This is a genomic window from Streptomyces sp. NK15101, from assembly GCF_020400725.1.
In the GTDB taxonomy this organism is placed as follows: Bacteria; Actinomycetota; Actinomycetes; order Streptomycetales; family Streptomycetaceae; genus Streptomyces.
Window position 1 is genome coordinate 1 of record NZ_JAINVG010000055.1, and the last position, 51,119, is coordinate 51,119.

50 protein-coding genes, 1 tRNA gene and 1 riboswitch are annotated in these 51,119 nt (G+C 72.4%); of the genes, 32 read left to right on the forward strand and 19 right to left on the reverse strand.

Features of this window, described 5'->3' with window-relative positions; all coding sequences use genetic code 11:
* The 8 genes from K7G60_RS39245 to K7G60_RS25780 form a co-directional block, all read left to right on the forward strand.
* A partial coding sequence (locus K7G60_RS39245; RefSeq protein WP_308082208.1) for a LysM peptidoglycan-binding domain-containing protein occupies positions 1–469 on the forward strand: 469 nt, incomplete at its 5' end.
* Between the two features lie 258 nt (positions 470–727).
* A riboswitch (cyclic di-AMP (ydaO/yuaA leader) is annotated at positions 728–901 on the forward strand.
* A gap of 3 nt (positions 902–904) precedes the next feature.
* Positions 905–1,612: a transglycosylase family protein gene (locus K7G60_RS25750; RefSeq protein ID WP_225803326.1), complete on the forward strand. Its 708-nt coding sequence runs from the start codon at positions 905–907 to the stop codon at positions 1,610–1,612.
* A gap of 318 nt (positions 1,613–1,930) precedes the next feature.
* The gene (gene eno / locus K7G60_RS25755; protein WP_225803327.1) at positions 1,931–3,217 is read left to right on the forward strand and encodes a phosphopyruvate hydratase; all 1,287 of its coding nucleotides are present in this window, start codon (positions 1,931–1,933) and stop codon (positions 3,215–3,217) included.
* A 132-nt stretch (positions 3,218–3,349) separates the two neighbouring features.
* Entirely contained in the window at positions 3,350–3,820 is a 471-nt protein-coding gene (locus K7G60_RS25760; protein ID WP_225803328.1) for a septum formation initiator family protein, read from the forward strand.
* 32 nt (positions 3,821–3,852) lie between these two features.
* A complete protein-coding gene (locus K7G60_RS25765) occupies positions 3,853–4,392 on the forward strand; it encodes a DUF501 domain-containing protein (RefSeq protein ID WP_225803329.1) in 540 nt (179 codons plus the stop codon).
* Positions 4,389–5,303 (forward strand): Ppx/GppA phosphatase family protein, encoded by a 915-nt coding sequence (locus K7G60_RS25770; RefSeq protein WP_225803330.1) that lies wholly within the window; start codon positions 4,389–4,391, stop codon positions 5,301–5,303. The genes K7G60_RS25765 and K7G60_RS25770 overlap by 4 nt, the downstream gene beginning before the upstream one ends.
* A gap of 370 nt (positions 5,304–5,673) precedes the next feature.
* Positions 5,674–7,059, forward strand: coding sequence for an NAD(P)/FAD-dependent oxidoreductase (locus K7G60_RS25775; protein WP_225803331.1), 1,386 nt, complete (start codon positions 5,674–5,676; stop codon positions 7,057–7,059).
* 182 nt (positions 7,060–7,241) lie between these two features.
* On the forward strand, positions 7,242–8,534 hold the full coding sequence (locus tag K7G60_RS25780; RefSeq protein ID WP_225803332.1) for a cyclopropane-fatty-acyl-phospholipid synthase family protein: 1,293 nt from the start codon (positions 7,242–7,244) through the stop codon (positions 8,532–8,534).
* 56 nt (positions 8,535–8,590) lie between these two features.
* Here the strand turns inward: K7G60_RS25780 and K7G60_RS25785 are convergent, their stop codons facing one another.
* Both K7G60_RS25785 and K7G60_RS25790 read right to left on the reverse strand, forming a co-directional pair.
* Positions 8,591–11,122, reverse strand: a complete 2,532-nt coding sequence (locus K7G60_RS25785) for an ABC transporter permease (RefSeq protein WP_225803333.1) — start codon at positions 11,120–11,122, stop codon at positions 8,591–8,593.
* Between the two features lie 56 nt (positions 11,123–11,178).
* The gene (locus tag K7G60_RS25790; protein WP_225803334.1) at positions 11,179–11,949 is read right to left on the reverse strand and encodes an ABC transporter ATP-binding protein; all 771 of its coding nucleotides are present in this window, start codon (positions 11,947–11,949) and stop codon (positions 11,179–11,181) included.
* Positions 11,950–12,328: 379 nt separating this feature from the next.
* Between K7G60_RS25790 and K7G60_RS25795 the strand changes: the two genes are divergently transcribed.
* A tRNA-Leu gene (locus tag K7G60_RS25795) sits at positions 12,329–12,413 on the forward strand.
* Between the two features lie 11 nt (positions 12,414–12,424).
* Here the strand turns inward: K7G60_RS25795 and K7G60_RS25800 are convergent.
* Positions 12,425–13,036, reverse strand: coding sequence for a hypothetical protein (locus K7G60_RS25800; protein WP_225803335.1), 612 nt, complete (start codon positions 13,034–13,036; stop codon positions 12,425–12,427).
* A gap of 180 nt (positions 13,037–13,216) precedes the next feature.
* Here K7G60_RS25800 and K7G60_RS25805 point away from each other — a divergent pair, with 180 nt between their 5' ends.
* Entirely contained in the window at positions 13,217–14,122 is a 906-nt protein-coding gene (locus K7G60_RS25805) for a Bax inhibitor-1/YccA family protein (protein WP_225803336.1), read from the forward strand.
* A 64-nt stretch (positions 14,123–14,186) separates the two neighbouring features.
* On the opposite strand, the gene K7G60_RS25810 is transcribed toward K7G60_RS25805, so the two are convergent.
* The gene (locus K7G60_RS25810; protein ID WP_225803337.1) at positions 14,187–14,747 is read right to left on the reverse strand and encodes a TetR/AcrR family transcriptional regulator; all 561 of its coding nucleotides are present in this window, start codon (positions 14,745–14,747) and stop codon (positions 14,187–14,189) included.
* Positions 14,748–14,850: 103 nt separating this feature from the next.
* On the opposite strand from K7G60_RS25810, the gene K7G60_RS25815 reads away from it, so the two are divergent.
* Entirely contained in the window at positions 14,851–15,723 is an 873-nt protein-coding gene (locus tag K7G60_RS25815; RefSeq protein ID WP_225803338.1) for an alpha/beta fold hydrolase, read from the forward strand.
* A 23-nt stretch (positions 15,724–15,746) separates the two neighbouring features.
* Here K7G60_RS25815 and K7G60_RS25820 read toward each other — a convergent pair whose 3' ends face one another.
* The gene (locus K7G60_RS25820; protein ID WP_225803339.1) at positions 15,747–15,977 is read right to left on the reverse strand and encodes a DUF4287 domain-containing protein; all 231 of its coding nucleotides are present in this window, start codon (positions 15,975–15,977) and stop codon (positions 15,747–15,749) included.
* Between the two features lie 109 nt (positions 15,978–16,086).
* On the opposite strand from K7G60_RS25820, the gene K7G60_RS25825 reads away from it, so the two are divergent.
* A complete protein-coding gene (locus K7G60_RS25825) occupies positions 16,087–16,416 on the forward strand; it encodes a hypothetical protein (protein ID WP_225803340.1) in 330 nt (109 codons plus the stop codon).
* A gap of 57 nt (positions 16,417–16,473) precedes the next feature.
* Here the strand turns inward: K7G60_RS25825 and K7G60_RS25830 are convergent, their stop codons facing one another.
* From K7G60_RS25830 to K7G60_RS25840, 3 genes are all read right to left on the reverse strand, one after another.
* Positions 16,474–17,307, reverse strand: a complete 834-nt coding sequence (locus K7G60_RS25830; RefSeq protein ID WP_225803341.1) for a hypothetical protein — start codon at positions 17,305–17,307, stop codon at positions 16,474–16,476.
* Positions 17,308–17,749: 442 nt separating this feature from the next.
* Positions 17,750–18,970 carry an acetyl-CoA C-acetyltransferase gene (locus tag K7G60_RS25835; protein WP_225803342.1) on the reverse strand — a complete coding sequence of 407 codons (1,221 nt, stop codon included), beginning with the start codon at positions 18,968–18,970 and terminating at the stop codon, positions 17,750–17,752.
* A 465-nt stretch (positions 18,971–19,435) separates the two neighbouring features.
* Positions 19,436–20,416, reverse strand: coding sequence for an SGNH/GDSL hydrolase family protein (locus tag K7G60_RS25840; protein WP_374115685.1), 981 nt, complete (start codon positions 20,414–20,416; stop codon positions 19,436–19,438).
* 119 nt (positions 20,417–20,535) lie between these two features.
* Between K7G60_RS25840 and K7G60_RS25845 the strand changes: the two genes are divergently transcribed.
* The 3 genes from K7G60_RS25845 to K7G60_RS25855 all read left to right on the forward strand — a co-directional run bounded on the left by K7G60_RS25845 (position 20,536) and on the right by K7G60_RS25855 (position 23,624).
* Positions 20,536–21,924: a cystathionine beta-synthase gene (locus tag K7G60_RS25845; protein ID WP_225803344.1), complete on the forward strand. Its 1,389-nt coding sequence runs from the start codon at positions 20,536–20,538 to the stop codon at positions 21,922–21,924.
* Between the two features lie 321 nt (positions 21,925–22,245).
* The gene (locus K7G60_RS25850; RefSeq protein WP_225803345.1) at positions 22,246–22,728 is read left to right on the forward strand and encodes a hypothetical protein; all 483 of its coding nucleotides are present in this window, start codon (positions 22,246–22,248) and stop codon (positions 22,726–22,728) included.
* 62 nt (positions 22,729–22,790) lie between these two features.
* On the forward strand, positions 22,791–23,624 hold the full coding sequence (locus K7G60_RS25855) for a MurR/RpiR family transcriptional regulator (protein ID WP_225803346.1): 834 nt from the start codon (positions 22,791–22,793) through the stop codon (positions 23,622–23,624).
* Positions 23,625–23,636: 12 nt separating this feature from the next.
* Here K7G60_RS25855 and K7G60_RS25860 read toward each other — a convergent pair whose 3' ends face one another.
* From K7G60_RS25860 to K7G60_RS25880, 5 genes are all read right to left on the reverse strand, one after another.
* On the reverse strand, positions 23,637–24,008 hold the full coding sequence (locus K7G60_RS25860) for a hypothetical protein (RefSeq protein ID WP_225803347.1): 372 nt from the start codon (positions 24,006–24,008) through the stop codon (positions 23,637–23,639).
* Between the two features lie 39 nt (positions 24,009–24,047).
* Positions 24,048–24,440, reverse strand: coding sequence for a roadblock/LC7 domain-containing protein (locus K7G60_RS25865; protein ID WP_030690363.1), 393 nt, complete (start codon positions 24,438–24,440; stop codon positions 24,048–24,050).
* 41 nt (positions 24,441–24,481) lie between these two features.
* Positions 24,482–25,243, reverse strand: coding sequence for a transcriptional regulator (locus tag K7G60_RS25870; RefSeq protein ID WP_225803348.1), 762 nt, complete (start codon positions 25,241–25,243; stop codon positions 24,482–24,484).
* Positions 25,240–25,632: a hypothetical protein gene (locus K7G60_RS25875; protein WP_225803349.1), complete on the reverse strand. Its 393-nt coding sequence runs from the start codon at positions 25,630–25,632 to the stop codon at positions 25,240–25,242. Before K7G60_RS25875 ends, K7G60_RS25870 begins: the two co-directional genes overlap by 4 nt.
* A gap of 267 nt (positions 25,633–25,899) precedes the next feature.
* A complete protein-coding gene (locus K7G60_RS25880; protein WP_225803350.1) occupies positions 25,900–27,237 on the reverse strand; it encodes a diaminopimelate decarboxylase in 1,338 nt (445 codons plus the stop codon).
* A 95-nt stretch (positions 27,238–27,332) separates the two neighbouring features.
* Between K7G60_RS25880 and hutU the strand changes: the two genes are divergently transcribed.
* From hutU to K7G60_RS25905, 5 genes are all read left to right on the forward strand, one after another.
* Positions 27,333–29,009 carry a urocanate hydratase gene (gene hutU, locus K7G60_RS25885; protein ID WP_225803351.1) on the forward strand — a complete coding sequence of 559 codons (1,677 nt, stop codon included), beginning with the start codon at positions 27,333–27,335 and terminating at the stop codon, positions 29,007–29,009.
* Between the two features lie 17 nt (positions 29,010–29,026).
* Positions 29,027–30,223, forward strand: a complete 1,197-nt coding sequence (locus K7G60_RS25890) for an allantoate amidohydrolase (RefSeq protein ID WP_225803372.1) — start codon at positions 29,027–29,029, stop codon at positions 30,221–30,223.
* Entirely contained in the window at positions 30,214–31,551 is a 1,338-nt protein-coding gene (locus K7G60_RS25895; protein ID WP_225803352.1) for a formimidoylglutamate deiminase, read from the forward strand. The genes K7G60_RS25890 and K7G60_RS25895 overlap by 10 nt, the downstream gene beginning before the upstream one ends.
* A gap of 102 nt (positions 31,552–31,653) precedes the next feature.
* Entirely contained in the window at positions 31,654–32,823 is a 1,170-nt protein-coding gene (hutI, locus tag K7G60_RS25900) for an imidazolonepropionase (protein ID WP_225803353.1), read from the forward strand.
* A 23-nt stretch (positions 32,824–32,846) separates the two neighbouring features.
* The gene (locus tag K7G60_RS25905) at positions 32,847–33,479 is read left to right on the forward strand and encodes a LysE family translocator (RefSeq protein WP_225803354.1); all 633 of its coding nucleotides are present in this window, start codon (positions 32,847–32,849) and stop codon (positions 33,477–33,479) included.
* Positions 33,480–33,485: 6 nt separating this feature from the next.
* Here K7G60_RS25905 and K7G60_RS25910 read toward each other — a convergent pair whose 3' ends face one another.
* From K7G60_RS25910 to K7G60_RS25920, 3 genes are all read right to left on the reverse strand, one after another.
* A complete protein-coding gene (locus K7G60_RS25910) occupies positions 33,486–33,839 on the reverse strand; it encodes a hypothetical protein (RefSeq protein WP_225803355.1) in 354 nt (117 codons plus the stop codon).
* 67 nt (positions 33,840–33,906) lie between these two features.
* Positions 33,907–34,539, reverse strand: a complete 633-nt coding sequence (locus K7G60_RS25915; protein WP_225803356.1) for a phosphotransferase — start codon at positions 34,537–34,539, stop codon at positions 33,907–33,909.
* A 136-nt stretch (positions 34,540–34,675) separates the two neighbouring features.
* Positions 34,676–35,563: an RNA polymerase sigma factor SigF gene (locus K7G60_RS25920; protein WP_225803357.1), complete on the reverse strand. Its 888-nt coding sequence runs from the start codon at positions 35,561–35,563 to the stop codon at positions 34,676–34,678.
* A 221-nt stretch (positions 35,564–35,784) separates the two neighbouring features.
* Here K7G60_RS25920 and K7G60_RS25925 point away from each other — a divergent pair, with 221 nt between their 5' ends.
* From K7G60_RS25925 to K7G60_RS25950, 6 genes are all read left to right on the forward strand, one after another.
* A complete protein-coding gene (locus K7G60_RS25925) occupies positions 35,785–36,153 on the forward strand; it encodes an STAS domain-containing protein (RefSeq protein ID WP_225803358.1) in 369 nt (122 codons plus the stop codon).
* A gap of 84 nt (positions 36,154–36,237) precedes the next feature.
* Positions 36,238–36,657 carry an ATP-binding protein gene (locus K7G60_RS25930; RefSeq protein ID WP_225803359.1) on the forward strand — a complete coding sequence of 140 codons (420 nt, stop codon included), beginning with the start codon at positions 36,238–36,240 and terminating at the stop codon, positions 36,655–36,657.
* Between the two features lie 110 nt (positions 36,658–36,767).
* Positions 36,768–37,481 (forward strand): peptidase, encoded by a 714-nt coding sequence (locus tag K7G60_RS25935; protein WP_225803360.1) that lies wholly within the window; start codon positions 36,768–36,770, stop codon positions 37,479–37,481.
* Positions 37,481–38,362: a hypothetical protein gene (locus K7G60_RS25940; protein ID WP_225803361.1), complete on the forward strand. Its 882-nt coding sequence runs from the start codon at positions 37,481–37,483 to the stop codon at positions 38,360–38,362. Before K7G60_RS25935 ends, K7G60_RS25940 begins: the two co-directional genes overlap by 1 nt.
* Positions 38,359–39,417 carry a hypothetical protein gene (locus K7G60_RS25945; protein WP_225803362.1) on the forward strand — a complete coding sequence of 353 codons (1,059 nt, stop codon included), beginning with the start codon at positions 38,359–38,361 and terminating at the stop codon, positions 39,415–39,417. Before K7G60_RS25940 ends, K7G60_RS25945 begins: the two co-directional genes overlap by 4 nt.
* Before the next feature lie 14 nt (positions 39,418–39,431).
* Positions 39,432–40,949 carry a hypothetical protein gene (locus K7G60_RS25950; protein WP_225803363.1) on the forward strand — a complete coding sequence of 506 codons (1,518 nt, stop codon included), beginning with the start codon at positions 39,432–39,434 and terminating at the stop codon, positions 40,947–40,949.
* Positions 40,950–41,012: 63 nt separating this feature from the next.
* Here K7G60_RS25950 and K7G60_RS25955 read toward each other — a convergent pair whose 3' ends face one another.
* Complete coding sequence (locus K7G60_RS25955; RefSeq protein WP_225803364.1) at positions 41,013–42,533, reverse strand: peptide MFS transporter; 1,521 nt, start codon at positions 42,531–42,533, stop codon at positions 41,013–41,015.
* A 426-nt stretch (positions 42,534–42,959) separates the two neighbouring features.
* Between K7G60_RS25955 and K7G60_RS25960 the strand changes: the two genes are divergently transcribed.
* Positions 42,960–43,637: a response regulator transcription factor gene (locus tag K7G60_RS25960; RefSeq protein ID WP_225803365.1), complete on the forward strand. Its 678-nt coding sequence runs from the start codon at positions 42,960–42,962 to the stop codon at positions 43,635–43,637.
* 46 nt (positions 43,638–43,683) lie between these two features.
* Positions 43,684–44,955 carry an ATP-binding protein gene (locus tag K7G60_RS25965; RefSeq protein WP_225803366.1) on the forward strand — a complete coding sequence of 424 codons (1,272 nt, stop codon included), beginning with the start codon at positions 43,684–43,686 and terminating at the stop codon, positions 44,953–44,955.
* A 28-nt stretch (positions 44,956–44,983) separates the two neighbouring features.
* On the opposite strand, the gene K7G60_RS25970 is transcribed toward K7G60_RS25965, so the two are convergent.
* Positions 44,984–45,499, reverse strand: coding sequence for a GtrA family protein (locus tag K7G60_RS25970; RefSeq protein WP_225803367.1), 516 nt, complete (start codon positions 45,497–45,499; stop codon positions 44,984–44,986).
* Positions 45,500–45,696: 197 nt separating this feature from the next.
* Between K7G60_RS25970 and K7G60_RS25975 the strand changes: the two genes are divergently transcribed.
* The 4 genes from K7G60_RS25975 (at position 45,697) to K7G60_RS25990 (ending at position 49,586) form a co-directional block, all read left to right on the forward strand.
* On the forward strand, positions 45,697–46,836 hold the full coding sequence (locus K7G60_RS25975) for a 5-(carboxyamino)imidazole ribonucleotide synthase (protein ID WP_225803368.1): 1,140 nt from the start codon (positions 45,697–45,699) through the stop codon (positions 46,834–46,836).
* Positions 46,837–46,855: 19 nt separating this feature from the next.
* On the forward strand, positions 46,856–47,353 hold the full coding sequence (purE, locus tag K7G60_RS25980) for a 5-(carboxyamino)imidazole ribonucleotide mutase (protein WP_225803373.1): 498 nt from the start codon (positions 46,856–46,858) through the stop codon (positions 47,351–47,353).
* On the forward strand, positions 47,350–48,546 hold the full coding sequence (locus tag K7G60_RS25985) for a dipeptidase (protein WP_225803369.1): 1,197 nt from the start codon (positions 47,350–47,352) through the stop codon (positions 48,544–48,546). The genes purE and K7G60_RS25985 overlap by 4 nt, the downstream gene beginning before the upstream one ends.
* 122 nt (positions 48,547–48,668) lie before the next feature.
* Positions 48,669–49,586 carry a membrane dipeptidase gene (locus K7G60_RS25990; protein ID WP_225803370.1) on the forward strand — a complete coding sequence of 306 codons (918 nt, stop codon included), beginning with the start codon at positions 48,669–48,671 and terminating at the stop codon, positions 49,584–49,586.
* Positions 49,587–49,643: 57 nt separating this feature from the next.
* On the opposite strand, the gene K7G60_RS25995 is transcribed toward K7G60_RS25990, so the two are convergent.
* Positions 49,644–50,975 carry a UDP-glucose/GDP-mannose dehydrogenase family protein gene (locus K7G60_RS25995; RefSeq protein ID WP_225803371.1) on the reverse strand — a complete coding sequence of 444 codons (1,332 nt, stop codon included), beginning with the start codon at positions 50,973–50,975 and terminating at the stop codon, positions 49,644–49,646.
* Positions 50,976–51,119: the final 144 nt, after the last annotated feature.

Here is a 51,119-nt window from a genome sequence, read left to right on the forward strand (position 1 = left end):
CGCCCCGGCCGCGCCCGCCACGCCGACGGCCCCGGGCACTCCCGACGCGTCCGTTACGCCCGGTACGCCGGATTCGCCCGGCACGCCCAAGGGTGACGCGCCGTCGGCCGCGCCCGGCACCGGCAAGCACCGGGGCGAGGCCGCGCCGGAGGAATCCGGCAAGTCGGGCAGCTCGGTCGAATCGGGGCGACACGCGTCGAGTGCTGACAAGGCGGAAGGAAAGACCGAGAACCGACCCGCGACTGGCGAGGTGAAGGATTCGGGCGCAACGGACAGTCGGGACACTCCGGGCGAGTACACCGTGCGACCGGGTGACAGTCTGTCCGGCATTGCGCGGGAGAACGAACTCCCCGGAGGCTGGACCGCCCTCTACGACGCCAACCGGCAGACGGTGGGCACCGATCCGGATCTCATCCTGCCTGGTCAGAGCCTTGACCTGACGGTGGGTTCGACGACGGCGGCAGGCTAGTTCGCGGGCTTATGTCCGGTTCTGGGCAAGTGAGACATGAGTCTCTTCGCCCCAACTGGCGTGTCGCATCCGCAAACTTTGCTCCCGTCACCTCTCACCTGCGCAAACACCGCCCACCGGAGGGCAAGCAGGGGCGATTTTTCCGCAATGAGCCTCTTTGAACTTCCGGTGGGTCTGTGTCTACGGTCTTCATCGCTCGCCACCGCGGGCCCCGTCGACCGAAACGCCGAATCCTGCCGTCGGCCGATGGGAACAGTCGTCGCGCAAGCGCCGAAGGCAGGAGTGGGGGACCCAAGGTAAGTGCCGGTCCCGGCCGTTGAGACAGACGGCCGACGACCGGCTTGGGGTGAAGCCGCGTGCAAGGACACGTGGCCGGGCAACTTTCCGGCCCGAACCCGACAGCTCACCTCACAGGCGTCGGTGAGGAGAATTCCCATGCTGTTTTCCGCCAAGGGCAAACACCGCCGTCGCTCCAAGGCCGCCCAGGTCGCCACGCTCGTCGGCGTCACCGGTGTCGCCGTCGCCGCCCCGCTGCTGACCGCGGGCACCGCCTCGGCCGCCACCGCCTCCGAGTGGGACGCCGTCGCCCAGTGCGAGTCCGGCGGCAACTGGGCCATCAACACCGGCAACGGCTTCTACGGCGGCCTGCAGTTCACCAACTCCACCTGGGCCGCGTTCGGCGGCACCGCCTACGCCCCGCGCGCCGACCTGGCGTCGAAGGCCCAGCAGATCGCCGTCGCCGAGAAGGTCCTCGCGGGCCAGGGCAAGGGTGCGTGGCCGAGCTGCGGCGTCGGCCTCTCCGGTGCCTCCTACGACGGCGGCGCCGCCGAGAGCACCCCGCAGCAGAGCGAGCCCCAGCAGGCCGCCCCGCAGCAGGCCGCCCCGAAGCAGCCGGAGCGCAGCACCGAGCAGCCGGCCAGCCGCAGCGAGCAGCGCGAGGCCCCGAAGACCGTCACCACCCCGACCGGCAAGAAGGTCAAGAAGGGCGACGGCGAGTACAAGGTCGTCACCGGCGACACCCTCAGCAAGATCGCCCAGGCGCAGGGCGTCAAGGGCGGCTGGGCCAAGCTCTTCGAGCTGAACAAGGACGTCGTCGAGAACGCCGACCTCATCTACCCGGGTCAGCAGCTCCACCTGAAGTGAGCCCGGCGGCCCGCGTGAGTCCGGCGGCTCACGCGGCCCCGACGACCCTCCCGCGGTGACCACCCCGGTCCGGCGTGCCCTTCCCCCGTGCGCGCCGGACCGGGGTTCCCCCGTTTACGGGGGCGCCGGGGCCCCTGCGGTTACTGTCCAGTAAATCTGGGACCCTTCGTCCCGGGATGCGTGCCCTTGGGTCCTTTTTCGTCCCAGCGTGCGGGCGCCCGGCTGGCCGGAGCCCCCGGGCCGGTTAGGCTCTTGTCGCAAGGCCAAGCGACCCTGCACCGACCTTGCGTCACATCCAGCGTCACATCCCAGAAGGAGATGCTCGTGCCGTCCATCGACGTCGTCGTAGCCCGGGAAATCCTGGACTCCCGAGGCAACCCCACGGTCGAGGTCGAGGTCGGCCTCGACGACGGCAGCACCGGCCGTGCTGCCGTTCCGTCCGGCGCCTCCACCGGTGCCTTCGAGGCCATCGAGCTCCGCGACGGTGACCCGAACCGCTACCTCGGCAAGGGTGTCGAGAAGGCCGTCCTCGCCGTCATCGAGCAGATCGGCCCGGAGCTCGTCGGCTACGACGCCACCGAGCAGCGCCTGATCGACCAGGCCATGTTCGACCTGGACGCCACCGAGAACAAGGGCTCGCTCGGCGCCAACGCCATCCTCGGCGTCTCCCTCGCCGTCGCGCACGCCGCCTCCGAGGCGTCCGACCTCCCGCTCTTCCGCTACCTGGGCGGCCCGAACGCGCACCTGCTGCCCGTTCCGATGATGAACATCCTCAACGGCGGTTCGCACGCGGACTCCAACGTGGACATCCAGGAGTTCATGATCGCCCCGATCGGCGCGGAGTCCTTCTCCGAGGCCCTCCGCTGGGGTGCGGAGATCTACCACACCCTCAAGAACGTCCTGAAGCGCAAGGGCCTCTCCACCGGCCTCGGCGACGAGGGCGGCTTCGCCCCGAACCTGGAGTCGAACCGCGCCGCCCTCGACCTCATCGTCGAGGCCATCAAGGAGGCCGGCTACACCCCGGGCACCGATGTCGCGCTCGCGCTCGACGTCGCCGCCTCCGAGTTCTACAAGGACGGCTCCTACGAGTTCGAGGGCAAGTCCCGCTCGGCCGCCGAGATGACCGAGTACTACGAGGAGCTCGTCTCCGCGTACCCGCTGGTCTCCATCGAGGACCCGCTGTTCGAGGACGACTGGGACGGCTGGAAGATCATCACCGACAAGCTGGGCGCCAAGGTCCAGATCGTCGGCGACGACCTCTTCGTCACCAACCCGGAGCGCCTGGCCCGCGGCATCGAGGAGGGCGCCGCGAACGCCCTCCTGGTCAAGGTCAACCAGATCGGCTCGCTGACCGAGACCCTCGACGCCGTCGAGCTCGCCCAGCGCAACGGCTTCAAGTGCATGATGTCCCACCGCTCCGGCGAGACCGAGGACGTCACCATCGCCGACCTCGCCGTCGCCGTGAACTGCGGTCAGATCAAGACCGGCGCCCCGGCCCGCTCGGACCGCGTCGCCAAGTACAACCAGCTGCTGCGCATCGAGGAGATCCTCGACGACGCCGCGGTCTACGCCGGCCGCAGCGCCTTCCCGCGCTTCAAGGGCTGACACCCACGCTCCTCCCCGCTTTGCGTCCGAAGAACTGAACAGGAAGCAAAGGCGTAGCGAAGCGAAGCGTCCCCGTACTCGGTCCCGTACCGTGTGCGGGGACGCACGCGTGAACAGGGGAGGCGACACGACATGGCCGCGAAGGACCGGGACCGGTTCTCGACCGCGACCCGGATCAGACTGCTCGGCGAGCAGACCGCCGCCCGTGTCTACCGCTCCCAGACCCGTCGCCAGGCCCGCCGCTCCCGGCTCACCGGCCGCGCGGCCTTCCTCGCCCTCGTGGTCTGCTCCCTCGTCGTGGCGCTCGCCTACCCGATGCGGAGCTACGTCTCCCAGCAGGGCGAGATCGCCGAGCAGCAGCGCAAGGCCGCCGAGGCCGCCCGGCGGGTCGAGGAGCTGAAGGACGAGAAGGCCCGCCTCCAGGACCCGGCCTACGTCCGCCGCCTCGCCCGCGAGCGCCTGCACTACGTGATGCCCGGCGAGACCGGCTTCACCGTGGACGACCCCGACGCGGAGCGACGGCCCCGCGCCGACCAGGGCGCGGCCGAACGCCCCTGGTACGACAACCTCTGGGACGGCGTCGACCACGCCGACCGTCCCTGACCACTCCTCCGCGACACACGAGCAAGGCAGACATGGAAACGCCCCCTCCGCAGACCGAACGCACCGAGCCCACCGAGCAGGACATCGCCGCCTTCGAGCTCCAGCTCGGCCGCCCGCCCCGCGGCCTGCGCGCCATCGCGCACCGCTGCCCGTGCGGCAACCCGGACGTCGTCGAGACCGCGCCCCGGCTCCCCGACGGCACGCCGTTCCCCACCACGTACTACCTGACCTGCCCCCGGGCGGCCTCGGCCATCGGCACCCTGGAGGCCAACGGGGTCATGAAGGAGATGCAGGCCCGGCTCGCCACCGACCCGGAGCTCGCCGCCGCCTACCGGGCCGCGCACGAGGACTACATCGCCCGCCGCGACGCCATCGAGGTCCTGGAGGGCTTCCCGAGCGCCGGCGGCATGCCGGACCGGGTCAAGTGCCTGCACGTCCTCGTCGGCCACTCGCTGGCCGCCGGCCCGGGCGTGAACCCGTTCGGCGACGAGGCGCTCGCGATGCTGCCGGAGTGGTGGGCGAAGGGCCCGTGCGTGAGCCCGTGCGCGGAGAAGGAGGGCGAGGGGAAGTGACCCGGGTCGCCGGAATCGACTGCGGTACGAACTCCATCCGCCTCCTCGTCGCCGACGTCCACCCGGACACGGGCGAGCTGATCGAGCTGGACCGGCGGATGACGATCGTCCGGCTCGGCCAGGGCGTCGACAAGACCGGCCGGCTCGCCCCCGAGGCCCTGGAGCGGACCTTCGCGGCCTGCCGCGAGTACGCCGGGGTCATCAGGGAACTGGGCGCCGAGCGGCTCCGCTTCGTCGCCACCTCCGCCTCCCGCGACGCCGAGAACCGCGCGGACTTCGTGAACGGGGTCGTGGAGATCCTGGGCGTCGAGCCCGAGGTCATCACCGGCGACCAGGAGGCCGAGTTCTCCTTCACCGGCGCCACCGGCGAACTGCACGGGGACGACCGCCGCCTGGTCGTGGACATCGGCGGCGGCTCGACGGAGTTCGTGGTCGGCAACAAGCACGTCGAGGCCGCCCGCTCCGTCGACATCGGCTGCGTCCGGCTCACCGAGCGGCACGTCCGGCACGACCCGCCGACCGCCGAGGAGGTCGCCGCGATCCGCGCCGACGTCCGTACCGCGCTCGACCTGGCCGCCGAGACCGTGCCGATCGACGCGGCGGAGACCCTCGTCGGGCTCGCCGGCTCCGTCACCACGGTCGCCGCGATCGCCCTCGGGCTGCCCGAGTACGACTCCGAGAAGGTCCACCACTCCCGGATCTCCGCCGCCCAGGTCGCCGAGGTGACCGAGCGGCTCCTCGCCTCCACCCACGACGAGCGGGCCGCGATCCCCGTCATCCACCCCGGCCGGGTCGACGTGATCATCGCCGGAGCGGTCGTCCTGCGGGAGATCGTGGAGCGCGTCGGGGCCCGCGAGGTGGTCGTCAGCGAGCACGACATTCTCGATGGGATCGCCCTATCCGTGGCATAGCGGACGGCTATCGAGCCCTCCGGCGACACCCCGTCGGAAAAGGTTCGTGAAGTTCTTCACAAGGAAAAGGGCCTCGATGGCCCCCATGGAAGGTCATTAGGCCCTCCGAGGGGGGTCCCGGGGCCCTTTCGCAGGTGTGGAGGTCGATTCGCTCGATGTTTCCATCGTGTGAACCCAGGCTCCGGTTCAGCGTTAACGGGGGCTCTCCAGGCCAGTTCACGAGGGGTGAACAACGTTCGCCAGTGCACCCCGGTTCCTTTGCAGGACCATGACGTGGATCACGTGGGCGGCGGAGTGTAGCAGAGGTGTCCCGGAACCTTGTGAAGGGGCGCACGAGCACCCCCCTGAGGAGGGGTGGATACTCGATCTCATGAGCACCACGGAGCGTCCCAGGATCCTCGTAGTAGGCGGCGGGTACGTAGGCCTGTACGCAGCTCGGCGCATCCTCAAGAAGATGCGCTACGCGGAGGCGACCGTCACGGTCGTCGACCCGCGGTCGTACATGACCTACCAGCCCTTCCTCCCCGAAGCCGCCGCCGGCAGCATCTCCCCGCGTCACGTCGTCGTCCCGCTGCGACGCGTCGTCCGCGGAGCCGAGGTGCTCACCGGCCGGGTCACCACCATCGACCAGGACCGCAAGGTCGCCACGATCGCGCCGCTCGTCGGCGAGGCGTACGAGCTGCCGTTCGACTACCTGGTCATCTCGATGGGCGCGGTCTCCCGCACCTTCCCGATCCCCGGCCTCGCCGAGCAGGGCATCGGCATGAAGGGCATCGAGGAGGCCATCGGCCTGCGCAACCACGTCCTCGAGCAGCTCGACAAGGCCGACTCGACCACCGACGAGGAGGTCCGCCGCAAGGCCCTGACCTTCGTCTTCGTCGGCGGTGGCTTCGCCGGCGCCGAGACGATCGGCGAGGTCGAGGACATGGCCCGCGACGCCGCGAAGTACTACCAGAACGTGTCGCGCGAGGACATGCGCTTCATCCTGGTCGACGCGGCCGACAAGATCCTTCCCGAGGTCGGCCCCAAGCTCGGCCAGTACGGCAAGGAGCACCTGGAGTCCCGCGGGATCGAGATCTACCTCGAGACCTCCATGGACTCCTGCGTCGACGGCCACGTCGTGCTGAAGAACGGCCTCGAGGTCGACTCCAGCACGATCGTCTGGACCGCCGGCGTGAAGCCGAACCCGGCGCTCGCCCGCTTCGGTCTGCCGCTCGGCCCCCGCGGCCACGTGGACTGCAACGAGAAGCTCCAGGTCAACGGCATGGACTACGTCTGGGCCGCGGGCGACAACGCCCAGGTCCCGGACATGGCCGCGATCAAGGCCGGCGTCCCGCGCGAGCGCGCCTGGTGCCCGCCGAACGCCCAGCACGCCCTGCGCCAGGCCAAGGTCCTCGGCGACAACGTGGTGGCCGGCATGCGCGGCTTCCCGCAGAAGGAGTACAGCCACGCCAACAAGGGCGCGGTGGCCGGACTCGGTCTGCACAAGGGCGTCGCCATGATCGTCATGGGCAAGATGAAGATCAAGCTCAAGGGCCGTCTCGCCTGGTACATGCACCGTGGCTACCACGGCATGGCGATGCCGACCTTCAACCGCAAGATCCGCGTCTTCGCCGACTGGACCCTCGGCATGTTCCTCAAGCGCGAGGTCGTGTCGCTCGGCGCCATGGAGACGCCGCGCGAGGAGTTCTACGAGGCGGCCAAGCCCGCCCCGGCGCCGGCCGCCCCGGTGCAGGAGAAGGCCAAGGCCTCGTAAGACCCCAGCAGTAACAGCAGTAACACGCAAGGCCGTAAAAGGGCCGTCCGCCATCCGTGGTGCGGACGGCCCTTCGCGTGTTTTGCCGACTCGTTGCGCCGCGTCGGGACTGCGACGCCTACGGACGGTGTTCCCTTGGTGACGAACATTTCTGGGGCACGAAGATCACGGAGGTGTGCACCATGGCCGACGCCGCGTCGCGGCTGACGACCCTCGCCGAGGAACTCCTCGGCGGACCGCTCCCGGTCCGCCTGCGAGCCTGGGACGGCAGCGAGGCCGGGCCCGCGGGCGGCCCCGTCCTGATCGTCCGCGACCGCCGGGCCCTGCGGAGACTGATCTGGAAGCCCGGCGAACTGGGCCTCGCCCGCGCCTGGGTGGCCGGCGAGATCGACGTCGAGGGAGACCTCTACGACCTCCTGGACCGCCTCTCGGGCCTCCTGTGGGACCGGAGCGGGGAGACCAGGAGCCTGCTGGACGCCGCACGCGACCCCAGGCTGCGCGCCGCCGCCCGCGCCCTGCTGAGGATCGCCGGCCCCTTCCCGCCGCCGAAGCCCCCGGCGGAGGAGATGCGCGGCCGCAGCGGCAACAGGCACAGCAAGCGCCGCGACAAGCAGGCGATCAGTCACCACTACGACGTGGGCAACGACTTCTACGAGCTGGTCCTCGGCCCCTCGATGGTCTACTCGTGCGCCTACTGGACCGAGAAGGGCACCCTGGAGGAAGCCCAGCGCGACAAGCTGGACCTCATCGCCCGCAAGCTGAACCTCAAGGAGGGCGACCGGCTCCTCGACGTGGGCTGCGGCTGGGGCTCCATGGCCCTCCACGCCGCCCGCGAGTACGGCGCCAGGGTCGTCGGCGTCACCCTCTCCCGCGAACAGGCCGCCTACGCCCGCAAGCGGATCGCCGAGGAGGGCCTCGCCGACCTGATCGAGATCCGCGTCCAGGACTACCGGGACGTCACCGACGGCCCGTACGACGCGATCTCCTCGATCGGCATGGCCGAGCACGTCGGCGCCGTGAGGTACCGGGAGTACGCCGACACCCTGTACGGCCTCCTCAAGCCCGGCGGACGGCTCCTGAACCACCAGATCTCCCGGCGCCCCGAGCCCGAAGAGGAGGCCTACGAGATCGACGCCTTCATCGACGCGTACGTCTTCCCCGACGGCGAACTCTCCCCCATGGGCAGCACCCTGACGACCCTGGAGGACGCCGGCTTCGAGGTCCGGGACGTGGAGGCGATCCGCGAGCACTACGCGCTGACGCTGCGCCGCTGGGTGGCCAACCTGGAGGCGGACTGGGACCGGGCGGTCCGGCTCACCTCGCCCGGCCGGGCCCGCATCTGGCGGCTCTACATGGCGGCCTCGGCGGTCTCCTTCGAGCGCAACCGGATCGGCGTGAACCAGTTCCTCGCCGTGAAGACCCCGGCGTCGGGCGCGAGCGGCACGGCGCTGCGGCCGCGCGTCTGGCAGGAGTGAACGGGTGAGGGCCGGACCCCGCGCGGGGTCCGGCCCTCTTCTCCGTACGGGTCCGGCTACTCGGCCTTGATCGCGGAGAGCATGTTCAGCTTCGCCGCGCTGCGGGCCGGCCACAGGGAGGCGAGGACGCCGACCAGGGCGGCCAGGACCAGGAAGACCCCGACGCGGTCCCAGGGCACGACCAGGCCGTAGCCCGGCAGGCTGCTCTCGAAGGTCTTGCCGAGGGCCCAGGCGAGGAAGGTGCCGAGGCCGATGCCGACGACCGCGCCGAACACCGAGATGACCACGGCCTCCAGACGGACCATCCGCTTCACCCGGCGCCGGTCGAGACCGATCGCCCGGATCATGCCGATCTCCTGCTGACGCTCGAAGACGGACATCGCGAGGGTGTTGACGACGCCGAGGACGGCGATGATCAGGGCCATCGCGAGCAGGCCGTACATGATGTTCAGCAGCAGGTTGATCTGCCCGCCGAAGGTGTCGCGGATGTCCTTCTTGTCGAGGACGGTGATGGCCGGGTTGTCACCCATGGCCTTGGCCAGCGCCTGCTCGTTCGCGTCGCTCGGGCCGCCGTCGGTGGAGACGAAGATCTGCGGGATGTACGGCTGCGGGTCGTGCGCGTCGAGGATCTTCGCGTCCACGAGGACGGGGGAGAGGAACTCGCTGTCCTGGTAGATCGCGCCGACGGTCAGCGTGCCCTTCTTCTTGTCCAGGTACTCGACCGGGACGCTGGAGCCGACCTTCAGGCCGCGGCTGGTGGCGGTCTTGTCCGCGACGGCGATCCTCCCCTCGCCGAGGGACGCCAGCGAGCCGTTCACGACCTCGACCTTGAGGACCTTCTCGATGTCGCCGGGGGTGACGCCGGAGGCGGAGACGTACTTCCCCTTGAGGTCGAAGGCGCCCGCCTGCTGCGGGGAGACCGCGGTGACGCCCGGGGCCTTCTCCAGGGCCCTCAGGGCCTCCTGCGACAGGCTGTTGCCGCTGGCCATGGTGACCATGTAGTCGGCCCTGATCTGGTCGACGGTCATCTTGTCCAGGGCCTGGCCGGCGCTGACGCCGATCACCGTGAGGCCGGTGACCAGGGTGAGGCCGATGGCGAGCGCGGAGGCGGTGGCGCCGGTGCGGCGCGGGTTGCGGACCGCGTTGAGGCCGGCGAGCTTGCCGGAGATCCCGAAGGCCTTCACGAAGAAGGGGCGGATCAGGGCGATCACGGGCCGGGACAGGAACGGGATGAGGACGATGATGCCGATGAGGGTGGCGAAGGCGCCGCCCGCGATGGTCATGCGGCCCTCGTCGCCGCCGGTGTTCGCGCCGAGCACGATGAGGACGGCGCCGATCGCGGTGATCGCCGCGCCGATCGCGTTCCGCACGACGAGCGACTTGGTGTTCGGGGTCGCGTGGACGCTGTTCATCGCGGCGACCGGCGGGATCTTCGCGGCCCGGCGGCCGGGCAGCCAGGCGGCCAGCATGGTGATGACGACGCCGACGCCGAAGGCGGCCGCCACCGGGGTGACGCCGAGGACCAGGGAGCCGTCCGGGACCTTCATGTCGAAGGCGGCCATGCCGGAGCGCAGGGCCACGGCGAGCCCGATGCCGAGGAGGTATCCGACGGCGGAGGCGAGGACGCCGACGATCCCGGCCTCGATCAGGACGGAGCGGGTGATCTGCCGGCGCGAGGCGCCGACCGCCCGCATCAGGGCGAGTTCCTTGGTGCGCTGGGCGACCAGCATGGTGAAGGTGTTGGAGATCAGGAAGACGCCGACGAAGAGAGCGATGCCGGCGAAGCCGAGCAGCGTCTGGTTCAGGGCGCCGAGGCCGGACTCGATCTGGCGGGCCTGCTCGTCGGCCAGGCCCTGGCCGGTCTGGGCGGTCGCGGCCTTCGGGATGACCTTCAGGACCTCGTCGCGGAGCTTCTCGGCGTCGGCGCCGGGGGCCGCCGTCACGTTCAGGTCGGAGTAGTAGCCGGGCTTGAGGTAGAGCTTCTGGGCGACCGGGGCGTCGAAGACGACGAGGCTGCCGCCGGCGTTGACGGCGCCGTCCTCGGTGGTGAAGACACCGGAGAGGGTGAACTCCTTCACCGGGCCGTTGGTGGCGACCCGGACCCGGTCGCCGACCTCGTAGCCGCCCTTGTCGGCGGTGTCCTTGTCGAGGGCGACCTGGTCGGCCGCGGTCGGGCCGTGTCCGGTGGTGAAGGCGAGGGCCGGGTCCTTGCCGTCCTTGCCGGGGGCGAAGTTGGTGCCCTTGTTGGACCAGCCGACGCCGATCAGCTTGCCCTTCTCGTCCGGCACGCCGGCGAAGCCGTCGACGCGCGGCGCGACGGCGGTGACGCCGTCGAGCTTCGCGACCTCGTCGACGGTCCGCTGGGAGAGGCCGGGGTTCTTGACGGCCTCCTCCGGGTTCGGCCGCAGGCTGACGGCGACGGCCACGTCGTCGTAGCTCTTCGCCGACTGGTTGCGGAAGGCCTGGGAGAGGGTGTCGGTGAAGACGAGGGTGCCGGAGACGAAGGCCACGCCGAGCATCACGGCGAGGACGGTCATGAGCAGCCGCGCCTTGTGCGCGAGGACGTTGCGCAGGGCGGTACGGAACATGGGAGGGTCCTGGAGTCCTGGGAGGAGTGGGCGGGTACGGGGGCGACGCCGGTGCGTCAGCTCGTACGGCCCTTGGCGTCGAAGGCCTTCATGCGGTCGAGGACGCCGTCCGCCGTCGGGCGCGGCATCTCGTCGACGATCCGGCCGTCCGCGAGGAAGATCACGCGGTCCGCGTAGGAGGCGGCCACCGCGTCGTGGGTGACCATGACGACGGTCTGGCCCAGCTCCCGTACCGAGTTGCGCAGGAAGCCGAGGACCTCGGCGCCCGAGCGGGAGTCCAGGTTTCCGGTGGGCTCGTCGCCGAAGATGATCTCGGGGCGGGAGGCGAGGGCGCGGGCCACGGCCACGCGCTGCTGCTGGCCGCCGGAGAGCTCGGTGGGGCGGTGCTTGAGGCGGCCGGAGAGGCCGAGCATGTCGATGACCTGCTGGACCCACTGCTTGTCGGCCTTGCGGCCCGCGATGTCCATCGGCAGCGTGATGTTCTCCAGGGCCGTCAGCGTCGGCAGCAGGTTGAAGGCCTGGAAGATGAAGCCGATCTTGTCCCGGCGCAGCTGGGTGAGCTGCTTGTCCTTCAGGGTGGAGAGCTCCGTCTCGCCGATCCGCACCGAGCCGGAGGAGAAGGAGTCCAGGCCGGCGACGCAGTGCATGAGCGTCGACTTGCCGGAGCCGGAGGGGCCCATGATCGCCGTGAACTCGCCCTGCCGGAAGTCCACGCTGACCCGGTCGAGCGCGACCACCTGGGTCTCGCCGTGTCCGTAGACCTTGGTGAGATCCGTGGCGCGGGCGGCCACCGCGGTGGCGCGGGACACGGTGGGGGTGGTGGTCACGGGAGGACTCCTGTCACTGCGGCTGCGATTCGGGAACCCCTCCATCGTGTCGAGCGTCAGGGTGCCGGTCGTCCGTCCACATGCCCGTTCCGGGGGCAGCCTCGAGTCTGACCGGGGGGCCGATCCGTCCTCCTGAGGTATGACGGCGGCCCTGAGTGGCGCCCTCGCGCCGACGTGACAGAAGTGCGACGACTTTTCGTCATTCCAGGGGGTGCGGCTTTGCGCCTGCGATCCCCGTCACAGTTCGGCGAAAGGGCCCTCACCTGCACTGACGCACCCTCAGACGTCAATAAAATAAGACAACATCGGACCGTCGTTCCGCTGATCGGGGGAAACCGTCCCGATAGGCTCATGTGCCAACGCGGAGCTTCGCGGCGACGCCCGGATGGTGGAACGCAGACACGGCGAGCTTAAACCTCGCTGGCCTTCGGGCCGTACCGGTTCGAGTCCGGTTCCGGGCACCACGGTTGCGCTACTACGGCAGCCGGTCCAGCAGCCAGGAGCCGTACTCCTCGGAGAGGAGCGGGCCGGACGCGCCCGTCCCCGGAGGGGCCGACTCGTCGAAGTCGTCGTCGGCCAGGCCGTCGGTGACGCCCTCGTCGAGCAGGCGGAGGGTGCGGGCCGACCGCGGCGTCCTCCCCGTGCGGGACAGCTCGGCCTCGTCCTCCAGGCCGGGCGCCTCGCCGTCGTGCGAGAAGAAGACCCGGGTCTCGTGGTCCAGCGACCGGTACTCCATGCTCGCCAGCGCGTAGCGGGCGGCGAGGGCGCCCCCGGCGGTGCCGCCCACGGTCAGCCGCCCGGCGCCCACCCGCTCCGCGGCCGTCCGCCGGATCGCCGACTCGACGGTCCCGCCGGCGCGGGTCATCGACGCGTCGGCGTCGAGGCCGAGGAGGATCAGGTCGTGGCCGCGGTCCCTCAGGGCCGCGAGGAGCGAATACGAGGGGTGGTCCGCGGCCGCGGCGAGGTCGTCGGCCCCGGTCCCGGGGTCGCCGGCCAGGAGGACGGGACGGCCGAGGAGGCCGCGGGCGGTGAACACCCACGCGGTGCCGCCGCGCAGGTCCCAGGTCTCGTTCGGCGTGGCGGTCATGGACTCTCCCTGCCTGTGGGGTGACTGACGGGGCGAGCCTGGCGGAGCCGGACCCTCCGGCACCGACGAAGATCGAAAACTTACGGGAAAAGATCCTCCCCGAGCACTAGAGAGTTTCTTTTGCCTACGCATTACTCTTGACGCAAGACCGCGCCGCGCGGTCTGCCATGGAGGAGTGAGATGAGGAGCAGCAACCCGGTCTTCTCGCGACGGGGGTTCAGCCGCGACGCGGGCCACGCAGGCTTCAACGCGCAGCAGCCGCAGGCCGGGGGCCCCGCCGTGGGAACCAACCCGTACGCCACGGGCAACCCGTACGCCCAGGGCGCGGCGAACCCGTACGCGACCAACCCGTACGCCCCGCAGGACACCCAGCTCGGAGCCCCGCAGCAGGCCCGCGGCAACGTGATGACGATCGACGACGTCGTGAGCCGTACGGCCATGACGCTCGGCACGGTCGTGCTCACCGCCGTCCTGTCCTGGCTGCTGCTGCCGGTCGACCCGGCGAACCTCGGCAAGTCGTACGGCATCGCCATCGGCGCCGCCCTGGTGGCCTTCGTGCTGGCGATGGTCCAGTCGTTCAAGCGCAAGCCGACGCCCGCGCTGATCCTGGGCTACGCCGCCTTCGAGGGCGTCTTCCTCGGCGTGATCTCCGCCGCCGTCTCGACGTACATCTCCCCGGGTGTCGTCGTCCAGGCGGTCCTGGGCACGATGTCGGTCTTCGCCGGTGTGCTCATCGCCTACAAGATGGGCTGGATCCGCGTCACCCGCCGCTTCTACGGCTTCGTGATCGCGGCCGCCATCGGCTTCGTCCTGCTGATGATGGTCAACGCCCTCGTCTCCGTCTTCGACGGTGCGGGCGACGGCCTCGGCTTCCGCAGCGGCGGCCTCGGCATCGTCTTCGGCATCATCGGCATCATCCTGGGCGCCTGCTTCCTCGCCCTCGACTTCAAGCAGGTCGAGGACGGCGTGACCTACGGCGCGCCGCGCGAGGAGGCCTGGCTGGCCGCCTTCGGTCTCACCATGACCCTGGTGTGGATCTACCTGGAGATGCTGCGTCTGCTGTCGATCCTGCAGGGCGACGACTGACGCACCCCCCGACTCGGGGGGAAGGGCCCGTCCGGCTTCGTGCCGGGCGGGCCCTTCCGCGTTCTCAGGGGCGGGCCGCGTCGAGGAGGACGCGGGCCGCCGCCTTCGCCTGGGCGGCCGGCTCGGGGGAGCCGGTGATGCCCGCGACGGCCATGGCGCCGTTGGCGAGCAGGGCCAACTGGTCGGCGAGGGCGGGCGGGGCGCCGAGGGCGTCCGTCTGCTCGGCGAAGTACGCCCGCAGGGCCTCCTTGTGGTCACGGGCGATCGTGGCGACCGCCGGGGTGACCCCGCCGAGCTCCCCGAAGGTGTTGATGAACGCGCAGCCGCGGAACCCGGGCTCCGCGAACCAGCCGGCCAGCCAGTCGAAGACGGCGAGCGCCCGCTCGTACGGCCCCTCCGCGGTCCGTGCGCCATGGTCGGCGAGGGCGGTCCGCACGGCCTCGTCGCGGCGCCGCAGCACGGCCTCGACCAGCAGGTCCTTGGACGGGAAGACCTGGTAGAGCCGCTTCAGCGAGACCCCGGAGGCGGCGCGGATGGCGTCCATGCCGACGGCCTGCACCCCCCGCTCGTCGAAGAGCCGCTCCGCGGTGTCGAGCAGCTTCAGTCCGGCCGTTTCCGCGTCCATCGCGCGATCACCCCTTGCGTGGAGAACCATCGTTCTCGTAGTCTACAGGGCATCGGGAGAACGACCGTTCTCCCGATCGGAGACCGGAAACGGGGAGTCAGCCATGTCCGCATTCGCCCTGCGCGCCCGCACCGCCACCGTCGACGGACTCGACGTCTTCTACCGGGAGGCCGGCGACCCGGCCAACCCCACCCTGGTCCTGCTGCACGGCTTCCCGTCCAGCTCGCACATGTACCGGGGGCTCATCGCCGAGCTCGCCGACGAGTACCACCTGATCGCCCCGGACCACATCGGCTTCGGCGCCTCCGCCGCGCCGGCCGTCGAGGACTTCGAGTACAGCTTCGAGAAGCTCACCGAGATCACCCTCGGGCTCCTCGACCAGCTCGGCCTGGAGAGGTTCGCGCTCTACATCCAGGACTACGGCGCGCCGATCGGCCTGCGGATCGCCTCCCGGCACCCCGAGCGCGTCACCGCGATCGTCAGCCAGAGCGGCAACGCCTACACGGAGGGCTTCACGCCCTTCTGGGACGTGCTCTTCGCCCACGCCCGGGACCGGGCGGCGCACGAGGCCGGCGTACGGGAGCTGCTGACCGCCGGGGCCACCCGCTGGCAGTACACCCACGGGGTGCCCGCCGACCGGCTCGACCGGATCTCCCCCGAGACCTGGACCCTGGACCAGGCCGGCCTCGACCGGCCCGGCAACAAGGAGATCCAGCTCCAGCTCTTCTGGGACTACCAGTTCAACCTGGACGGCTACCCGGCCTTCCAGGAGTACTTCCGCACCCACCGGCCGCCGCTGCTCGCGGCCTGGGGGCGCGGCGACGAGATCTTCGGGCCGGCCGGGGCCGAGGCCTTCGCCCGGGACCTGCCCGACGCCGAGATCCACCTCCTGGACGCCGGACACTTCGCCCTGGAGACGCACGGCGAGGAGATCGCCGCGCTCGTCCGCGACTTCCTCGGCCGGCACGTGAAGTGACGCGGCCGGGGAGGGGGACGGGGTCAGAGCAGTCTGCGCGCCGCCCGCCGCAGGTTGTACTCGTGGATGATCGCCTTCGCGTGGCCGTACGTCAGCTCGTGCGCCCCGCGGAGCCAGCTGAGCCGGTCCTCGAAGCGGAGGAGGGAGGGGCCCTCGTCGACGATGCGCATCCAGTCGGTGATCTCACGACCGGTACGGGCCGGGATCCGGGCCAGCAGGTTGCGGTGGGTCTCTTCGGAGAAAGTCTGGGACATCGGCGCCTCCGGACGCTTCGTGCCGTGTGCTTCTCGTACTCCTTCCCGTCACCGTGCCGAAGCGTTCGCCCGTTGGCAAGGGGCCGGGCAGGGCGCGTAGGGTCGCGGGGTGCACGATACGAGTGAACTGACCGCCGCCGTCGAGCGGTTCGCCGACCGGCTGCGGGCCGCCCCGCAGAGCCGCCTCCGGCAGGCCGCGGCGGCCGAAGGGCTGGCCCTCGCCCGCGAGTTGGCGGTGCGCGCCCAGCGCGCCGAGGACCCGGACCGGGAGCCGAGGATCATGCCGGACGCGGGTCTGTTCACGGTGGGCGACCAACTCGCCGTCGCCGGGAACGATCTGGCCGAAGTCCTGCGAACGGCCCCGGCCGGCTCCCACGAGAAGGAGCTGGACGAGGCCGTGAGGCTGGTACGGGAGGCGGCGGAGCGCGCCGGGCTGTAGAGAGGGCCGCCGGGGCCGCCGTGCGGGCCCGTGGGGCGGCCGTGGGCCCCTACAGGGTTACAGGGAGGCGATCACGCGGTCCGCGAGGATGTAGACGTTCTCCTCGTCCGTGTCGCCGTAGGAGAAGGTCAGGGCGAAGGCGCCCGAGACGCCCGAGCCGCCGAGCAGGACCGGGGTGCGGCCCGCGCGCAGGGCCTCGGCGAGACGCTCCGCGGTCTCGCGGTGACCGGGGGTCATGCAGAGCGTGGTGCCGTCCGCGAAGACGTACACGTCGAGGGTGCCGAGCGGGCCCGGGCGCACGTCGGTGAGCGCGGTGCGGGTGTCCGCGAGCTCCTCCAGGCGGGCCACCGTCCGCTCGTGGTCGGTGACCACGGGCGTCTGCACCGGCACGAAGTCGGGGTGCGAGGGGTGCCGGCGGCGGGCCGCGGCCAGCTCCGCCGAGTCCTCGGGGTACTCGTCGAGGGAGTCCAGCGCCTCGGGGCCGTCGAGCGCGGCGGCCTCCGCCTCCATGGCCTCCAGGGCCATCGCCTCCAGACCCACGAAGTCGGCCTGGCGCGGCACGAAGAAGGTGCCGTCGTCGGCCTGGCCGCCCAGGCCGCCCAGCAGGGACGGGGCGTCGGCGGCGTCACGGGCCTCCTGCGCGGCCCAGAAGGCGCGCGCCTCCGCGAGCTCGCGCTCGCGCTCCTCGGCCAGCGCCTCGGCGACCGCGGCCCGTATCTCGGCGGCGGGCGAGGTGCGGGCCGCGGGGACCGTCCCGCCGTGGCCGGCGGCCAGCTCGCCCCGGAGGGCGGTGACCTCCTTGCGGAGACCGTGGACGGCGTGCAGGGCAGCAGCGCCCACGGCCGTGGCAGCGGCCGTGGTCAGCAGCAGGGCAAGAGACATGGCGCTCACTGACGTACTCCCGATTCCGAGTCGATCCCCCGACTTCCTACATCAGCTTGTCCTGGGGTGGCGCTGCCTGTCAGTGCATTACGTCACGAATTGGACAGGTATTTCTGCCAGGCGTTTAGTCCCGAAACGGCTCTGACCTGGGAAAACAATCTCCCCCGGGATGTAGGTCACATCCTGGGGGAGATTCGGTCACGGCTCGGACGCGGAGCGGTTGACCCGCCAGGTCCGTGGAGAGCGGAGGCTCGGCTCAGTCGCTCGCTCTCGTGGTCGCACTGCGCTTCGCCACCGCTGCGGGCAGGTGCCGCCCTCGTTCCTCGGGCGACCCCTACCCTCCGCTACGGCTCGGCTCAGTCGCTCGCTCTCGTGGTCGCACTGCGCTTCGCCACCGCTGCGGGCAGGTGCCGCCCTCGTTCCTCGGGCGACCCCTACCCTCCGCTACGGCTCAGCTCAGTCGCTCGATGACCATCGCCATGCCCTGGCCGCCGCCGACGCACATGGTCTCCAGGCCGAACTGCTTGTCGTGGAACTGGAGGCTGTTGATCAGCGTGCCGGTGATCCGGGCGCCGGTCATGCCGAAGGGGTGGCCGACGGCGATGGCGCCGCCGTTGACGTTCACCTTGTCCAGGTCCAGGCCCAGGTCCTGGTAGGACGGGATGACCTGGGCGGCGAAGGCCTCGTTGATCTCGGCGAGGTCGATGTCGCCGATGGTCAGGCCGGCGCGCTTGAGGGCCTGCTTCGAGGCCTCGACCGGGCCGAGGCCCATGATCTCGGGGGAGAGGCCGGAGACGCCGGTGGAGACGATCCGGGCCAGCGGGGTCAGGCCGAGCTCGCGGGCCTTGGTGTCGGACATGATCACCAGCGCGGCGGCGCCGTCGTTCAGCGGGCAGCAGTTGCCGGCGGTGACCAGGCCGTCGGGACGGAAGACCGGCTTGAGGCCCTGCACGCCCTCCAGGGTGACGCCCGCGCGCGGGCCGTCGTCCGCGGAGACGACCGTGCCGTCCGGCAGCGTCACCGGGGTGATCTCGCGCTCCCAGAAGCCGTTCTTGATGGCCTGCTCGGCGAGGTTCTGCGACCGCACGCCGAACTCGTCCATCTCCTGGCGGCTGATGCCCTTCCAGCGCGCCAGGTTCTCCGCGGTCTGGCCCATCGCGATGTACGCGTCCGGGACGAGGCCGTCCTCGCGCGGGTCGTGCCAGGTGGAGCCCTCGGAGGCGGCGACGGCGGCGGTACGGGCCTCGGCCTCGGCGAAGAGCGGGTTGTGCGTGTCCGGCAGCGAGTCCGAGTTGCCCTTCACGAAACGGGACACCATCTCGACGCCGGCCGAGATGAAGACGTCGCCCTCGCCCGCCTTGATCGCGTGCAGCGCCATGCGGGAGGTCTGCAGCGAGGAGGAGCAGTAACGGGTGATCGTGCAGCCCGGCAGGTGGTCCATGCCCATCTGCACGGCGACGATCCGGCCCAGGTTGTTGCCCTGCTCGCCGCCGGGGAGGCCGCAGCCGAGCATCAGGTCGTCGATGTCGCGCGGGTCCAGCTCCGGCACCTTCGCCAGGGCCGCCTGGACGATGGTCGCGGTGAGGTCGTCCGGCCGCAGGTCCTTGAGGGAGCCCTTGAAGGCCCGGCCGATGGGCGAGCGGGCGGTCGAGACGATCACGGCTTCGGGCATCACGGCTCCATGAGGGTGCGGAGTGAGCGGGCTGAAAGGGAAGTTACCCGTACGTACCGCACGGGTCACCGCTTGGACGGTGTGACGCGGACCTCTTTTCTAAGCGAGCGCTCAGCCACGGGACCTCCGCCCGTACGGCCGCGCCTGCCAGGCCGGTGCCCACCCGCCGTGTGGGCAATCGTCCCGCGGGGGCAGGGGGGTCCCCTGCTCGAGCGAAGCCGAGAGCCTGGGGGAGGGTGGGCACACGGGACGGCGCCCTTCGCGGCCGCCTCCGCGTCCCGCGCCTGGACCCGCACCACGGGTGAGCTGTGCACGGGGTGCGGGTCCAGGCCCGGGAGCCTGGGCCCGGCAAGGGCGCCGTTCCGTTGTGCCCACCCGTTCCGCCCCAGCGGAACGACCGCCCACAACGGGGTGAGCACCGCCCCCGCGGAACGACTGCCCACAACGGGCGGGGCGCCGCGTCGGTCAGGCCTGGGCGTCCTCCGGGGAAGGCTCCGCCGGGACCGGCAGGCGGCGCCGGCGGCGGTGCTTCAGGAGCGCCCACGGCGCACGCGCCCCCGTGACCTCCGTCCCCGCCTCCCGTACCGCCTCCGCCGCCGCCTTCGCCACCGGGAGCATGTTCTCCCGCCGCTCCGGCTCCAGCCGGTCCGTCTCCGGCCAGAGGCCCAGCGAGGCGCAGAGCGTCGGCAGGACGGCCATCGCCGCCGTCGCGTACCCCTCCGCCGAGGGGTGGAAGCTGTCGATCCCGAACATCTCGCGCGGGTTCGCCGCGAACTCGGGCCCCAGGAGGTCGCCCAGCGACACCGTCCGCCCGCCCTGCTCGACGACGACGATCGTCTGCGCCGCCGCCAGCTGCCGGGAGGCCCGCCGCGCCAGCCAGCGCAGGGGCTGGTAGACGGGCTCGATCGTGCCCAGATCCGGGCAGGTCCCGACCACCACCTCCGCGCCCGCCGTCCGCAGCCGGCGCACGGCCGAGGCGAGCAGCCGTACCGATTCCGTCGGGGGCAGGCGGTGCGTGACGTCGTTCGCGCCGATCATGATCACGCACACGTCCGGCGGCCCGAGCGGCTGCGAGAGGAGCAGCGACACCTGGCGTTCCAGGTCGTCCGAGCGGGCCCCGGAGAGTGCCACGTTCCGCAGGACCACCGGCCGCTCGGCGACGGCCGCGAGCCCGGAGGCGAGCAGCGCGCCCGGTGTCTGCCCCGAGCGGCGGACGCCCTGGCCCGCCGCCGTGGAATCACCCAGAAGGGCCAGCCGCAGGGGGTCCTCCGTGCCGAAGGCGCGGCCGTAGAGGCCGTCCGCCACCGGTGGCAGCGGTGCCGGTGCGCCGTAGACCGTGCGCTTGGCCAGCTGCGCCTCGGCCAGGAGGACCCCCACCGCCGCGACACCGATCAGCCCGATGCTCCCGCCGCCGTACGCCGCACCGGCTGCGATCCGCCGCGCCACCCTCGCCCTCGACATGGGGGCCGTCACCTCCTTCAAGCCGTTCAGGGTCTAAGTGCCCCGTAACCCGCTCCGACTACGCATACGCTGGCCACACCATTACGGAGACCCCGGAGATTACGGTGCAATTCCACGACTCGATGATCAGCCTCGTCGGCAACACCCCGCTGGTGAAGCTCAACAACGTCACAGCGGGCATTCAGGCGACCGTTCTGGCCAAGGTCGAGTACTTCAACCCCGGAGGCTCGGTCAAGGACCGGATCGCCCTGCGCATGATCGAGGCGGCGGAGCAGAGCGGTGAGCTCAAGCCCGGCGGCACCATCGTCGAGCCCACGTCCGGCAACACCGGCGTCGGCCTGGCGATCGTGGCCCAGCAGAAGGGCTACAAGTGCATCTTCGTCTGCCCCGACAAGGTGTCGCTCGACAAGATCAACGTGCTGCGGGCCTACGGCGCCGAGGTCGTGGTCTGCCCCACGGCCGTCGACCCCGAGCACCCCGACTCGTACTACAACGTCTCGGACCGGCTCGTCCGCGAGACGCCGGGCGCCTGGAAGCCCGACCAGTACTCGAATCCCAACAACCCGCGGTCGCACTACGAGACCACCGGCCCCGAGCTCTGGGAGCAGACGGACGGGAAGATCACCCACTTCGTCGCGGGCGTCGGTACCGGCGGCACGATCTCCGGCACCGGCAACTACCTCAAGGAGGTCAGCGGCGGGAAGGTGAAGGTCATCGGCGCGGACCCGGAGGGCTCGGTCTACTCGGGCGGTTCCGGCCGCCCGTACCTGGTCGAGGGCGTCGGCGAGGACTTCTGGCCGACGGCGTACGACCGGAACGTCACGGACCGGATCGTCGCGGTGTCCGACAAGGACTCCTTCCAGATGACCCGCCGCCTCGCCAAGGAGGAGGGCCTCCTCGTCGGCGGATCCTGCGGCATGGCCGTCGTTGCGGCCCTGGAGGTCGCCCGCGAGCTCGGCCCCGACGACGTCGTCGTCGTGCTGCTCCCGGACTCCGGCCGCGGCTACATGTCGAAGATCTTCAGCGACGAGTGGATGGCCGGCCACGGCTTCCTGGAGGACACCTCCACCGCCACCGTCGCCGACGTCCTGCGCCACAAGGAGGGCGGCATGCCGTCCCTCGTCCACATGCACCCGGACGAGACCGTCGGCCAGGCCATCGAGGTGCTGCGCGAGTACGGCGTCTCCCAGATGCCCATCGTGAAGCCCGGCGCCGGCCACCCCGACGTCATGGCCGCCGAGGTCGTCGGCTCGGTCGTCGAGCGCGAGCTCCTCGACCACCTCTTCACCAAGAAGGCCTCCCTGGAGGACCCGCTGGAGCAGCACATGAGCGCGCCGCTGCCGCAGGTCGGCTCGGGCGAGCCGGTCGCCGACCTGATGTCCGTCCTCGGCGAGTCCGCCGACGCGGCGATCGTGCTGGTCGAGGGCAAGCCGACCGGTGTGGTGAGCCGTCAGGACCTGCTGGCCTTCCTGGCCGGCGGCGGTTCGAAGTAGGCGGTACGCAGCAGTTCGTGCAACTGGTACGAGGGCGACACGTACCCGCAGCACCCGCTTAACACGCGTCCGGCACATTGGTGGTCGTCGGCGTCACGGACTTCCGGAGCGGCTCCCGGGCCTCCACAGACGCCGCGGACGCGGTGGCCGGCCCTGACCCGGACCCGTGTCCCTCGCGGGGACCGCCGTCGTCCCGCCCCCCGTTCCGGGGGTGCGGCGGTCCCCGCGCCAACCGCCTCGCACGACGCCGACGGGCCCCCGCTCACGCGGGGGCCCGTTCGCCTGCGCGGCCGGGTCCCGTCGGGGTAGCCTCCGGGGCCCGTGACATCCGAACGCAGAGGCGGAACACCGCTCTGGGCCAAGGTCCTGGCGGCGGTTCTGCTCGTCCCCGCCCTGACCCTTTTCGCCCTCTACGTCCTCTACGCCCTCTCGCAGGTCCGCGAGTCCGGCCGGGAGGAGGACGCCTTCGAGGCGACCCGGGCGGATGCGGCGCGGTTCGCCGACGTCCTCGCCGCGGAGGGCGGCACGCCCTCCGAGCGGGACGTGCGGGAGGCCCTCGACCGGTCCGCGGGCGGCGGGCAGCGCCTCGGGGTGCTCGTGGAGGTGCGTCCCACGGAGCACGGCACCCGGGTCCTGGTGCGGTTCTCCCGCGTGTACGAGCGGACCGTGGTCGTCTTCGGCCCGGCCGAGGCCATGACCACCCGCTGCTTCACCGTCGAGCTCACGGAGACGGACCGGCCCCGGGTCACCGCGCACGGTCCCGGGGGGTCCTGCACCGCCGTGGCCGCCCGCCCCTCGCCCTGAGCCCCACCGACTGCATATCCTTATGCAACGTCTTTTGTAGGTGAATAGGTGAAGGGGGCGGCATGAGCGACAGCCCGGCCGGCCGGCTGCAGGCGCTCTTCGAGGGGCACCGGCTGACGCCGACGCAGCGGCGGATCGCGCACTGCATGGTCCGGCGCGCCGGTGACGTGCCGTTCCTGTCCAGCGTCGAGCTCGCCGAGCTCGCCGGGGTCAGCCAGCCCTCCGTCACCCGCTTCGCCGTCGCCCTCGGCTTCGACGGCTACCCGGCGCTGCGCAAGCACCTGCGGGAGAGCATGCCCGCGGCCGCCGAGGAGGCCTCGGGCCTCAACGAGTACCAGCAGGCCGTCCTCGCCGAGATCGAGAACCTCCGGCACCTCGCCGGGCTCCTCGCCGACCCCGCCCCCGTCGAGCGGGCAGGCCGGCTCCTCGCCGGATCCCGCCCGCTCCCCGTGCTCGGGCTGCGGGCCGCCTCCTCGCAGGCGCGGGGCTTCGCCTACTTCGCCGCCAAGGTGCACCCGGACGTCCGGCTCCTCGACGAGGGCGGCTCGATGCTCACGGACCGCATCGACGCGGCCGTACGGGCCGGGGCCACGGCCCTGCTCTGCTTCGCGCTGCCCCGGCACCCCCGGGAGGTCGTCGAGGCCCTGGAGTACGCGCGGAAGGCCGGGCTCACGGTCGTGACCGTCGCCGAGTCGGCGTTCGCGCCCGTCGCCGCCCACAGCGACCTGCTGATCCCCGCCGCCGTCGGCACCGGACTCGCCTTCGACACCGCCTGCGCGCCGATGCTGCTCGGCCGGGTCCTCCTGGAGGCCATGGCGGACGAACTCCCCGACGCGCAGGCGCGCCTGGAGGAGTTCGACACGAAGGCGGCGACCCGGGGCCTGTTCGTCGAGTAGGCCCCCGAGCCGTCAGACCTCCAGCTCGGCCTCGATCTTCTTCAGCTGGTGGCGTGCCATCGCCAGGTTCGCGCGGCCCTTGTCGAGCGCCAGGTAGAGGAAGAGGCCGCTGTTGCCGCGGCCCTTGAGCAGCCGGATCAGGTGGTACTGGCTGCCGAGGGTGATCAGGATGTCCTCGATGTCCTCCTGGAGTCCCAGCATCTCCATCGTCCGGACCTTGGCCCGGACGACGTCGGTGTTGCCCGCCGCGGCCATGTTCAGGTCGAGGTCCTTGCCGCCGCCGATCGTGCCGAGCGCCATGCCGCTGGTGTAGTCGACGAGGGCCGCGCCGATCGCGCCTTCGATCGTGACGGCTTCCTTGAGGGAGGTCTCGGTGTTCGCCATGGTGTCGTACTTCTTCCTTCTCGGTGCTGTTCGGACGGTTCAGTTCAGGTCTTTGCGTTCCAGCGCGCCGTCGACGAGTTCCCCTATCCGGGCGCTGGACCTGCGGGCCTCCAGATGGAGCCGCCCCACGTTGATCCGGGGCTCGGCGAGCAGTGTCAGGACGGCCGAGCCGCCCGCCGCGTACGTCGCCACGTAGCCGTTCTCGCCGCGTACGAGCAGCTCGCGGAAGCGGCCCTGTCCGGTGGTGTCGGTCAGCCGCTGCCCGACGCCGAGCGCCGCCGCGGTCAGCGCGGCCACGGTCTCCGCCTCGCCGTCCACCGTGTCGTGGGCGAGCACGAGTCCGTCGGCGCTGGCCGCCAGGGCCCCGGTGAGCTGGGGCAGCCGCGCCCGCAGCCGTCTGAGCTCGCCGAGGACCTCGGCTTCTGCCGTCATGAGCTGTCTCCTCTCGGCGCGCATGCGCAGGGCACGCCTCATCACAGGTGTGCCTCCAGGGCGTCACGGAGCCGGCGCAGCAGGGCGATGTCGGGATCGGCCACCGGCAGGGCCGATAAGGCCGAAGGCGGGGGCGTGGGTTCGGGTGAGAGCGGCGTCTCGACGAGTCCGGCCGCGGCCAGGCGTCGCACGTCGAGCAGCGTGTGGAAGGCGGGCCTGCCGAGCAGCCGGGCCAGCTCCGCCGGGGTCCGCTCCCCGTCGGCGGCGGCGAGCAGCGCGCGCTGCCGCGCCCCCACGGTCTGGCCGGGGGAGGCGGGACGCGGCACGACCGGGGCGGTGTCCACGGCGGCGTACGGCCAGACGGCGTCGAGGAGTTCGCGGCGGCGGACGGTCTCGCGCTCGACGGCCTCGGCGGAGACCGGCCGCACCGTCCCGAACCAGTGCCCCACCCCGTACCGGAAGCGGGTCGGGCCGCTGGTGGGGGAGAGGGCGAAGAAGGCCGCGTCGAAGACGGCGCCGAGGTGGCAGATCTCCAGCTCGCCGTCGTGCAGCCGGCCGCTGTCGACGAGGAAGCGGCCGACCGCGCGGTGCGCCCCGGCCCGGTCGACGGCCTCGTCCCAGCCCTCGCGGGGCAGCCGGCCGCCGGTGGTGAGGAGGACGTCGACGCCGGGGGCGGCGGGCGACTCGGCGTGCACGACCCGGCCGTCGACGAGGTAGAGCGTGCCGTGGTCGCGCAGCAGGGCGCCGGTGGCCTTCTCGGCGGCGAGCCGGACCAGCATCGGGGAGACGGTCGCCCTGCTCATCCGAGGACCAGTCTCTCGGCGAGGTCGCGGAGGCGGAGCCGGGCGAGGGCGAGGTTGCCGGAGTCGCGGTCGAGCCAGAGGTGGAGGAAGACGCTGCTCTCGAAGGAGGTCTCGACGAAGCGGAGGACGTGGTAGCCGGCGCGGGTGGTGACGATCAGGTCCTCGACGGCCGGGCCCGCGCCGGGGCCGCCGTCCGCCGCCGTGAAGGAGTCGAACTCGGCGGCGGAGCGGGCTATCTCGGCGGTCTCGGCGGCCGTCGTCTCGTGGTCGCCGACCGGCGAGTCGCCCGCCGTGCCGAGAGCGAGCCCGCTGGTCCAGTCGACCAGGGAGGCGCCCCGGGCCCCCGGCAGGGCCATGGCCTCCAGGAGGCACTCGTCGATTCCGGGCACGCGGATTCCCCTCCCGATGCGGCGTGCGAACGTGCGGCAGTGACGGTGACGCTACTGAACGTTCCGGCCTCAGGGAGGGGTTCTGGCATTTTCCATCGGAACATGCCGCTGTCTGACGCGAATTGATCAGAGCGGACCCGGGCCGCCGCCGGCGCGCCCGCACCCGGGCCGCCCGCGGGACCACTGCCCGACGGGCTGCCGGACCGGCGCGTCCGCCCCCCGCTGCCGGCTGCGGATCCCCGGTCCGGCGCGTCCGCCCCCGGTCCGTTACCCGACGGGCTGCCGGACCAGTGCGTCCGCCCGTTCCCCGCCCGCCTCGGCGACGATCTCGTCGAGCGTCTGGGCCCTGCGGACGGTCGTGAACGTCACCGCCCCGTCGCCGTCCACCGTGAAGCCGTGGATGCCGGGCCGGGGAAGGCTGTTGTACGCGTAGTGGTGGGCGAAGTAGTACGCGCCGGTGTCCGGGACCGCCACGACGTCGCCCGGGCGCAGCAGCGGCAGCGCGCGGCCCGTGGCGAGCAGGTCCCCTGCGAAGCAGGCGGGGCCCGCCACGTCCTGGACGGTGACGTCCTCGGTGCGGGGCCGGCCCGCGGAGTCGTACGCGAGGACGCGCAGCGGCCAGGACTCGGGGGCGTAGACCGTGCGGGCGGCCAGCTGCACGCCCGCGTGGGTGACGGCGATCGGGCGGCCGCCGGTGGTCTTCGTGTACTCCACCCGGGCGAGGACCGTGCCGTGCTTGGCGAGCAGGGAGCGCCCGAACTCGGTGACGAGCCGGTAGCGCCCGTCGAGGAGCCCGGGGACGGTGTCGGCGAGCAGCCGGGCGTACTCCGCGTACGTCGGCGTCTCCTCGTCGGAGGCGAAGTTCACCGGCAGTCCGCCGCCGATGTCGAGGGTGTCGACCTGCTGCCGCCCGGCCGCCCGGTTGATCTCCTCGGCGAGCGCGTACGCCTCCCCGACCCCCTGGGCCATGAGGGCGAGCGGGATGCCCTGGGAGCCGGTGTGGGTGTGCAGCCGGGTCAGCCAGGGCCGGTCCAGGAAGGCCCGGACGACGGCCTCGCGGGCGCCTTCGTCGCGGAGCGCCACGCCGAACTTGGAGGTGGCGGTCGCGGTCGAGAGCGCGCCGATGGAACCCGCTCCGACCTGCGGGTTCACCCGGAGGCCGAGCGGCGAGGCGGTGGGGGCGGAGGCGACGAGCGCGTCGAGCCTGCCCAGCTCCTGGAGGTTGTCGGCGTTGACGGCGATCCCGAGCGCGAGGGCCTGGCGGAGCTCGGCCGGGGTCTTGGCGGGGGAGTCGAGCACGGTCCGCGCGGGCGGGACGCCGGCCGCGCGGGCGAGGGCCAGCTCGCCGGGGCTCGCGACCTCGACGCCGAGCCCCGCCTCGTGGAGCAGGCGCAGGACGGGGACGAGCGGGGCGGCCTTCACGGCGAAGGCGTGGAGCACGGGTGCGTCGGTGACGGCGGCGAAGGCGCTGGTCAGGGCGGTGGCGGAGGCGAGGATGCCGGCGGTGTCGAGGAGGGCGACGACCGGTGCGGCGGCGGAGAGGAGTCCTTGGTCGACGGAGGCTCGGACGGCGAGATCACGACGGTAGGAGGCCATGCGGCCCATCCTCGTCCATCGTCCGGCCGGGGCGCCCTGTTGACTACAACTATTCAGCGCGACAAGATGTGAATATCTGAACGACATTCCGAGGAGGCACCCCCATGTCAGGACCCCGCCCCGTCCGAGCAGCCCGCGGTACGGAACTGAGCGCCCTGGGATGGCAGCAGGAAGCCGCCCTCCGGATGCTCCAGAACAACCTCGACCCCGAGGTCGCCGAGCACCCCGACAAGCTCGTCGTCTACGGCGGCACCGGCAAGGCCGCCCGCGACTGGCGCTCCTTCGACGCCATGGTCCGCACCCTGCGCACCCTCAAGCAGGACGAGACGATGCTCGTCCAGTCCGGCCGCCCCGTCGGCGTCATGCAGACCCACGAGTGGGCCCCCCGCGTCCTCCTCGCCAACTCCAACCTGGTCGGCGACTGGGCCAACTGGGAGGAGTTCCGCCGTCTGGAGCAGCTCGGCCTCACCATGTACGGCCAGATGACGGCCGGCTCCTGGATCTACATCGGCACCCAGGGCATCCTCCAGGGCACCTACGAGACCTTCGCGGCCGTCGCCGCCAAGAAGTTCGGCGGCACCCTGGCCGGCACCATCACCCTCACCGCCGGCCTCGGCGGCATGGGCGGCGCCCAGCCCCTCGCCGTCACCATGAACGACGGCGTCGCCATCTGCGTCGACTGCGACCCGCGCGCCATCGAGCGCCGCATCGAGCACCGCTACCTGGACGTCAAGGCCGACAACCTGGCCCACGCCCTCCAGCTCGCCACCGAGGCCCGCGACGCCCGCCGCCCGCTCTCCATCGGCCTCCTCGGCAACGCCGCCGAGCTGCTCCCGCAGATGCTCGCCGAGGGCGCCCCGATCGACATCGTGACCGACCAGACCTCGGCCCACGACCCGCTCTCGTACCTCCCCGTCGGCGTGGCCTTCGAGGACATGGCCGACGCCGCCGCCAAGGACCCGGCCGGCTTCACCCGGCGCTCCCGCGAGTCGATGGCCAAGCACGTCGAGGCCATGGTCGGCTTCATGGACGCCGGCGCCGAGGTCTTCGACTACGGCAACTCGATCCGCGGCGAGGCCCAGCTGGCCGGCTACGACCGCGCCTTCGCCTTCCCCGGCTTCGTCCCCGCCTACATCCGCCCGCTGTTCTGCGAGGGCAAGGGCCCCTTCCGCTGGGCCGCCCTCTCCGGCGAGGCCTCCGACATCGCCAAGACGGACAAGGCGATCCTCGACCTCTTCCCGGAGAACGAGTCCCTGCACCGCTGGATCAAGATGGCCGGCGAGCGCGTCCACTTCCAGGGCCTGCCCGCCCGCATCTGCTGGCTCGGCCAGGGCGAGCGCGACAAGGCGGGCTCCATGTTCAACGACATGGTCGCCGACGGCACCCTCGCCGCGCCCCTCGCGATCGGCCGCGACCACCTCGACTGCGGCTCCGTCGCCTCCCCGTACCGCGAGACCGAGGCCATGCTCGACGGCTCCGACGCCATCGCCGACTGGCCGCTGCTCAACGCCATGGTCAACGTCGCCTCCGGCGCCTCCTGGGTCTCCATCCACCACGGCGGCGGCGTCGGCATGGGCCGCTCCATCCACGCCGGCCAGGTCTCGGTCGCGGACGGCACCAAGCTCGCCGGCGAGAAGATCCGCCGCGTCCTGACGAACGACCCCGGCATGGGCGTCATCCGCCACGTCGACGCCGGCTACGACATCGCGGAGCGCGTCGCCGACGAGAAGGGCGTCCGCGTCCCGATGCGCGAGGGCTCCGAGGACGAGGCCTCCGCGTGAGCGACAGCTTCCACGCCATGTGGCGGTCGCTGCGGCCCATCGGCCGCAGCGCCGCCTCCGGTGGCTACCGCCGCTACGCCTGGACCCAGGCGGACGCCGACTGCCGCCTCTGGTTCCGCATGCAGGCCGAGGCCCGCCGTCTCGACGTCGAGACGGACCGCAACGGCAACCAGTGGGCCTGGCTCGGCGACCCGACGGCCGGCGACGCCGTCGTCACCGGCTCCCACCTGGACTCCGTCCCCGACGGCGGCGCCTTCGACGGCCCCCTCGGCGTCGTGTCCGCCTTCGCCGCCCTCGACGAACTCCGCTCCCGCGGAGCCTCGTTCAAGCGGCCCCTCGCCATCGTCAACTTCGGCGACGAGGAAGGAGCCCGCTTCGGCCTCGCCTGCGTCGGCTCCCGCCTCACCGCCGGCCGGCTGACGAAGGAGCAGGCGTACGAGCTCCGCGACGCGGACGGCACCAGCCTCCCGCAGGCCATGGAGGCCGCCGGGTACGACCCATCGGGGATCGGCCCCGACCCCGAGCGGCTCGCCCGCGTCGGCGCCTTCGTCGAGCTCCACGTCGAGCAGGGCCGCGCCCTGGACCTGTCCGGGGACGCCGTCGGCATCGCCTCCTCCATCTGGCCGCACGGCCGCTGGCGGTACGACTTCGCCGGCGAGGCCAACCACGCCGGCACCACCCGGCTCGTCGACCGCCGCGACCCGATGCTCACCTACGCCGAGACCGTCCTCGCCGCCCGCCGCGAGGCCGAACTCGCGGGCGCCGTCGCCACCTTCGGCAAGATCGCGGTCGAGCCGAACGGCGTCAACGCCATCCCGTCGATGGTCCGCGGCTGGCTCGACGCCCGCGCCGCCGACCAGGGCTCCCTCGACAAGGTCGTCGCGGGCGTCGAGGCGGCGGCCCGGGAGTACGCCGACCGCCACGGCATCGACCTCGCCGTCGTGCGGGAGTCCTACACCCCGATCGTGGAGTTCTCGCACGTCCTGCGCGACGAGCTCTCCCGGATCCTGGGCACCTCGGGCAAGGTGCCGGTCCTCGGCACGGGCGCGGGACACGACGCGGGCATCCTGTCCGAGTCGATTCCGACCGCCATGCTGTTCGTACGGAACCCCACCGGCGTCTCGCACTCCCCGGCCGAGTTCGCGGCCGAGGACGACTGCGTGGCCGGGGTCATCGCACTCGCCGACGTACTGGAGGAGCTGGCGTGCCGCTGACGACGTACTGGCTGGAACACGCCTGGCTCGACACGAACGTCGAGCCGGGCGTGGCCCTGGACGTGACCGACGACCGGATCACCGCCGTCCGCACGGGAGTCGAGACGCCCCCGCCGGGCGCCGTCGTCCTGCGCGGCCTCACGATCCCCGGCCTGGCCAACGCCCACTCGCACGCCTTCCACCGGGCCCTGCGCGGCACCGTCCAGGTCGGCTCCGGCACGTTCTGGACCTGGCGCGAGGTCATGTACACCGTCGCCCAGCGCCTCACCCCCGACAGCTACTTCGCGCTCGCCCGCGCTGTGTACGCGGAGATGGCGCTCGCCGGCATCACCTCCGTCGGCGAGTTCCACTACCTGCACCACGCGCCCGGCGGCACCCCGTACGCCGACCCCAACGCCATGGGCGAGGCGCTCGTCGCCGCCGCCGCCGAGGCGGGCATCCGCATCACCCTCCTCGACACCGCGTACCTCTCCTCCGGCTTCGGCGCCGCCCCCGAGCAGCACCAGCTCCGCTTCACCGACGGCACGGCGGAGAAGTGGGCCGAGCGCGTGTCGGCCCTCAAGGACCGGGACGGCGTACGCGTCGGGGCGGCGATCCACTCCGTACGGGCCGTCCCCGCGGACCAGCTGTCGACGGTCGCCCGGTGGGCCGAGGAGCGGCAGGCCCCCCTCCACGTCCACCTCTCCGAGCAGACGGCGGAGAACGAGGCCTGCCTCGCCGCCCACGGCATGACGCCGACCCGGCTCCTCGCGGAGCACGGCGTCCTCGGCGCGCGGACGACGGGCGTCCACAACACGCACATGACGGACGAGGACATCGCGCTCATCGGCGGGTCCTCCACCGGCACGTGCATGTGCCCGACCACCGAACGGGACCTCGCCGACGGCATCGGCCCGGCGGTCGCCCTCCAGCGCGCCGGCTCGCCGCTCTCCCTCGGCAGCGACAGCCACGCCGTCGTCGACCTCCTCGAAGAGGCGCGGGCCATGGAGCTGAACGAGCGCCTGCGCACCCGCACCCGCGGCCACTGGACGGCCGCCGCACTGCTCCGCGCGGCGACCGCGGACGGCCACGCGGCCCTCGGCTGGGCCGACGCGGGCGTCCTGGAGGCCGGCGCCCTGGCCGACTTCACCACCATCGCCCTGGACTCGGTCCGCACCGCGGGACCGGTCCCGCGCCTGGCGGCCGAGACGGCGGTCTTCGCGGCGGCGGCGGCGGACGTGCACCACGTGGTGGTGGGCGGCCGGACGATCGTCCAGGACGGCGTCCATGTCTCCGTGCCGGACGTGGGAGAGGCCCTGGCGACGACGGTCGCCGCCCTCAGAAGCTGAGCGCCCCCGGGTCGTGGGCAGTCGTTCCGCAGGGCGGAACGGGTGGGCACGACCCGGCCGCCGGCCCGCACCCGAATCGCCCGCCCCCACCGGAGAGCAGCCATGACGACCACCGTCATCACGAACATCAGCAGCCTCGTCACGAACGACCCCGCCCTCGGCGAAGGCCCCCTCGGCCTGATCGAGGACGCGGCCCTCGTCCTGGACGGCGAGACGGTCGCCTGGGCGGGCCCGGCGGCGCAGGCCCCCGCCGCGGACCAGGCCGTCGACGCGGCCGGCCGCGCCGTCATCCCCGGCTTCGTCGACTCCCACTCGCACCTCGTCTTCGCCGGCGACCGCACGGCCGAGTTCAACGCCCGCATGTCCGGCCAGCCCTACAAGGCGGGCGGCATCCGCACCACCGTCGCGGCGACCCGCGCCGCCACCGACGCGGAGCTCTCCGCCAACGTGGCCCGCTACATGTGGGAGGCGATGCGCCAGGGCACCACCACCTTCGAGACCAAGTCCGGCTACGGCCTCACCGTCGAGGACGAGGCCCGCGCCCTGCGCATCGCCGCCGAGCACACCGACGAGGTCACCTACCTCGGCGCGCACATCGTGTCGCCGGACTACGCCGACGACCCGGCCGGGTACGTGAAGCTGGTGACCGGCGAGATGCTGGACGCCTGTGCCCCGTACGCCCGCTGGGTGGACGTCTTCTGCGAGAAGGGCGCCTTCGACGGCGACCAGGCCCGCGCGATCCTCAAGGCCGGCATCGCGAAGGGCCTGCAGGCGCGCGTCCACGCCAACCAGCTCTCGTACGGCCCCGGAGTGCAGCTCGCGGTCGAGCTGGACGCGGCGAGCGCCGACCACTGCACCCACCTGACGAACGCCGACATCGACGCCCTGGCGCAGGGGAACACGGTCGCGACCCTGCTGCCCGGCGCCGAGTTCTCCACGCGCGCCGAGTGGCCGGACGCCCGCCGGCTCCTCGACGTGGGCGTGACGGTCGCCCTGTCCACGGACTGCAACCCCGGCTCGTCCTTCACGTCCTCGATGCCGTTCTGCATCGCCCTCGCCGTCCGGGACATGCTGATGACTCCGGACGAGGCCGTCTGGGCCGCCACCGCCGGCGGCGCGGCCGCCCTGCGCCGCACCGACGTCGGAAGGCTGGGCGTCGGCGCCCGCGCGGACCTCGTCGTCCTCGACGCCCCGTCCCACGTCCACCTGGCCTACCGTCCGGGCGTGCCGCTGGTGGCGGAGGTCTGGCGGAAGGGCGCGCGGACGGTCTGAGCGGGGACCTACCCTCAGGTGCCATGACGACCGCCACCGCCCTCTGGTCCTTCGCCCTCGTCGTGGGTCTCCTCACCCTCACGCCGGGCCTCGACACCGCCCTCGTGCTGCGCACGGCGGCCCTCGGCCGCCGCGCGCGGGCGTGGGGCGTCGTCCTCGGCATCCAGACGGGCGTCCTGGCCTGGGGCGCGCTCACCTCCCTGGGGGTGACCGCGCTCCTCACCGCCTCCCACCTGGCGTACGAGGCGCTGCGCTGGGCGGGCGCGGCGTACCTGGTGTGGATGGGCGTCCAGATGCTGAGGAAGACGTTCGGCGGGCACGCCGTGCAGGAGGCGGCCCAGGAGCGGAACACCCCGGACACCTTCGCGTCGGGCTGGCGCCAGGGCACCCTCACGAACCTGCTCAACCCGAAGGTGGGCGCCTTCTACGTGGCGGTCCTCCCGCAGTTCCTCCCGGCGGACACGAACCACTTGGCGATGGGCCTCCTCCTCACCACGGAGCACATCCTCCTCGGCCTCCTCTGGTCCGCCGCCCTGATCGCCGGCGCCCGCCTCCTCTCCGCCCGGCTCCGCCGCCCCTCCGCCCGCCGCACCCTCGACCGCCTCACGGGCACGGCCGTCGCGGCCTTCGGCCTCCGGCTGGCCTTCGGGGACTGAGCGCCGTCAGCGGAACTCGTGGACGACCTCGATCCCGCCCACGATGTGCGCGTTGAACTCGCCCAGCTCCTCCGCCGGCACCCACAGCTCCAGGATCGTCCGGCCGCCCACCTGCCGGACCGGGTACCTGCGGAGGAACTCCGTGTCGACCTCGAATCGGGTGACGTAGCCGGCGCCGCTGTGCTTCACGTTCCAGTCGCGGGCGATCCTCACCGCGTACTCCTCGTCGAGGACCGGGTAGAAGATGGGCTGCTCCGGCAGCCGCGGCGGCCACGCGCGCCAGCCCGACTCCCGTACGAGTTCCAGCTCGACGGGGCCGGTGGGGCGCCACAAGGTGGTCGTCGGTCGCTGGGCGGTCATGGGCTTCGCTCTCTGTGGAAGGAGTGGCCGACCGTACCGGCCCGTTCCGTGCCGCGGCCAGGGAGTTTCAGGGAGCCAGCGTCCGGACCAGGTCCTCCGCCGCCCCCAGCGCCGCCACCTCTTCCGCCGTCAGGTTCGGGTCCGCCGCGCGACGGGCGCGGGCCGCGGGGAGGTGGGGGAGGGCCGGGCCGCGGAGGGCCGTCAGGAGGGAGGCGAGGCCCGCGCGGGCGCCGGGGGCGTACGGGGCGGGGGAGACGGCCACCTCCGCGAGGATCAGCGCCGACACGGCGCGGTCCAGGCCCGGCGGGGTGCCCTCCTCCGCCGTCTGCCAGTCGATGACGACGGGGCCCCGGTCGGCCGTGAGGACCACGTTCCCGGGGTGCAGGTCCAGGTGGACCACGCCGTCCCCCGGCAGCGCGTGCAGGCGGTCCAGGAGGTCCGCGATCAGCTCGCCCGCCGGTTCCGGCTCGTACGCCCCCGTCAGCAGCGCGTCCAGGAGCGAGGGCCCCGCCAGGCGCTCCATCACCAGGTCGGGACCCCGCGCGTGGAGGACGGCCGGCACCGGATAGCCCCGGTCGGCGAGCCGGGCCATCACCGCCGCCTCCCGGGTCGCGTCCCCGCCGTCCCGGTACCGCCGCAGCACCCGTTCCTCGTCGAGCGCGTGCACGTCCGCCGTCCTGCCCTGCCCGATGATCTCCAACTGCCCGCCCCCTTCCTCCCCTTGGCCCTCATTCTGCAATGACGGAGGGCCCGTCCAGGGTCGGAAGACCGTGAACGGGCCCTCTCGCGGCCGTCGCCCGGAGATGCCGGCGGAGGTCGGTGGAGGCCGGCGGAGGTCACTCCTCCAGCGTCAGGCCCCGCCGCAGCCGGCCGAGGGTGCGGCTGAGCAGCCGGGACACGTGCATCTGCGAGATGCCGAGTTCCGCGCCGATCTCCGACTGGGTGAGGCCGGAGACGAAACGGAGGGAGAGGATCTGCCGCTCGCGGGCGGGCAGCGAGGCGATCATCGGCTTGAGGGAGGCGATGTACTCGATGCCGGTGAGCCCGTGGTCCTCGTAGCCGAGGCGGTCGGCGAGCGCGGCCTCGCCGCCGGCGCCGTCCTCCTCGTCGGGCTGCGCGTCGAGCGAGGCCGCGGTGTAGGCGTTGCTCGCGGCCAGGCCCTCGACGACCTCCTGCTGCTCGATGCCGAGCTCCTCGGCGAGTTCGGCGACGGTCGGGGCGCGGTCGAGGCGCTGGGCGAGCGCGTCACCGGCCCTGGCGAGGTCGAGCCGGAGCTCCTGAAGCCTGCGGGGCACGTGCACGGACCACGAGGTGTCGCGGAAGAAGCGCTTGATCTCGCCGATGATCGTCGGCATCGCGAAGGTCGGGAACTCGACGCCGCGGGTCAGTTCGAAGCGGTCGATCGCCTTGATGAGGCCGATCGTGCCGACCTGGACGATGTCCTCCATCGGTTCGCTGCGGGTGCCGAACCGGGCGGCGGCGAAACGGACCAGGGCGAGGTTGAGTTCGACGAGGGTGTTGCGGACATACGCGTATTCATGGGTGCCCTCCTCCAGCTCGGAGAGCCGGGCGAAGAGCTGCTTCGACAGGGCGCGGGCGTCGACCGGGCCGATCCGGTCGAGGGGTGTGTCGTGCAGCCGGTCGGGCAGGTCGACGGCAGGGTGCCGGGGGAGTGCTGCCGACGGCGCGTCGGGGGTACGCGGGGCGTCGAGCCGGGGTGACATGGGTCTCCTTCTGGTGCTTCTCGCTGCGGTTTGCGGCGCCTCCAAAGCCGGCCGGGTCGGACGTTCCCTACTAGCCCTACCCGGTCGACCCGGATGGTTGCAAGTGGCAATAATCCGTTTCGTGGTGATATGAGAGGTACCTCATGTGCATCGAAGGGCATGCCGCTTGTAGGGTTCTAGGCACGTCAGTCGGCATCCGCGAGAGCGAAAGAGGCACGGCCATGGACCGCCAGCACATCGGCAGCGCGCCGCCCGCGCGACTGCGGGTCGAGGTCCGGGACGTGGCCGGCAGCACGCTCCTCACGCCCGTCGGCGAGCTCGATCACCACACCGCGGAACTTCTGCGCACCCCTCTGGACGACGCCCTCGACCAGGGCCGCGCACGGCTCGTCGTCGACTGCTCGGGCCTGGAGTTCTGCGACTCGACCGGGCTCAACGTGCTGCTCGGCGCCCGGCTGAGGGCGGACGCCGCCGGCGGTGGCGTCCATCTGGTGGCGATGCTGCCCGCGGTGGCCCGGGTGTTCCACATCACGGGCGCGGACGCCGTCTTCACCGTCCACGAGACGCTCGACACGGCGCTCCCCGGCTGAGACCCACGTCATACCCCCGGCACCCCGCACGGCCCCCGTACGTCCTGTCCCCTCCGTCCCGTCGATAGGTGAGGTGAAGCGTTGATGGACCAGGCTTCCGACGTCCGTACGCTCGCCCTCGGCGAGACCAGCGGCACCGTGCCGCTGGCGCGTGACTTCACTCGGACGGCGCTTTACGAGTGGGGCTGGCTGCCGGCCGCCACAGCCGACCGCAGGGCCGCCGCCGAGGACGTCCTGCTCGTCGTCTCCGAGCTCGTCACCAACGCCTGCCTGCACGCCGAGGGCCCCGAGCGGCTGCGCGTCCTGCGGATGCCCCGGGCGCTGCGCCTCGAAGTCACCGACCGCGGCGCCGGGCAGCCCGCGCCGCGCACCCCCCACCGGTCCGGACGGCCGGGCGGGCACGGCATGTTCATCGTGCAGCGGCTCTGCCTGGACTGGGGCATCGACCGCACCCCGGGGTCCCCCGGCAAGACGGTCTGGGCCGAACTGGCCGCACCGGCATAGGACTTTCACAAGTCCGCGCGTTCCCCTGGCTTCCCTCCGCAAGGTCTCGGGCGTACCTTGACGCCCAATCTGAAAGACCGTCAGTTTCATTGCGGTGAGGGGTGCTCGGGGTGTCCAAGGAGCCGAACCGGAGGAGAACGACCGCCGCGCTCACGGCGGCGGCCGCGGTGGCGGGCGCGACCGTACTGGCCGGAGCACCGGCCGCCCGGGCGGCCGTCGTCGACGTGAACTACGCCTGCGAGACGAAGATCGGGCCCAAGAGCGCCGTCTCGCCCGTCGACATCAAGGCCGCCAGGAGCGGCAACGGCTACACGATCACCATGTCGTTCGACAAAGGGGTCTCCGACAGCCCGGTCGAGCTCCCCAAGGGCGTCATGACCCCGCGCGCCGAAATCGTCCTCGGCGGGGACGCGAGCGGCACGGTGAAGGTCACGGGGACGCCGAACACGGCCGCCGTCCCGCCCGACACCCCCATCCGGATAGGCACGCTGACCGGCACGTTCACCCCGAAGAAGAACGGCAGGGTCACCTTCACGGCCGGCACCCTCACCGTGCACGCCCTCGGCATGGACGCGGCCGTCTGCACACCGAAGAACAACCCGAGGCCGTCGCTGGAACTCCAGGTCACCGGGGTCTCCGGCGGCGGCTCGCGGAACGACGCCCCGCCGCCCGCGGGCGACCCCGGTGACTCCGGGGACTCCGGCGGCGAACTGCCCAGGACCGGCCCGCTGGACTCCGCCCCGGCGCTCGGCACCCTCGGCGGCACCGTCCTGCTGACCGGCGCCGCCGGAGTCCTCTGGCTCACGCGGCGCACGGCACGCTGATGCGGACGGCGGCACGCTCCGGACGGCCCGGACGGCGCACGACGGCCCGCCCCTGGCGCCGCACGGCCGCCCGCTCCGGGCTCGTGGCCGCCGTGACCGCCCTCCTCGGCGCGGTCGCGGCGGCGCCCCCCGGCGCCCGGGACTGGACGGCGGCGCCCGCCGCCGGACGGCCGTACGCCTACCTGGAGGGCCCGCCGGGCAGCGTCCTCCAGGACACCCTGTCGGTCACCAACCCCGGCACCGCACCGCTCACCGTCCGCCTCACCGGCCAGGGCGCACCGGTGTCGTTCGCCGCGCGGACCGTGCGCGTGCCCGCCAGGACCCGGGCCGACGTGCCCTTCGCCGTGACCGTCACCGCGGACACCCCGCCCGGCGAGCACCGCGGCGCCGTCCGGGCCTCGGCCGCCGGCCGGGAGGTCCGCGTCGACCTGCGGCTACGGGTCAGCGGACCGCGCCTCGCCGCGCTCACCGTCGAGGACGTCCACGTCGACGGGGCCACCGGCACCCTCCGCTACACCCTGGTCAACCGCGGCACCACGGTCCTAGCCCCGCGCCTCGCGGTCCGTGCCGAGGGCCTCCTCGGCACCGTCCTCGACCGACCCGACCGCGCCCTGCCGCTCACCCTCCGCCCCGGCGAGCGGGCCACCCGGACCGAACCCTGGCCCGACCCGCCCGCCCTCGACTCCGTCACCGTCCGGCTGACGGCCACCGCACCGGGCGCCGCCCCCGCCACCGCCCGCGCCGAGGCCGCCTTCGCCTCGGGCCCCGCGCTCACCGGCACCGCCGCCCTGCTCCTGGCGGCGGCGGGCGGCGCCGGATGCGCGGTGCGGCGGCGCGGCGGGTCCCCTACCCGGCGAGCCCCGGCGGGAGCGACACCATGAGGACGATCCGTACGGCCGCCGCCCTCCTCGCCGCCCTCGCCCTCGTCCTGCTGCCCGCCGCCCCCGCGGCGACGGCGGCCCCCGGACCGGTGGTCGAGCTCTCGAAGACCGAGGGCGGCAAGGGCGGCGAGATCACCGTCAGCGGCAGCGGCTGGAAGCCCGGCGCGCTGCTCATGCTCCTGATCTGCGGCCAGGGCGCCCCCGGCAAGGGCGTCATCGGCGGCACCAACTCCTGCGCCAACACCGAGGGCCGGGCCGCCACCGTCGACGCCAGGGGCGCGTTCAGCACGAAGCTCCCCGTCGCCGAACCGCCCGAGCCCTGCCCCTGCGTGGTGCACGTCGCCGGTGTCACCGGGCAACAGGACGCCGTCGACAAGGAGTTCACGGTCGCCGGGCACCCCACGGCCCCGCTCCCCGAGGCCTCCGGCGACGGCCGCCTCGCCGTCCTCGCCGCCGTCCGCCTCGAGGGCTCCAGCGGCCTCCTCGTCTGGTTCGGGGCGCCCCCGCGCCGCGAGGTCGTCTTCACCGTCGGCAACCTCGGCCCGGCCGCAGTGAAGGACCCGGTCTTCCAGGTCGGCACCAGCCACGGCGTCTTCGCCCCGCAGTACGAGGAACGCCAGTGGCGCGGCACCGTCGAACCCGGCGGGAAGGCCCTGATCCGCCTCCCCGCCGAACTCGCCGCCGGCGCGCACGGCGACTACCAGGTCTCCGTGAAGTACGCGGGCGAGGTCCTCGTCGAGCAGCCCTGGGGCGTCGGCAGACCCTGGGGCGTGGCCCTCTTCTGGGTGCTCCTCGCCGTCGTGGTGCCCTCCGCGCTGTTCCGGATCGGCATGGCCGTGGTCGACCGCGTGCGGCCCGCTTCCGGGGCCGGCCGGGCCCCGGCCCCCAGGACCCGGCCGGGGGCGCGCCCGCGTCGCCGCGCCCCCGCCCGTACACCCGCTTCCGCCCCCGCACCGGGGGACGGGGAGACGACCGCGGCCCTGCCGTGGTTCAGCCCTGACTCCGCACCGTCAGCGCCAGAGAGCAGCAGCCCGACGACGAAGGGACATGCGTGAGTACGCAACGGAGGATGAGCGCGGCCGGGGTCGCGCTGATGCTCGGCGGCGCGGGGATCCTGTATGCCGCCGGCCCCGCCCAGGCCGCCGAGGTGGGTTACGCGACGGAGTGCATCCCGCCGTCGATCTCGGGGCTTCCGCCCGTGCAGGGCACGACGAAGGTGCTGATCACCGCACCCGCGGAGGCCAAGGTCGGCGACGAGGTCGAGATCGTCTGGAAGACGGTCCAGGCCGCCTCGAAGAACCCCGACGTGCTCGACCTCGACAAGGACACGGTGAAGCCGACCGGCGTCCTCACCGTCGGCGGCGCGGGAAGCGGGACCGTCGCGATGGAGGGACCGCGGCAGAACCCGCCGATCCCCAAGAACTCGCCGATGGTCCTGCCCGACATGAAGGGGAGGCTGAAGCTGGAGAAGGCGGGCGAGATCACCCTGACGCCCGGCAAGTACACGATCAACGTATCCAAGCCCCTGTCGACCGACACCAAGTGCTCCCCCAAGGAGACGGTGCCGGTCGGTGCGACGATCAAGGTCACGGACGGGGGAGGGAGCACGACGTCGGGCGGTTCGTCGGCGTCGGGGGGTTCGTCGTCCGGGGGCACGACCACGACGTCCGGAGGAACCACCACCTCGGGCGGCACCACCACCTCGGGCGGCACCACCACCTCGGGCGGCACCACCACCTCCGGCGGCACCACCACCTCCGGCGGTTCCTCCGGTTCCGGCGGTACGAGTTCCACGGCCGGCGGCACCACCGCCTCGGGCGGTACGAGTTCCACCGGCGGCTCCGCGACGGGCTCCTCGGGCGGCACCGGCGGCGACTCCGAGGGCACCGGCGGCGACTCCGGCGGTCAGACCGACTTCCCCGGCAAGCAGGTCGCGGTCCAGTTCTCCTGCCGGCCCCCCGGCCCCGCCTCGATCGCCTCCAAGGTCACGATCGACGCCAAGAAGAACGGCAACGGCTACGACCTCACGGTCAAGACCGCCAAGGGCGTCATGAACAGCCCGGCGGCCCTGCCCGCCGGCGCCCTCAAGCCGTCCATGGCGGTCCGGCTCGGCGGCGCCGACAGCGGGACGGTGAAGGTCACCGGCCCCGCCAACGCGGCCCCCCTCGAAGCGGGCAAGCCGGTCGACCTGCCCGACATGAAGGGCACCTACACCCCCGGGGCGACGGGCAGGTCCACCCTCAGTCCCGGCGCGCTCACCATCAGCGTCTCGCTCGGCGGCTCGCCGATCGTCATCCCCTGCCAGGTCAAGGGCGCCGTGCGGGCCTCCCTGGAACTGGACACGAGCAAGCAGGCCGGCGGCGCCTCCGGCGGCTCCGACGGCGGGACGGACGCGGGCACCGCCTCGGGCTCGGGTTCGGGCTCGGGCTCGGGTTCGGGTTCCGGCGGCTCCGACGGCGGGAACCTCGCCCAGACCGGCGCGGAGAACGACGGCGCCCTGCGCGCCCTCGCCCTCGTCGCGGGCACGGTCGTCCTGGTCGGCGGCGCGGTCTTCACCTTCACCCCCTGGGCGCGGCTCAGGCGGTGAGGAACGACGGAGGGCCCGTCGCACCGGTGCGGTGCGACGGGCCCTCCGCGCGGGCGGGTGGCGTCAGTGGACGTCGCCCATGAGCGCCCGGACCTTCTTGCGGTACATGAAGATCGCGAAGGCGGCCAGGGTCGCGGCCGCGGCCTGCAGGGCGATGATCCCGGTGCCGTTCAGGTCCACGCCCGCGAGGGAGAGCAGACCGGTGGTGCAGTCACCGGCGGTGACGGCGAGGAAGAACACGCCCAGCATCTGCGAGGCGTACTTCTTCGGGGCCATCTTCGTGGTCAGCGACAGGCCGACCGGGGACAGGCACAGCTCGGCGATGGTCTGGATCATGTAGATGCCGACCAGCCACATCGGGCTGACCTTGGCGTCGCCGGAGGCCATGCCGATCGGGGCGAGGAACACGAAGAACGAGATGCCGATGCCGAGGAGGCCCAGCGAGAACTTCACGATCGTGCTCGGCTCCTGGTTGCGGCGGGCGAGCCACACCCACAGCCAGGCGAAGACCGGGGCCAGCGCCATCACGAACAGCGGGTTGAGCGACTGGAACCAGGTGGCCGGGAAGCTCAGCGGACCGATGTGGTCGGTGGTCTTGCTGTCCGCGAAGAGGGACAGGGTCGAGCCGCCCTGGTCGTAGATCATCCAGAAGACGGCCGCGGCCACGAAGAACCAGATGTAGCCGGAGACCTTCGACTGCTCGGTCTTGTCGAGTTCCTTGTCGCGCTTGATGCGGACGATCACGGCGATCGGGATGACCAGGCCGGCGACGGTGATCGGGACCAGCGCCCAGTTCAGGGTGTACATGCCGGCGGCGACGACCGCGCCGTAGAAGACGGCGACGGCGACGATCGCGAGGCAGACCTTCACGAGGACCGACTTGCGCTCGGCGGCGGACAGCGGGTTCGGGACCTCGCTGCTCTTCTCGCTCAGGTGGCGCGTGCCGAACAGGAACTGGCCCAGGCCCAGGGCCATGCCGATGGCCGCGAGCAGGAAGCCCAGGTGCCAGTTGTGGCTCTCGCCGACGGTGCCGATGACCAGCGGGGCGAGGAAGGCGCCGAGGTTGATGCCGACGTAGAAGAGGGTGAAGCCACCGTCACGGCGCGGGTCGTCCGGGCCGTCGTAGAGGTGGCCGACCATCGTGGAGATGTTGGCCTTGAGCAGACCGGAGCCGGCGGCGACCAGCGCCAGGCCGACGAAGAACATCGCCTGGCCGGGGATGGCCAGCGAGGCGTGACCGGCCATGATCACGAAACCGGCGATGGTGACGGTCTTGCGGGCGCCCCAGACGCGGTCGCCGAACCAGCCGCCGGGCATGGCCATCAGGTAGACCATCGAGACGTACACCGAGTAGATGGCCGTCGCCGTGGCCGCCGTCATGGCGAGGCCGCCACCCTGGCTGCCGGTCGCGGCGTCCGCGCCGCCGGAGACCAGGTACAGGACCAGAAGGGCCCTCATGCCGTAGTAGGAGAAGCGCTCCCACATCTCGGTCATGAAGAGGGTGGCCAGACCACGGGGGTGGCCGAAGAACGTCTTCTCGGAACCCGGGGTTCCGGTCGAAGCCGTCGTCAGGCTGGACGCCATGTCGATCCTTGCTCTGTCGGGACGCACGCCTTGTGAGCGTGATGCGCCCGGTGGGGGAGGCCGGCACCGGCGGGGTCGAGTGACTCCGCCGGGATCCACGCCCCGGGAGACGCGTGTGCGCGTCCAGGGACCCGGCCCACAGGTCGTTCACCGTCTCGAGGTTCGGCCGGGCCGACCCTACGCAGAAAGAGGACCTTGACCCGTGAAGCAGGCCAAAGGTCCCCGATTACCGCTACTGACGTCTCGCCACCATACGACACGACAGTGCCGGATATGGAAGGACTTGAGAGATGGATCACAGGTGACGAGGGAACCGTACGCGATCATTCGAAGGTCATCTGCTGGATGCCCACAAGATCTCCAGGGGTCATCCCGGCCCCTCGGATCCCGCCCCGGCCCGGGTGTCCCGCGGACTACCATCACTCCATGACCCGTGTACTGCTCGCCGAGGACGACGCATCCATCTCGGAACCGCTGGCCCGCGCCCTGCGGAGAGAGGGGTACGAGGTCGAGGTCCGCGAGGACGGTCCGACCGCCCTCGACGCCGGCCTCCAGGGCGGCGTCGACCTGGTCGTCCTCGACCTGGGCCTGCCCGGCATGGACGGCCTGGAGGTCGCCCGCCGGCTGCGTGCCGAAGGCCACACGGTCCCGATCCTGGTCCTCACCGCCCGTGCGGACGAGGTCGACACCGTCGTCGGGCTGGACGCGGGCGCCGACGACTACGTCACCAAGCCCTTCCGGCTCGCCGAGCTCCTCGCCCGCGTCCGGGCCCTGCTCCGGCGCGGCTCCGCCGAGCCCGCCGTCGCCCCCGCGACCCACGGCGTCCGGATCGACGTCGAGTCGCACCGCGCCTGGATGGGCGAGGAGGAGCTCCAGCTCACCGCGAAGGAGTTCGACCTCCTCCGCGTCCTGGTCCGGGACGCCGGCCGGGTCGTCACCCGCGACCAGCTGATGCGCGAGGTCTGGGACACCACCTGGTGGTCCTCCACCAAGACCCTCGACATGCACATCTCCTGGCTGCGCAAGAAGCTCGGCGACGACGCGGCGAACCCCCGGTACATCGCGACGGTCCGAGGAGTCGGCTTCCGCTTCGAGAAGAGCTGAGCCACCGCCCCACCACGTCCGAAATGAGCCGGGTCACCGTCACGTCATGCGCCGCCGCCTGATCAACTCCACGCTCGCCGTCGTCCTCGTCGTCATCGCCGTCTTCGGCGTCTCCCTGGTCGCCGTCGAGACCCGCACGATCTCCAGCAGCGCCCAGGAGAGCGTGGACTCGGAGGCGCTGAGGCTCGTCTCCATCGTCGACAGCCGGCTCATCGGCGGCGAGCCGGTCAACCCGGACATCCTCGCCGAGCAGAGCGGCGCCAAGCGGTACGCCGAGATCCGCATCCCCGGCCGCGACCCCATCGAGATCGGCACCCGCCCCGACGGCGACGTCATCCGGGGCGAGGCCCGGGGCGAGCGCGGCGAGACCGTGGTCGTCGAGGAGTCCCGCTCCGCGGTGACCGCCGAGGTCGGCCGCACCCTGCTGATCATCGGGGCGGTGGCCCTGCTCGCGGTCGTCGCCGCCGTCCTCCTCGCCGTACGGCAGGCGAACAAGCTGGCGTCCCCGCTCACGGACCTCGCCGAGACCGCCGAGCGGCTCGGTTCGGGCGACCCGCGGCCCCGGCACAAGCGGTACGGGGTGCCCGAGCTGGACCGCGTCGCGGACGTCCTCGACGCCTCCGCCGAGCGCATCGCCCGGATGCTCACCGCCGAGCGCCGGCTCGCCGCCGACGCCTCCCACCAGCTCCGCACGCCCCTCACCGCGCTCTCCATGCGCCTGGAGGAGGTCGCCCTCGCCGACGACCTGGACACGGTCAAGGAGGAGGCGACCATCGCGCTCACCCAGGTCGAGCGCCTCACCGACGTCGTCGAGCGGCTCCTCACCAACGCACGGGACCCCCGCACGGGCTCCGCCGTCGCCTTCGACCTGGACGAGGTCATCAAGCAGCAGATCGAGGAGTGGCGCCCGGCCTACCGCAGCGCGGGGCGGGCCATCGTGCACTCCGGCAAGCAGGGCATGCGGGCGGTCGGCACCCCGGGCGCGGTCGCCCAGGTCCTCGCCGCCCTGATCGAGAACTCGCTCATGCACGGCGGCGGCACGGTCGCCCTGCGCACCCGCGTCACCGGCAACCAGTCGGTGATCGAGGTCACCGACGAGGGCCCGGGCGTCCCCGCCGACCTCGGCGCGCGGATCTTCGAGCGGGCGGTGAGCGGGCGCAGCTCGACGGGGATCGGCCTGGCGGTGGCCCGGGACCTGGCGGAGGCGGACGGCGGCCGGCTGGAGCTGCTCCAGCAGCAGCCGCCGGTCTTCGCGCTCTTCCTGAGCCGCGAGGTCAGGAGCGTCACGGCGGAGCCGCCGGAGCGCCCCGTGCGGTAGCCGGTCCGGGGCCCGGCGAGCGGAGGTGTCAGACGCGGTCGGGCTGGCGGCGGACGGCCTGCCGGGGCGTCTTCCCCAGGAACGATTCGGCAGTCTGCACGGCCTCCTTCGCCGGCAGCGCGCGGAACACCCACGTGCGGTACGACCAGAAGCGGAACAGCGTCGCGACGCCGATGCCGAAGAACTTGAAGAAGTTGCTCTGCAGCGGGGTGTCCCAGCCGAAGCCGTACGTCGCCGCGTACAGCACGCCGTTCTGGATCACCAGACCGATCAGGCTGAAGACGAGGAAGAGCACCAGTTCCTTGGTGCGGCTGCTCTTGTCCCGGTCCCGGTAGGTGAAGTACCGGAAACCGAGGTAGTTGAACGCGATCGCCACCACGGTGGCGATGACGCTCGCCCGTACCACCGGCAGGTCCGAGAAATGGCGGACGAGGTTGAACACCCCGAGGTCGACCAGCACCCCGACGGCGCCCACGGCACCGAACTTGGCGACCTCGCGGACGAGCCCCTCGAGTCGCATGCGCAGTGCGCCGGGTTCACTCATGGTGATCGCTGTGTCCGTCCGTCGGAATGACGTCCGGGCGACGTCAACCCAACCATGCTAACCAGCGCCCCTGTCACCCGCCTGTGTACCTCGCAAAGCCGTGGACAACCCGTTCTCCGGCGCCTCCCACCCGGTGGGAGCTTGTGCCAAAGCACAGCCGGACGAGTGTTCCCCGATGGTGCGGATACCCTAAGAGGGTGACGTTCCCCGTAGTAGGCATGGTCGGAGGCGGGCAGCTCGCCCGTATGACCCACGAGGCGGGTATCCCCCTCGGCATCAAGTTCAAGCTCCTCAGCGACACCCCGCAGGACTCCGCGGCCCAGGTGGTGAGCGAGGTCGTCCTCGGCGACTACCGCGACCTGGACACGCTGCGTGACTTCGCGCGCGGCTGCGACGTGATCACCTTCGATCACGAGCACGTGCCCGCGGAGCACCTGGCGGCCCTGGAGGCGGACGGCGTCGTCATCCGCCCCGGCCGCGAGGCCCTCGTGCACGCGCAGGACAAGGGGGTGATGCGCGCGAAGCTCGACGAGATCGGCGCGCCCAGCCCCCGGCACCGCATCGTCGCCGATCCGGCCGACGCCGCGGCCTTCGCGGCCGAGGTCGGCGGCTTCCCGATCATCCTGAAGACCGTGCGCGGCGGTTACGACGGCAAGGGCGTCTGGTTCGTCCGCACGCCCGAGGACGCCCAGGACCCCTTCCGCGCCGGGGTCCAGGTCCTCGCCGAGGAGAAGGTCGACTTCGTCCGCGAGCTCGCGGCGAACATCGTCCGCTCCCCGCACGGCCAGGCCGTCGCCTACCCCGTCGTCGAGTCCCGCCAGGTCGACGGCGTCTGCGACACGGTCATCGCGCCCGCGCCCGGCCTCGACGAGGAGCTCGCGGGGCAGGCGCAGGAGCTGGCCCTCCGGATCGCCAAGGAGCTGGGCGTCGTCGGCCACCTCGCCGTCGAGCTGTTCCAGACCAAGGACGGCCGCATCCTCGTCAACGAGCTGGCGATGCGCCCGCACAACTCCGGCCACTGGACCCAGGACGGGGCGATCACCTCGCAGTTCGCCAACCACGTCCGGGCGGTCCTCGACCTGCCCCTCGGCGATCCGCGCCCGCGTGCGCGGTGGACCGTGATGTGCAATGTCCTGGGCGGCGACTACCCGGACATGTACTCCGCGTACCTGCACTGCATGGCCAGGGACCCGCAGCTCAAGATCCACATGTACGGCAAGGACGTGAAGCCCGGTCGCAAGGTGGGCCACGTCAACACCTACGGCGACGACCTCGACGACGTGCTGGAGCGCGCCCGTCACGCCGCCGGCTATCTGCGAGGAACGATCGTTGAGTAATCCGCTCATTGGCATCGTCATGGGATCCGACTCCGACTGGCCCGTGATGGAGGCCGCGGCGCAGGCCCTGGACGAGTTCGAGATCCCGTACGAGGTCGACGTCGTCTCCGCCCACCGGATGCCGCGCGAGATGATCGCGTACGGCGAGGAGGCCGCGGGCCGCGGGCTCAAGGCGATCATCGCGGGCGCCGGCGGCGCCGCCCACCTCCCGGGCATGCTCGCCTCCGTCACCCCGCTGCCCGTCATCGGCGTGCCGGTGCCGCTGAAGTACCTCGACGGCATGGACTCGCTGCTCTCCATCGTGCAGATGCCCGCCGGTGTCCCGGTCGCCACGGTCTCCGTGGCCGGCGCGCGCAACGCGGGCCTGCTCGCGGCCCGGATGCTCGCCGCGCACGACCCCGAGCTGCTCACCCGCATGACCGAGTTCCAGCAGGAGCTCAACGACCAGGCCACCGAGAAGGGCAAGCGCCTGCGGGCCAAGGTCGAGGGCGCAGAGTCCTTCGGCTTCGCCAGGTGAGCGCGGCCGACCGTCTGGAGGAGGCCCGCGAGCTGCTCGCGGGCCACCCCGTCGTCGACGGCCACAACGACCTCCCGTGGGCGCTGCGCGAGCACGTGCGCTACGACCTGGACCGGATGGACATCGGCGCGGACCAGACCGGCGCGCTCCACACCGACCTCGCCCGGCTGCGGGCCGGCGGCGTCGGCGCCCAGTTCTGGTCGGTGTACGTGCCGTGCCGGCTGGCCGGCGACGACGCGGTCAGCGCCACCCTGGAGCAGATCGACGTGGTCGACCAGCTCCTCGACCGGTACGCCGCCGACCTCGCCCCCGCCCTCACGGCGGACGACATGGAGGCGGCCCGGACGCAGGGCCGCATCGCCTCGCTCAAGGGCGCCGAGGGCGGCCACTCGATCAACAACTCCCTCGCCACCCTGCGCGCGCTGCACGCCCTCGGCGTGCGCTACATGACGCTCACGCACAACGACAACAACGACTGGGCGGACTCGGCGACCGACGAGCCCGGCGTCGGCGGGCTCTCCGCCTTCGGACGGCAGGTCGTCCGCGAGATGAACCGCTCCGGCATGCTCGTCGACCTCTCGCACGTCGCCGCGACGACGATGCGGGACGCGCTCGACGCCACGGCGGCGCCGGTGATCTTCTCGCACTCCTCGTCCCGCGCGGTCTGCGACCACCCGCGGAACATCCCGGACGACGTCCTGGAGCGGCTGCCCGCCAACGGCGGCGTCGCGATGGCCACCTTCGTGCCCAAGTTCATCCTCCCCGCGGCCGTCGAGTGGACCGCGCGGGCGGACGACAACCTCCGGGCGCACGGCTTCGACCACCTCGACACCACCCCCGAGGCGATGAGGCTGCACCGCGCCTTCGAGGAGGCGAACCCCCGCCCGATCGCCACCGCCGCCACGGTCGCCGACCACCTCGATCACATGCGCGAGGCCGCCGGCATCGACCACATCGGCATCGGCGGCGACTACGACGGCACGGCCTTCACCCCGGCCGGCCTCGACGACGTCGCCGGCTACCCGAACCTGATCGCGGAGCTCCTGCACCGCGGCTGGTCCCGCCCGGACCTGGCCAAGCTGACCTGGTCCAACGCGGTCCGCGCCCTCCGGGACGCGGAAGCGGTCTCCCGCGACCTGAAGGGCCGCACGGCCCCGTCGAACGCCACCATCGAGGCGCTCGACACCCCGTAGCCGGTGCTCACCCGGACGGTCCAGCCCACCGCGCCCCCCGGAGGGGACGGTGGCACGGTGGACGGTACTGCCCCGCCGCTCTCGGCGGGGCGGTACTGCATCGCCGAGTCCGGAGTCGCACCATGGCGGAACTGCTAGACGACCATCCCACCCTCTCCACCGTCCCTGCTGCCGGCGTGCCCGCGCCACCGGACCCACCGCCGCTCGACGAGACGGCCCGCGCCCGCGCCATCCTGGCCGCCCAGCCCGTCACCGAGGGGCACACCGAACTCCCCGAGTCCCTCGACCCCGAGGACCTGCCGCCCGTCCGCGCCCGAGAGGCCGGGGCCCAGCTCTGGTCCCTGCATGTCGAGGCGGACGAGGGCGTCATCGGGACCCTGCGGCGGATCGACTCCGTCCGCGCCCTCGTCGCCGACTGCCCCGAGGACCTGCGCCTCGCGCACAGCTCCTCCGAGCTGGCCGACGCCCGCAACTGCGGCCGCGTCGCCGCCCTGCTCGGCCCGGTCGGCTGGACGGCGCTCGGCGGCTCGGCCGCCACCCTGCGGGCCTACCACGCCCTGGGCGTGCGGGCCGTGAACCTCACCTGCTTCGACCGCTTCGCCCGCGACGCCGTACGGGAGATGAACCGCATCGGCCTGGCCGTGGACCTCTCCGGCGCCGACCCGGACACGGTCCGCAGCGCCCTCGCGGTCACCCGCGCCCCGGCCCTGCTGACCAGGGCGGCCCCGGAGGCCCTGCCGGACGACGTCCTGCGCCTCCTCGGCGGGAACGGCGCCGTCCTCATGGTCCCCGTCGCCGAGGACCCGGAGGCCGCTGCCGACGCCCTCGACCGGGTACGGGCGGAGGCGGGCCCGCAGTGCGTCGGCGTCTCCCACACCACCGCCCCGGCCGTCGGCTACGTGCCCCTCTTCGCCGAGCTGCTCCGCCGGGGCTGGAGCGCCCAGGAGCTGGTCGGCCTCGCCCACGCCAACGCCACCCGGGCGCTGCGGCAGACGGAGTTCCTGTCCCGGACGAACCGGATCCGGCCGGCCGCGGCCTGAGCCGTACGCGAGAGGGGCGCACCGCCCGGCGGTGCGCCCCTCTTCGTGTCCCGTACGTCAGGCGGTCGGACGGCCCATCGCCCGGTACGTCCAGCCGGCCGCCCGCCACCGCTCCCCGTCGAGGGCGTTGCGGCCGTCGAGGATCACCCGCGCCGAGGCGACCCCGGCCAGCTCCGCCGGGTCGAGCTCGCGGAACTCGCGCCACTCGGTCAGGTGCAGCACCACGTCCGCCCCGCGCACCGCCTCCAGGGCGGAGGAGGCGTATCCGAGGGTCGGGAAGACGCGGCGGGCGTTCTCCATGCCCTTCGGGTCGTAGACGGTCACCTGGCCGCCCTGGAGGTGTATCTGGCCGGCCACGTTCAGCGCGGGGGAGTCGCGGACGTCGTCCGAGTCCGGCTTGAAGGTGGCGCCGAGCACGGCGACCCGGCGGCCCAGGAAGGTGGACCCGCCGAGGGCCTCGCGGGCCATCTCCACCATCTGGCCGCGCCGCCGCATGTTGATCGAGTCGATCTCGCGGAGGAAGGTCAGGGCCTGGTCGGCGCCCAGCTCGCCCGCGCGGGCCATGAAGGCCCGGATGTCCTTCGGGAGGCAGCCGCCGCCGAAGCCGATCCCGGCGCGCAGGAACTTGGCGCCGATCCGGTCGTCGTGGCCGATGGCCTCAGCGAGCTTGGCGACGTCGCCGCCGGCGGCCTCGCAGACCTCCGCCATCGCGTTGATGAAGGAGATCTTCGTCGCGAGGAAGGAGTTGGCGGCCGTCTTCACGAGTTCGGCCGTCGGGAAGTCGGTCACCACGAACGGCGAGCCCCCGCCGACGGGGACCGCGTACACCTCGCGGAGCGTCTTCTCGGCCCGCTCGTCGGAGCCGCGCACGCCGACCACGATCCGGTCCGGGTGCAGGGTGTCCTGGACGGCGAAGCCCTCCCGCAGGAACTCGGGGTTCCAGGCGAGGTCGACGCCCTCCGGGAGGAGCGCCGCGAGCCGCTCGGCCGAGCCGACCGGCACGGTCGACTTGCCGACGACCAGGGCCCCGTCGCGCACCACCCCGGCGAGGGAGGCGAAGGCGGCGTCCACGTAGCTCATGTCGCAGGCGTACTCGCCGTGCTTCTGCGGGGTGTTCACGCAGACGAAGTGCACGTCGCCGAAGGCGCCGACCTCCTCCCAGGAGGTGGTGAAGCGCAACCGGCCGCTCGACCCCTCGATGCCGGCCACGTGCTTCGCGAGCAGCTCCTCCAGGCCCGGCTCGTACATGGGCACGCGCCCGGCGGACAGCATCTCGATCTTCTCGGGGACGACGTCCAGGCCGAGCACCTCGAAGCCCAGCTCCGCCATGGCCGCGGCGTGGGTGGCGCCGAGGTAGCCGGTGCCGATCACGGTGATCTTGAGGGCCATGCGGGACTCCAGGGAACGTCGGGCGGAATGCCTGCCCGAGCATAGTCGGGCCCTGGTCCGGGACCCGGTCACGCCCTACCATTTGGGTTACTTAACGGTAGTTAGCAAGCGTGGGAGTGAATGAGCGTGGCGGGTTCGACTGAT

What these genes read in the sequence shown, in the direction of transcription:
- hutI (WP_225803353.1), top strand. Translation starts at nt 31,654, where the DNA reads ATGACGACCACCGTCATCACGAACATCAGCAGCCTCGTCACGAACGAC.
- K7G60_RS25910 (WP_225803355.1), bottom strand. Translation starts at nt 33,839, where the DNA reads ATGACCGCCCAGCGACCGACGACCACCTTGTGGCGCCCCACCGGCCCC.
- purE (WP_225803373.1), top strand. Translation starts at nt 46,856, where the DNA reads ATGGGATCCGACTCCGACTGGCCCGTGATGGAGGCCGCGGCGCAGGCC.
- K7G60_RS25930 (WP_225803359.1), top strand. Translation starts at nt 36,238, where the DNA reads ATGGACCAGGCTTCCGACGTCCGTACGCTCGCCCTCGGCGAGACCAGC.
- eno (WP_225803327.1), top strand. Translation starts at nt 1,931, where the DNA reads ATGCTCGTGCCGTCCATCGACGTCGTCGTAGCCCGGGAAATCCTGGAC.
- K7G60_RS25890 (WP_225803372.1), top strand. Translation starts at nt 29,027, where the DNA reads ATGTGGCGGTCGCTGCGGCCCATCGGCCGCAGCGCCGCCTCCGGTGGC.
- K7G60_RS25880 (WP_225803350.1), bottom strand. Translation starts at nt 27,237, where the DNA reads ATGGGCCGCATGGCCTCCTACCGTCGTGATCTCGCCGTCCGAGCCTCC.
- K7G60_RS25920 (WP_225803357.1), bottom strand. Translation starts at nt 35,563, where the DNA reads ATGTCACCCCGGCTCGACGCCCCGCGTACCCCCGACGCGCCGTCGGCA.
- K7G60_RS25870 (WP_225803348.1), bottom strand. Translation starts at nt 25,243, where the DNA reads ATGAGCAGGGCGACCGTCTCCCCGATGCTGGTCCGGCTCGCCGCCGAG.
- K7G60_RS25785 (WP_225803333.1), bottom strand. Translation starts at nt 11,122, where the DNA reads ATGTTCCGTACCGCCCTGCGCAACGTCCTCGCGCACAAGGCGCGGCTG.
- K7G60_RS25970 (WP_225803367.1), bottom strand. Translation starts at nt 45,499, where the DNA reads ATGAGTGAACCCGGCGCACTGCGCATGCGACTCGAGGGGCTCGTCCGC.
- K7G60_RS25960 (WP_225803365.1), top strand. Translation starts at nt 42,960, where the DNA reads ATGACCCGTGTACTGCTCGCCGAGGACGACGCATCCATCTCGGAACCG.
- K7G60_RS25800 (WP_225803335.1), bottom strand. Translation starts at nt 13,036, where the DNA reads ATGACCGCCACGCCGAACGAGACCTGGGACCTGCGCGGCGGCACCGCG.
- K7G60_RS25760 (WP_225803328.1), top strand. Translation starts at nt 3,350, where the DNA reads ATGGCCGCGAAGGACCGGGACCGGTTCTCGACCGCGACCCGGATCAGA.
- K7G60_RS25750 (WP_225803326.1), top strand. Translation starts at nt 905, where the DNA reads ATGCTGTTTTCCGCCAAGGGCAAACACCGCCGTCGCTCCAAGGCCGCC.
- K7G60_RS25990 (WP_225803370.1), top strand. Translation starts at nt 48,669, where the DNA reads ATGGCGGAACTGCTAGACGACCATCCCACCCTCTCCACCGTCCCTGCT.
- K7G60_RS25820 (WP_225803339.1), bottom strand. Translation starts at nt 15,977, where the DNA reads ATGTCCCAGACTTTCTCCGAAGAGACCCACCGCAACCTGCTGGCCCGG.
- hutU (WP_225803351.1), top strand. Translation starts at nt 27,333, where the DNA reads ATGTCAGGACCCCGCCCCGTCCGAGCAGCCCGCGGTACGGAACTGAGC.
- K7G60_RS25855 (WP_225803346.1), top strand. Translation starts at nt 22,791, where the DNA reads ATGAGCGACAGCCCGGCCGGCCGGCTGCAGGCGCTCTTCGAGGGGCAC.
- K7G60_RS25780 (WP_225803332.1), top strand. Translation starts at nt 7,242, where the DNA reads ATGGCCGACGCCGCGTCGCGGCTGACGACCCTCGCCGAGGAACTCCTC.
- K7G60_RS25860 (WP_225803347.1), bottom strand. Translation starts at nt 24,008, where the DNA reads ATGGCGAACACCGAGACCTCCCTCAAGGAAGCCGTCACGATCGAAGGC.
- K7G60_RS25955 (WP_225803364.1), bottom strand. Translation starts at nt 42,533, where the DNA reads ATGGCGTCCAGCCTGACGACGGCTTCGACCGGAACCCCGGGTTCCGAG.
- K7G60_RS25950 (WP_225803363.1), top strand. Translation starts at nt 39,432, where the DNA reads ATGAGCGCGGCCGGGGTCGCGCTGATGCTCGGCGGCGCGGGGATCCTG.
- K7G60_RS25940 (WP_225803361.1), top strand. Translation starts at nt 37,481, where the DNA reads ATGCGGACGGCGGCACGCTCCGGACGGCCCGGACGGCGCACGACGGCC.
- K7G60_RS25775 (WP_225803331.1), top strand. Translation starts at nt 5,674, where the DNA reads ATGAGCACCACGGAGCGTCCCAGGATCCTCGTAGTAGGCGGCGGGTAC.
- K7G60_RS25945 (WP_225803362.1), top strand. Translation starts at nt 38,359, where the DNA reads ATGAGGACGATCCGTACGGCCGCCGCCCTCCTCGCCGCCCTCGCCCTC.
- K7G60_RS25905 (WP_225803354.1), top strand. Translation starts at nt 32,847, where the DNA reads ATGACGACCGCCACCGCCCTCTGGTCCTTCGCCCTCGTCGTGGGTCTC.
- K7G60_RS25835 (WP_225803342.1), bottom strand. Translation starts at nt 18,970, where the DNA reads ATGCCCGAAGCCGTGATCGTCTCGACCGCCCGCTCGCCCATCGGCCGG.
- K7G60_RS25865 (WP_030690363.1), bottom strand. Translation starts at nt 24,440, where the DNA reads ATGACGGCAGAAGCCGAGGTCCTCGGCGAGCTCAGACGGCTGCGGGCG.
- K7G60_RS25965 (WP_225803366.1), top strand. Translation starts at nt 43,684, where the DNA reads ATGCGCCGCCGCCTGATCAACTCCACGCTCGCCGTCGTCCTCGTCGTC.
- K7G60_RS25765 (WP_225803329.1), top strand. Translation starts at nt 3,853, where the DNA reads ATGGAAACGCCCCCTCCGCAGACCGAACGCACCGAGCCCACCGAGCAG.
- K7G60_RS25805 (WP_225803336.1), top strand. Translation starts at nt 13,217, where the DNA reads ATGAGGAGCAGCAACCCGGTCTTCTCGCGACGGGGGTTCAGCCGCGAC.
- K7G60_RS25995 (WP_225803371.1), bottom strand. Translation starts at nt 50,975, where the DNA reads ATGGCCCTCAAGATCACCGTGATCGGCACCGGCTACCTCGGCGCCACC.
- K7G60_RS25815 (WP_225803338.1), top strand. Translation starts at nt 14,851, where the DNA reads ATGTCCGCATTCGCCCTGCGCGCCCGCACCGCCACCGTCGACGGACTC.
- K7G60_RS25925 (WP_225803358.1), top strand. Translation starts at nt 35,785, where the DNA reads ATGGACCGCCAGCACATCGGCAGCGCGCCGCCCGCGCGACTGCGGGTC.
- K7G60_RS25810 (WP_225803337.1), bottom strand. Translation starts at nt 14,747, where the DNA reads ATGGACGCGGAAACGGCCGGACTGAAGCTGCTCGACACCGCGGAGCGG.